The 57671-nt window shown below is 67.7% G+C and carries 44 protein-coding genes (1 of these 44 running past the window's edge); 25 read left to right on the top strand and 19 right to left on the bottom strand.

Features of this window, described 5'->3' with window-relative positions:
- The 4 genes in view from rsfS to AWB92_RS02795 are tightly spaced (at most 5 nt apart) and all read left to right on the top strand, a layout consistent with a single transcriptional unit that may run on beyond the window.
- A protein-coding gene (gene rsfS, locus AWB92_RS02780) for a ribosome silencing factor (RefSeq protein WP_068107916.1) crosses the window boundary here: on the top strand, positions 1 to 125 show its 3' portion. 271 nt of this gene lie to the left of the window's left edge; the window shows 125 of its 396 coding nt (coding positions 272-396); the start codon falls outside the window, past its left edge; its stop codon occupies positions 123 to 125.
- Positions 122 to 796: a glucosyl-3-phosphoglycerate phosphatase gene (gpgP, locus tag AWB92_RS02785; RefSeq protein WP_085183950.1), complete on the top strand. Its 675-nt coding sequence runs from the start codon at positions 122 to 124 to the stop codon at positions 794 to 796. Before rsfS ends, gpgP begins: the two co-directional genes overlap by 4 nt.
- Positions 786 to 1529, top strand: coding sequence for a diglucosylglycerate octanoyltransferase (octT, locus tag AWB92_RS02790; protein WP_085183951.1), 744 nt, complete (start codon positions 786 to 788; stop codon positions 1527 to 1529). Before gpgP ends, octT begins: the two co-directional genes overlap by 11 nt.
- Positions 1530 to 1534: 5 nt before the next feature.
- Positions 1535 to 2371: a DegV family protein gene (locus tag AWB92_RS02795; protein ID WP_068177200.1), complete on the top strand. Its 837-nt coding sequence runs from the start codon at positions 1535 to 1537 to the stop codon at positions 2369 to 2371.
- Here the strand turns inward: AWB92_RS02795 and AWB92_RS02800 are convergent.
- The 7 genes from AWB92_RS02800 to AWB92_RS02830 form a co-directional block, all read right to left on the bottom strand.
- Positions 2354 to 5275: an MMPL family transporter gene (locus tag AWB92_RS02800; protein WP_085183952.1), complete on the bottom strand. Its 2922-nt coding sequence runs from the start codon at positions 5273 to 5275 to the stop codon at positions 2354 to 2356. The genes AWB92_RS02795 and AWB92_RS02800 overlap by 18 nt on opposite strands.
- A complete protein-coding gene (locus AWB92_RS02805; protein WP_241523350.1) occupies positions 5272 to 5631 on the bottom strand; it encodes an MmpS family transport accessory protein in 360 nt (119 codons plus the stop codon). Before AWB92_RS02805 ends, AWB92_RS02800 begins: the two co-directional genes overlap by 4 nt.
- A 222-nt stretch (positions 5632 to 5853) precedes the next feature.
- A complete protein-coding gene (locus AWB92_RS02810) occupies positions 5854 to 6912 on the bottom strand; it encodes a dihydrodipicolinate reductase (RefSeq protein WP_085183954.1) in 1059 nt (352 codons plus the stop codon).
- Between the two features lie 114 nt (positions 6913 to 7026).
- Positions 7027 to 8775: an AMP-binding protein gene (locus AWB92_RS02815; protein WP_085183955.1), complete on the bottom strand. Its 1749-nt coding sequence runs from the start codon at positions 8773 to 8775 to the stop codon at positions 7027 to 7029.
- Between the two features lie 44 nt (positions 8776 to 8819).
- Positions 8820 to 9950 carry an acyltransferase PE gene (gene pe, locus AWB92_RS02820; protein WP_085183956.1) on the bottom strand — a complete coding sequence of 377 codons (1131 nt, stop codon included), beginning with the start codon at positions 9948 to 9950 and terminating at the stop codon, positions 8820 to 8822.
- Positions 9951 to 10003: 53 nt separating this feature from the next.
- Positions 10004 to 13027, bottom strand: a complete 3024-nt coding sequence (locus AWB92_RS02825; RefSeq protein WP_085183957.1) for an MMPL family transporter — start codon at positions 13025 to 13027, stop codon at positions 10004 to 10006.
- A 75-nt stretch (positions 13028 to 13102) separates the two neighbouring features.
- Positions 13103 to 14524: a condensation domain-containing protein gene (locus tag AWB92_RS02830; protein ID WP_085184076.1), complete on the bottom strand. Its 1422-nt coding sequence runs from the start codon at positions 14522 to 14524 to the stop codon at positions 13103 to 13105.
- Positions 14525 to 14976: 452 nt separating this feature from the next.
- Between AWB92_RS02830 and AWB92_RS02835 the strand changes: the two genes are divergently transcribed.
- Positions 14977 to 26157, top strand: coding sequence for a type I polyketide synthase (locus AWB92_RS02835; protein WP_085183958.1), 11181 nt, complete (start codon positions 14977 to 14979; stop codon positions 26155 to 26157).
- A gap of 12 nt (positions 26158 to 26169) precedes the next feature.
- Here the strand turns inward: AWB92_RS02835 and AWB92_RS02840 are convergent, their stop codons facing one another.
- From AWB92_RS02840 to AWB92_RS02860, 5 genes are all read right to left on the bottom strand, one after another.
- Entirely contained in the window at positions 26170 to 26601 is a 432-nt protein-coding gene (locus tag AWB92_RS02840; RefSeq protein ID WP_085183959.1) for a PPOX class F420-dependent oxidoreductase, read from the bottom strand.
- Between the two features lie 3 nt (positions 26602 to 26604).
- A complete protein-coding gene (locus tag AWB92_RS02845) occupies positions 26605 to 27711 on the bottom strand; it encodes an acyl-CoA dehydrogenase family protein (protein ID WP_085183960.1) in 1107 nt (368 codons plus the stop codon).
- Positions 27712 to 27718: 7 nt separating this feature from the next.
- Positions 27719 to 28879 carry an acyl-CoA dehydrogenase family protein gene (locus AWB92_RS02850; protein WP_085183961.1) on the bottom strand — a complete coding sequence of 387 codons (1161 nt, stop codon included), beginning with the start codon at positions 28877 to 28879 and terminating at the stop codon, positions 27719 to 27721.
- 138 nt (positions 28880 to 29017) lie between these two features.
- Positions 29018 to 29251, bottom strand: coding sequence for a DUF3618 domain-containing protein (locus AWB92_RS02855; protein WP_085183962.1), 234 nt, complete (start codon positions 29249 to 29251; stop codon positions 29018 to 29020).
- Positions 29238 to 29648, bottom strand: a complete 411-nt coding sequence (locus AWB92_RS02860) for a phage holin family protein (RefSeq protein WP_085183963.1) — start codon at positions 29646 to 29648, stop codon at positions 29238 to 29240. The genes AWB92_RS02855 and AWB92_RS02860 overlap by 14 nt, the downstream gene beginning before the upstream one ends.
- A 136-nt stretch (positions 29649 to 29784) precedes the next feature.
- On the opposite strand from AWB92_RS02860, the gene AWB92_RS02865 reads away from it, so the two are divergent.
- The 3 genes from AWB92_RS02865 to holA are packed head-to-tail and all read left to right on the top strand — an operon-like array spanning position 29785 to position 33205.
- Positions 29785 to 30648, top strand: a complete 864-nt coding sequence (locus tag AWB92_RS02865) for a ComEA family DNA-binding protein (protein WP_085183964.1) — start codon at positions 29785 to 29787, stop codon at positions 30646 to 30648.
- Between the two features lie 35 nt (positions 30649 to 30683).
- Positions 30684 to 32210 (top strand): ComEC/Rec2 family competence protein, encoded by a 1527-nt coding sequence (locus tag AWB92_RS02870; protein ID WP_085184078.1) that lies wholly within the window; start codon positions 30684 to 30686, stop codon positions 32208 to 32210.
- A 44-nt stretch (positions 32211 to 32254) separates the two neighbouring features.
- Positions 32255 to 33205 (top strand): DNA polymerase III subunit delta, encoded by a 951-nt coding sequence (holA, locus tag AWB92_RS02875; protein ID WP_085184077.1) that lies wholly within the window; start codon positions 32255 to 32257, stop codon positions 33203 to 33205.
- A 23-nt stretch (positions 33206 to 33228) separates the two neighbouring features.
- Here holA and rpsT read toward each other — a convergent pair whose 3' ends face one another.
- Positions 33229 to 33489 carry a 30S ribosomal protein S20 gene (rpsT, locus tag AWB92_RS02880; protein ID WP_068107880.1) on the bottom strand — a complete coding sequence of 87 codons (261 nt, stop codon included), beginning with the start codon at positions 33487 to 33489 and terminating at the stop codon, positions 33229 to 33231.
- Between the two features lie 146 nt (positions 33490 to 33635).
- On the opposite strand from rpsT, the gene AWB92_RS02885 reads away from it, so the two are divergent.
- Genes AWB92_RS02885 through AWB92_RS02895 form a run of 3 tightly spaced genes read left to right on the top strand, consistent with a single transcriptional unit; the run spans position 33636 to position 37158 of the window.
- Entirely contained in the window at positions 33636 to 35342 is a 1707-nt protein-coding gene (locus tag AWB92_RS02885; RefSeq protein WP_085183965.1) for a circularly permuted type 2 ATP-grasp protein, read from the top strand.
- Positions 35342 to 36319 carry an alpha-E domain-containing protein gene (locus AWB92_RS02890; RefSeq protein ID WP_068177226.1) on the top strand — a complete coding sequence of 326 codons (978 nt, stop codon included), beginning with the start codon at positions 35342 to 35344 and terminating at the stop codon, positions 36317 to 36319. Before AWB92_RS02885 ends, AWB92_RS02890 begins: the two co-directional genes overlap by 1 nt.
- Positions 36319 to 37158, top strand: coding sequence for a transglutaminase family protein (locus AWB92_RS02895; protein WP_085183966.1), 840 nt, complete (start codon positions 36319 to 36321; stop codon positions 37156 to 37158). Before AWB92_RS02890 ends, AWB92_RS02895 begins: the two co-directional genes overlap by 1 nt.
- Positions 37159 to 37287: 129 nt before the next feature.
- Here the strand turns inward: AWB92_RS02895 and AWB92_RS02900 are convergent, their stop codons facing one another.
- On the bottom strand, positions 37288 to 37779 hold the full coding sequence (locus AWB92_RS02900; protein ID WP_085183967.1) for a MarR family winged helix-turn-helix transcriptional regulator: 492 nt from the start codon (positions 37777 to 37779) through the stop codon (positions 37288 to 37290).
- 87 nt (positions 37780 to 37866) lie between these two features.
- On the opposite strand from AWB92_RS02900, the gene AWB92_RS02905 reads away from it, so the two are divergent.
- Positions 37867 to 38592 (top strand): hypothetical protein, encoded by a 726-nt coding sequence (locus tag AWB92_RS02905; protein ID WP_173817330.1) that lies wholly within the window; start codon positions 37867 to 37869, stop codon positions 38590 to 38592.
- Here AWB92_RS02905 and AWB92_RS02910 read toward each other — a convergent pair.
- On the bottom strand, positions 38576 to 39418 hold the full coding sequence (locus AWB92_RS02910) for a ribonuclease Z (protein ID WP_085183968.1): 843 nt from the start codon (positions 39416 to 39418) through the stop codon (positions 38576 to 38578). The two genes, AWB92_RS02905 and AWB92_RS02910, sit on opposite strands and share 17 nt — an antisense overlap.
- Positions 39419 to 39590: 172 nt before the next feature.
- Here AWB92_RS02910 and AWB92_RS02915 point away from each other — a divergent pair, with 172 nt between their 5' ends.
- Positions 39591 to 40019 carry a CBS domain-containing protein gene (locus tag AWB92_RS02915; protein ID WP_068128117.1) on the top strand — a complete coding sequence of 143 codons (429 nt, stop codon included), beginning with the start codon at positions 39591 to 39593 and terminating at the stop codon, positions 40017 to 40019.
- A gap of 26 nt (positions 40020 to 40045) precedes the next feature.
- Here AWB92_RS02915 and AWB92_RS02920 read toward each other — a convergent pair whose 3' ends face one another.
- Entirely contained in the window at positions 40046 to 40624 is a 579-nt protein-coding gene (locus AWB92_RS02920) for a type II toxin-antitoxin system PemK/MazF family toxin (RefSeq protein WP_068128120.1), read from the bottom strand.
- Between the two features lie 33 nt (positions 40625 to 40657).
- On the opposite strand from AWB92_RS02920, the gene lepA reads away from it, so the two are divergent.
- The 3 genes from lepA to AWB92_RS02935 all read left to right on the top strand — a co-directional run bounded on the left by lepA (position 40658) and on the right by AWB92_RS02935 (position 44283).
- Positions 40658 to 42589, top strand: a complete 1932-nt coding sequence (gene lepA / locus AWB92_RS02925) for a translation elongation factor 4 (protein ID WP_085183969.1) — start codon at positions 40658 to 40660, stop codon at positions 42587 to 42589.
- Between the two features lie 2 nt (positions 42590 to 42591).
- On the top strand, positions 42592 to 43359 hold the full coding sequence (locus AWB92_RS02930) for a sensor domain-containing protein (protein WP_085183970.1): 768 nt from the start codon (positions 42592 to 42594) through the stop codon (positions 43357 to 43359).
- Between the two features lie 168 nt (positions 43360 to 43527).
- Positions 43528 to 44283 (top strand): sensor domain-containing protein, encoded by a 756-nt coding sequence (locus AWB92_RS02935; protein WP_085183971.1) that lies wholly within the window; start codon positions 43528 to 43530, stop codon positions 44281 to 44283.
- A 7-nt stretch (positions 44284 to 44290) separates the two neighbouring features.
- On the opposite strand, the gene AWB92_RS02940 is transcribed toward AWB92_RS02935, so the two are convergent.
- Positions 44291 to 46342, bottom strand: coding sequence for a glycoside hydrolase family 15 protein (locus AWB92_RS02940; RefSeq protein ID WP_085183972.1), 2052 nt, complete (start codon positions 46340 to 46342; stop codon positions 44291 to 44293).
- Positions 46343 to 46435: 93 nt separating this feature from the next.
- On the opposite strand from AWB92_RS02940, the gene AWB92_RS02945 reads away from it, so the two are divergent.
- From AWB92_RS02945 to AWB92_RS02965, 5 genes are all read left to right on the top strand, one after another.
- Positions 46436 to 46630, top strand: a complete 195-nt coding sequence (locus AWB92_RS02945; RefSeq protein WP_068110359.1) for a hypothetical protein — start codon at positions 46436 to 46438, stop codon at positions 46628 to 46630.
- A gap of 312 nt (positions 46631 to 46942) precedes the next feature.
- Positions 46943 to 47989 carry a sulfate ABC transporter substrate-binding protein gene (locus AWB92_RS02950; protein WP_085183973.1) on the top strand — a complete coding sequence of 349 codons (1047 nt, stop codon included), beginning with the start codon at positions 46943 to 46945 and terminating at the stop codon, positions 47987 to 47989.
- A complete protein-coding gene (cysT, locus tag AWB92_RS02955) occupies positions 47986 to 48831 on the top strand; it encodes a sulfate ABC transporter permease subunit CysT (RefSeq protein WP_085183974.1) in 846 nt (281 codons plus the stop codon). Before AWB92_RS02950 ends, cysT begins: the two co-directional genes overlap by 4 nt.
- A complete protein-coding gene (gene cysW / locus AWB92_RS02960; RefSeq protein WP_068176553.1) occupies positions 48831 to 49646 on the top strand; it encodes a sulfate ABC transporter permease subunit CysW in 816 nt (271 codons plus the stop codon). The genes cysT and cysW overlap by 1 nt, the downstream gene beginning before the upstream one ends.
- 21 nt (positions 49647 to 49667) lie before the next feature.
- Positions 49668 to 50753 (top strand): TOBE-like domain-containing protein, encoded by a 1086-nt coding sequence (locus AWB92_RS02965; RefSeq protein WP_085183975.1) that lies wholly within the window; start codon positions 49668 to 49670, stop codon positions 50751 to 50753.
- An 8-nt stretch (positions 50754 to 50761) separates the two neighbouring features.
- Here the strand turns inward: AWB92_RS02965 and AWB92_RS02970 are convergent, their stop codons facing one another.
- Positions 50762 to 51991, bottom strand: coding sequence for a PucR family transcriptional regulator (locus AWB92_RS02970; protein WP_085183976.1), 1230 nt, complete (start codon positions 51989 to 51991; stop codon positions 50762 to 50764).
- Between the two features lie 92 nt (positions 51992 to 52083).
- On the opposite strand from AWB92_RS02970, the gene AWB92_RS02975 reads away from it, so the two are divergent.
- The 3 genes from AWB92_RS02975 to AWB92_RS02985 are packed head-to-tail and all read left to right on the top strand — an operon-like array spanning position 52084 to position 54267.
- A complete protein-coding gene (locus tag AWB92_RS02975; RefSeq protein ID WP_085183977.1) occupies positions 52084 to 52653 on the top strand; it encodes a carboxymuconolactone decarboxylase in 570 nt (189 codons plus the stop codon).
- A 19-nt stretch (positions 52654 to 52672) separates the two neighbouring features.
- Positions 52673 to 53308, top strand: a complete 636-nt coding sequence (locus tag AWB92_RS02980) for a carboxymuconolactone decarboxylase family protein (RefSeq protein WP_241523341.1) — start codon at positions 52673 to 52675, stop codon at positions 53306 to 53308.
- A complete protein-coding gene (locus tag AWB92_RS02985; RefSeq protein WP_085183978.1) occupies positions 53305 to 54267 on the top strand; it encodes a hypothetical protein in 963 nt (320 codons plus the stop codon). The genes AWB92_RS02980 and AWB92_RS02985 overlap by 4 nt, the downstream gene beginning before the upstream one ends.
- Before the next feature lie 6 nt (positions 54268 to 54273).
- Here AWB92_RS02985 and AWB92_RS02990 read toward each other — a convergent pair whose 3' ends face one another.
- Complete coding sequence (locus AWB92_RS02990) at positions 54274 to 56205, bottom strand: gamma-glutamyltransferase family protein (protein WP_193791382.1); 1932 nt, start codon at positions 56203 to 56205, stop codon at positions 54274 to 54276.
- 192 nt (positions 56206 to 56397) lie between these two features.
- On the opposite strand from AWB92_RS02990, the gene AWB92_RS02995 reads away from it, so the two are divergent.
- Entirely contained in the window at positions 56398 to 57606 is a 1209-nt protein-coding gene (locus AWB92_RS02995) for a Fic family protein (RefSeq protein WP_085183979.1), read from the top strand.
- Positions 57607 to 57671 lie beyond the last annotated feature (65 nt).

A 57671-nucleotide genomic window follows, 5' to 3' on the forward strand; every position in this document is an offset into this window, starting at 1 on the left:
TGCACATCCAGCACCAGGACGACCGGAACTTCTACGCGCTGGACCGGCTGTGGGGCGACTGCCCAGTGATCTCGGTGGACCTGGACGACCCGGAAGGTCCTGCGGACTCGGCGAGCGCGCGATGAGGATCCGCCGCCTGGTGATGCTCCGGCACGGCCAAACCGACTTCAACGCCGGCAGCCGGATGCAGGGGCAGCTGGACTCCGCGCTCACCGAACTCGGTCGCGCCCAGGCGGTCGCCGCCGCCGAAGTGCTGGGCAAGCTGCCGCCGTTACTGATCGTTTCGTCGGACCTGCATCGCGCCTACGACACCGCAGTCACGCTCGGGGAGCGGACCGGGTTGACGGTCCGGGTGGACCCCCGGTTGCGCGAGACCCATTTGGGCGACTGGCAGGGGCTGACGCACACCGAGGTCGACGCGCAGGCGCCCGGCGCGCGGCTGGCCTGGCGAGACGACGCCAGGTGGGCGCCGCACGGCGGGGAAAGCAGGGTCGACGTGGCCGCGCGAAGCGTGCCGGTGGTCGCCGAGCTGGTGACCGGCGAGCCGGAATGGGGTGATCCCGACGGGCCGGACCGACCCGTGGTGCTGGTGGCGCACGGGGGTCTGATCGCGGCCCTGTCCGCCGCGTTGCTCAAGCTGCCGGTCGACAACTGGCCGATGCTGGGCGGCATGGGCAACGCCAGTTGGGCTCAACTGAGTGGGCATGCCGGTGACTCGGATGTCGATTTCGGCAGCATCCGTTGGCGCCTGGATGTGTGGAACGCTTCTGCTCAGGTCGCCAACGATGTCCTCTGACGCGCGCGCGAGGCCCACCCTGTTGGTGTTCGCCGATTCCCTGTCCTATTACGGGCCCACCGGCGGCTTGCCCGCCGACGACCCGCGCATCTGGCCCAATATCGTTGCCAGCCAACTGGGTTGGGACGTGGAACTGATCGGGCGCATCGGCTGGACTTGCCGCGATGTCTGGTGGGCGGCGACGCAGGACCCGCGGGCCTGGGCGGCGCTGCCCCGGGCGGGTGCGGTGATCTTCGCGACCGGCGGGATGGATTCGCTGCCCTCGGTGCTGCCGACCGCGGTGCGCGAGCTGATCCGCTACGTGCGGCCGCCGTGGCTGCGGCGCTGGGTCCGCGACGGCTACGCGTGGCTGCAGCCCCGGCTCTCGCCGGTGGCCCGGTCGGCGCTGCCGCCGCACCTGAGCGCCGAATACCTCGAACAGACTCGCGGCGCAATCGATTTCAACCGCCCGGGCATTCCGATCGTGGCGTCGCTGCCGTCGGTGCACATCGCCGAGACGTACGGCAAGGCTCACCACGGCCGCGCGGGGACGGTGGCCGCGATCACGGAATGGGCGCAGCAACACGATATTCCCCTGGTGGATCTCAAAGCCGCTGTGGCCGAACAGGTTATGAGTGGTCGCGGCAATCCCGACGGCATCCATTGGAATTTCGAAGCCCATCAGGCGGTCGCGGAGCTGATGCTCAAGGCACTGGCGGAAGCCGGCATTGCCAACGAGAAGCCGCGCGGGTAGCGCACATGGCCGTCGTGGTGGTGACCGATGCGTCGTCGCGCCTGCCCGCCGATCTGCTCGAAAAGTGGGCCATCCGCGTGGTTCCGTTGCACATCCTGCTCGATGGCCGCGACCTACGCGACGGCGTGGACGACATCCCCGACGACATCTACAAGCAGCACGCGACCACCGCGGCGGCCACCCCGGCCGAACTGGCCAACGCCTATCAGCAGGCGCTGGCCGACAGCGACGGTGACGGCGTGGTGGCGGTGCACCTTTCCTCGGCGCTGTCCGGAACCTACGGCGCCGCCCAACGCACCGCGGCCGACCTCGACGCGAACGTGCGCGTCGTCGACTCGCGCTCGGCCGCAATGGGAACCGGGTTCGTGGCGCTGGCCGCCGCCCGAGCCGCGGCCGACGGCGGCGACCTGGGCGCCGTCGCGGGCGCAGCCACTTCGGCGGTGTCGCGCGGCCACGCGTTCGTGGTGGTGCACCGGCTGGACAACCTGCGTCGCAGCGGACGCATCGGCGGGGCCACGGCGTGGCTGGGCACCGCGCTGGCGCTCAAGCCGCTGTTACGCATCGATGACGGCAAACTCGTTCTCGCCCAACGGGTGCGGACCGTGACGGCCGCGACCGCGGCGATGATCGACCGGGTGTGCGAGGTCGTCGGCGAGAACTCCGCGGCCCTGGCGGTGCAACATGTGGCCAACCCGGAGGGCGCGAGCGAGGTGGCGGCGGAGCTGGCGCGGCGGCTGCCCGCCTGCGAGCCGGCGATCGTCGGCCCGTTGGGCCCGGTGCTCGGGCTGCACGTCGGCCCCGGGGCCGTCGCGGTGTGCCTGGACTTAGCTCCTGGCGCCTGACGCCACCGGTGCCGCCACGGCGGCGGGACGGCCGTAGTCACCGCGCGGGTGCACGACGAGCGGCCACCAGAACCAGCGACCGAGCAGGGTGGCGATCGACGGCATCAGCAGCGTGCGCACGATCAGGGTGTCGAGGAGCAGGCCGATGCATACCGTGGACCCGAACTGCCCGAGCACGCGCAGTTCGCTGCCGAGCATCGCCGCCATGGTGAAGGCGAACACCAGGCCCGCTGCCGTCACCACCCCACCGGTGCCGGCCATCGAGCGGATGATCCCCGTCTTGAGCCCGTGGTGGATCTCCTCTTTGAACCGCGACACCAGTAGCAGGTTGTAGTCAGATCCGACCGCCAGCAGGATGATGACCGACAGCGCCATCACGATCCAGTGGATCCTGATGCCGAACAGGTCCTGCCAGATCAGCACCGACAGCCCGAATGATGCGGCGATCGAACTGGCCGCGGTGCCGACGATCACCAGCGCGGCAACCACGCTCCGGGTGAGCAGCAGCATGATCATGAAGATCAGCGTCAGGGCCGACACCACCGCGATCATCAGGTCGTATTTTTCGCCGTCGGCCATGTCTCGGAACGTCGCGGCGGTCCCGCCGAGATACACGCGGGCATCCGACAGCGAGGACTGTTTCAACGCCTCCTGCGCGGCGGTGCGTTCGGCGTCGACCCGTGCAATGCCCTCTGGACTCATGGGATCGCCCTGATGGGTGATGAAGAACCGGGCCGACTTACCGTCCGGCGACAGGAACATGCGAAGGCCCGTCTGGAAATCGGGGTTGTCGAAGGCCTCCGGCGGCAGGTAGAAGAAGTCGTCGTTCTTGGACTGATCGAAGCTTTGCCCCATCACAATGGCGGTGTTGCTCATCGCCTCCATCTGATCGATCATCGCCTTGAACGTCTGGTAGAGCGTCAGCGTGATACCCCTGGTGTTCTTCAGCGTCGAGATCAGCACGGGGAACAGCGCATTCAGGTCGTGGGTGGCCTTGGCCGTGTGCGCGATATCGGCGGTGAGGTAGTGGAACTGCTCGGCGAGCTGGTCGAAGCCGTCGAACGTGTCGAAGAGGGAGCGTATGCCGATGCACAACGGGATGTCGTAGCAGTGCCTCTCCCAGTAGAAGTAGCTACGTACCGGCCGGAAGGTGTCGTCGAAATCCGCGATGTGGTCGCGCAACTTGTCGGTGATCTGCGACGTCACCTCAGTGGTCTTCGCGCTGTCGTCGGCGGCGTTGGCCAAATCCAGCGACACCTCGTACTGGCGTTGCGTGGTGTCGATCTGGGTCTGCAGATCGTCGGCCATCCGCAGGATGTCGGCGATGCGGTCCTTGAGGAAGCTCATGTTCTGCATCGTCGTCTGGCTCTGGATGCTGTTCTGGAACGGAATCGAGCTGTGCTGGATCGGGATTCCCAGCGGCCGGGTGATGTCCTGGACCATGGCGATGCCCTGCGTGCGCATCTCGTTCTTCGCCACCCGGTCCAACACCAGCATGTCGGCCGGGTTTCGCATGTCGTGGTCGGACTCGACCATCAACAGGTCGGGGTTCATTCGCGCCTCGGAGAAATGCCGGTTCGCGGCCTCCTGCCCTTGATTGGACGGGGCTGACAACGGCAGGTAATGGCGGTCGTTGTAGCTCGTGTGGTAGCTCGGCAGGGCGATCATGCCGACCAGCACGACCGCGCCACTGACGGCCAAAATCGGTGCGGGCCAACGCACTACCGCGGTGCCCACCCGCCGCCACAGCCGACCGCGCTTGGCCTGCCTTTCGAAGAAGTGGAAGCGGCTGCCGACGAAGACCACGGCGGGCCCCAGGCTCAGGCCGGCCGCGACCACGACCAGCATGCCGATCGCCACGGGTGCGCCCATGGTGTTGAACCAGGGCAACCGCGAAAAGCTCAGGCAATAGGTCGCCCCGGCGATCGTCAGGCCCGAACCCAGGACGACGGGAGCGACGCCCTTGAACGTGGTGTAGTACGCGCTTTCTCGATCCTCACCGGCGGCGAGCGCTTCTTGGTAGCGGCCGACGAGGAAGATGCCGTAGTCGGTCCCGGCGGCGATCGCCAGCATGGTGAGGATGTTCGCGGCGAAGGTGGTGAGGCCGAATGCGTTGTGATACGCGAGAACCGCGACGACCCCCCGCGCACACGCCAGGGCGACAAAGGTCATGAACAGCTGGAGCAGCGTGGTGACGATGGACCGGTAGACCAGCAGCAACATGATCGCGATGGCGCCCAGCGTGAACAGGGTGATCTTGGCCAGGCTGGCGTTGCCAATGATGTGCATGTCGTCGGACAGCGCGGCGGGACCGGTGACGTAGGCCTTCACGCCGGGTGGCGCCTTGTTCTCCTCGATCACCTTGCGGACCGCGTCCACGGACTCGTTGGCCTGCGTGGTGCCCTGGTTACCGGCGAGGTTTATCTGCACATAGGCGGCCTTGGCGTCGGCGCTCTGTGCCCCGGCCGCGGTCAGCCGGTCTCCCCAGAAGTCCTGGATGTGCTGGATATGCTTGGAATCCTGCCGCAGTTGGCGAATGACGTTGTCGTAGTAGTGGTGCGCGTCGGGGCCGAGGGGTTGCTGGCCCTCCAGCACGATCATGACGGTGCTGTTGGAGTCGAATTCGCGGAAGTTGTGGCCCATCCGCATCATGGCCTTCATCGACGGCGCGTCGAGCGGGGCCATCGGCGCCGAATGCGCCTCGCCGACTTTTTCCAGTGTGGGGACGATGACATTCACCAACACGGTGACCGCCACCCAGCCCAAAATGATCGGTATCGCGAAGATTCGGATCGCGTGGGGCAGATACGGACGGTGGCCGCGATCCGCCATGCTGGGCTTGGTTCTGATCGGACCCGTGTCCGCCGTGCTCGCGTCGCGCTCCGCCTTGTCGATGTCGGTCATGCTGACTTCACCAGGCAGAAGGTCTGGGCGTTGTGGCCGTCGGAATTCTGGCTGTCGCGGACGACGCCGTCCACGCTGATCTTGCAGCTGATTCGGCTGCCGTCGCTTTGCGCCATGATGTTGGCGCTCACCGAGGGAAGCGTGGTGGAGATGGTGGTCGACCAGGGCAGCGGCGCGTTGTTGATCTGGTGGGTGTTTGCGTTCTCGTCCCAGTAGTTGATGTTCGCGGTGGATCCGGGCGGCCCGGAGATGTCGTAGACGACGACCTTCGGATTGAACTGCACGATCTCGATCCCCTTGCCCGCATTCGCGTTGAGGTCCTGGGACCCGAAAATTCTGTGTAGCCGCGAGACCATCAAGGCCGAGACGGCGAGCACGACCACCAACACAAGAGGAATCCACGCTCGTCTGAGCGCCCGGGTTAGGGCCTTCACCTTGACCGCCTTCCGCTCGCCCCGTGCGGATCACCGCCGTCGCCGACAACACCCGTTGCCGATACATTGCTCAGCTAAGCATCGTAGACCTAGTGCACGGAACCGTTCCTCTGGGTCCGCGCTTACGGGGCGGCCGGCGCTGGGTTAGCGCGTCACCCGGCCGGTGACCGGCGGCAGATCGGCAAGCGTGACAATCCCGGGCCTGGCTGCGACGACAGCCGGAACCGCGTTGGTAACCGGCATCGCGGTGTAGATCATTCCCAGTCCCATGAAGCCGGGTTCCGTCCAATCCTTCGGCGGCAGGCAGTGCAGGACGGTGCGCATGTTGGGCAGGCCGAACACCTGGATGACGTGGCCGTGCTCCAGCGGTTTGGGCGGGACCACATGGCTGCCCATGGTCCAGTTGAATCCGACGCTGACCACGTTGCGGTCGCCCTCCCAGCCGCGGTGGTAGCCGTAGACGCTGCCGACCGTTCCTTCGGGGATCTTCATGAACCCCAGATCGGAGTCGGCGGTGGCCGCGGTGAACGTGACGTCGAACGTCATCTTGTCCAGTTTGGCGCCGATCGCGTCGGCCATCATCGCGGCCGATTCCGCGAAGACCTCGCTTTCCCGGCGGACGCTCTCCGCCAGTCCCGGCGTGTCGGGGTCTTGCGAGAACCCCATCGCCGTTTGCGTTTCCGCCGACTCATACGTCGAGCAGTCCACCGACTCGGTGATGCGGATCTCGTCGACGCGCTCGCACGATGCGGACAGCACCATCCCGACCACGTTCGTCATCCCCGGGTGCGCTCCGCTGCCGAAGATCGTCGCACCGCCCCGTTCGCAGGCGTCCTGGATGCGCTTGCGGTCCTGGGGTGTCTGCTTGCCGCCGGTGATCCAGGCGGCGCTGGTGCACACGTTGACGCCCGACTCCAGCAGCCGCACCAATTCGTCCACGTTCGGCCACAAGGGGTTGTAGCAGCACGCGTCGGGTCGCAGCGCGAGCAGCGCATCGATGTCGTTGGTGGCCTTGATCCCGGTCGGCTCCGGCCACCCGGACAGCTCGGCGGCGTCCACGCCGACCTTTTCGGCGCCGTGGGCATACACCCCGACCAGTTCCATGTCCGGTCGGCCGATGATGGCGTGCAGCGAGCGCCGCCCGATGTTGCCGGTCGTCCACTGGATGACGCGATAGCGACGGTCTGCGCTGCTCGGGCTCATTGGGGGCTCCTTTGCCGGTGCGATTGGACCCATTATGTTCAACCCGGCCCGCGAGAATGCGGGCCGGTCGTCCCAATCGACGGAAGGCCGGCCGAGTTCCTCCGCGGGTTCGGCTTAGCCGTCCAACCGGGTGAATTGGTCGCGGCGGTACTGCTCGACGCACGCGGCGCGGCGGATCTTGCCGCTCGTCGTGGTGGGAATCGACCCCGGCGGCACCAGAACGAGGTCCCCGACATTCACGCCGTGCGCGTTGGATATCGCGGAGGTGACGTCGCGCTTGATGCAGGTGAGCCAGTGCCCGATGTCCTGGGCGTCCTCGTGGGAATGGCCTCGCTTCTTGAGCTCGACGACGGCGACCAGCTCCTCGGTGCTTCTGACCGGAACCGAGATCGCCGCGACCCGGCCGCCCGTGATCTGTTGAACGGTCGCCTCGATGTCCTCGGGATAGTGATTGCGCCCACGGATGATCAGCAGGTCCTTGATGCGGCCGACGATGAACAGGTCACCCTCGAAGATGAAACCCAGGTCCCCGGTCTTCAGCCAGGGGCCTTCGGGTGTGCCCGGTGACGGGTCGGCGAGGGTCGCGCCGAAGCAGCGCTGCTCCTGAAGCGGTTTGCCCCAGTAGCCGTCGGCGACATTGGGCCCGTGCACCCAGATCTCGCCCACCAAGCCCTGCGCGCACTCACGGTTGGTGTTCGAGTCGACGATCCGCAGCGTGGGTGATTGCGGCACTTGGTATTTGACCAGCGCGGTGCCGGTCCCTTCCGCGCATCGCACCGCGCGGCCCGCGGACAGCTCGTCGATGTCGAAGGCGACCGCGCTCGACGACTCATGCCAGGTGCCCGCCGTGACGAAGACGGTCGCCTCCGCCAATCCGTACGAGGGACGCATCATGTGGTCGCGAAAGTTGAAGTGGGCGAACCGGTCAACGAAACGGTGCAGCGTGGCCGGCTCGACGCGCTCGGCACCGCTGATGATGCCCAGCACCTCGCCGAGGTCGAGCCCGGCCAGGTCGGCGTCGGTTGTCTTGCGGGCGGCCAGATCGAAGGCGAAGTTGGGCGCCGCCGACCAGGCATGAGGATTCTCGGCCAGTGACCGCATCCATCTGGCCGGCCTCTCCAGGAAGGAAACCGGACTGGTCAGCTCGCCGCGATAGCCACCCAGGATCGGCGCGCAGATTCCCAGCACCAAGCCCATGTCGTGGTAGAAGGGCAACCACGACACGATCGTGGTATCCGCGGGGGCTTTGACGTGGGAGTCCGCGAAGAAGCTGCGCATCAGCTGCTCGAAATTCACCTGGAGATTGCGGTGCGAGACGATTACTCCCGTCGGCGCCCGCGTCGAACCCGAGCTGTACTGCAGATAGGCGATGCTGGGCATGTCGGCCGCCCGAACGCTCGTTCCGCCCTCCGCGTCGAGATTGAGCGAATCCATTTCGATGATCTTGGGAACGGTGGCCAGGCGGGCCTCGTCGACGTATTTGACGATGTCTTCGGCGACCGCCGACGTCGTGAGCACCACCGAGGGCGCCGTATCGGAAAGGACCGCACTCACCCGCTCATGGCTCGCGCCCTTGTGCGGCAACAGCAGCGGAACAGCGATCAGCCCGGCCTGCATGGCTCCGAGAAACGCCTCGACGTAGTCGAGGGATTGGGGGGCCAGGATCACCGCCCGGTCTCCGACCGACCCGTGCTGGCCGAGCTCGCATGCCGCGTTCAGCGTTCGGCGGGACACCTGTGACCACGTGAGGCTGTGGGGAACTCCGGCCCAATCGTCGGTGTAATCGGTGAACGTGTACGCCACGTCATCGGGCCGCAGGCTGGCACGTCCGTGCAGCATGGACAGGATTGTTGACTGAGCCATCGGGGTTACATCACGTCCGTCGTAGTTCGTCGACTCCGATGGAGTCAGTGGTCGGTTTGCAGTGCGCTGTGCGACAACACGGACATGGCACCGGCGAGGATCTGGGAAAACGGGTCCGCGCCGCCGCCGAAGGTCGCCTGGTTGGCCGGCGCGGTGACCTCCGCTGGATCGAAGCCATGCACCGGGTCCACCTGAACCGGGGCGGTCGACGGGTCGTCGTTTCGCGAGTAGCCCGCATTCACCCTGGGGATCAAGATGGCGTCGAGTTTGTTCAGCGTGTCCTCCGGGATCCCGATGTATTTCAGCGGCATCACCAGGGGAAGGTGCTTCTCCGGCACCATGATCGTCGTGTCTTTCGCGCCCCGAGAGTTGACCGTGGTTCGGATGTTCTGCGGCGGCACCATGCTCCGGTTCGTGAAGGCCACCGCGGTGTGACCGGTGGCCAGACCCATCAGCGTGTTGGCGAAGGCGAACAAATTGTCGGGCCGGTCGGGGAAGTCCGCGATGGAGTCGTACGCGGCCACGAACCTGTCGGTGTCGTACTGGCTCTCGTAGGTCGGCGGCATGGTGTAGTCGAGCGCGGGAACGGTGCTGCCGACCGGGAACACGGCGGTCAGGAAACTCTGACCGAAGGCGTGATGCCCGATCGGGTCGCCGAATGTGGCGAAGTTCAGCGTGTTTGGCGGCGGGGCGGTCGGGTCAGTTGCCAGCCGCGCCTGCGCGCCGTCGACCACGAACCCGCCCTCGGACAGGCCGATCGCCGTACCCGGGCGACCGTTTTTGATCGCGGCAACAAGGTTGTCCACTCCCGTGTCGACCGACTCGCCGACGCTGGGGCCGTCCAGACCCAGACCCGGGATGATCTCGTCGCCGGCCTTGCCGATTCCGGGGAAGAGCCGCCCCAGCACGTGGCCCTGAACCTGCCCCGCCGGGTAGTCGATGATTTTGCGCTGCTGGCCGGGAAACCACTGGGCGCCCTCCTGGCGGATGTACTCGTCGTACGGGATGCCAAGAACGTGCGCGCCGCCGAGGGCGTACGCCGTCTGGTCGCTCGGGGCCCCCGGTGTTGGCGGTCCGCCGATGGGCGTGTCGTCGGCCGACGCCGCCCCCACGCCGAAATACACTGTGGCGCCGACAGTTACCAGCGCGGTAGCCCTTGCGAGTGTTTTGTTCATCCCTGCCCCCGACCGCTGTGCTTGTCTAGTTTCACATACATGAGGTGTGCCTGCTAACCGGTTTGCGGCTCGGCGCGTCCGAGTTGCGGCCGTCGCGGGAAGCGCCGCGCATTCGGCCGCGACGGCCACCAGTTCGCCCGCCCGAACAGCGCCGCGATGGCCGGCACCGTGATGGTGCGTACCAGGAAGGTGTCCAGCAAAATTCCGACACCGATCACGAAACCGCCCTGAACCACGGTGCCGATGCTGGAGAACAGCAGGCCGGCCATCGAGGCCGCGAAGATCAGGCCCGCGGCGGTGATGACACCGCCCGTCGAGCTCAGCGTGCGAATGATGCCGTAACGCACGCTGTTCGGGGACTCGTCACGCATTCGCGAGACGAGCAGCATGTTGTAGTCGGCGCCGACCGCGACCAGGACCACGAATGCCAGCGGGGGCACGCTCCAGTGCAAGTGCTGGCCCAGCATGAACTGGAAGAACACCACGCCGATCCCCACCGCCGACAAGTACGAAACGACCACGGACGCAACCAGATAGAGCGGCGCGACAATCGCACGCAGCAACGCGATCAGGGTCAGGAGCACCACGATGAGGGTCACCGCGATGATGAACCGGATGTCGTGCTGGTAGTAGTCGCGCGTGTCCTTCAGGCCGACGGTGTATCCCGCCATCGAAATCTTGGCGTCCGCCAAGGTGGTGTTCGGCTGGGCACCCCGAGCGGTCGCGGTGATCGCGTTGACCTGGTCCATGGCTTCGGTGCTGAACGGATTCAGCTTGGTCTGAACCAAATACCGCACCGAGTGGCCGTCCGGCGAGATGAAGACCTTGGCGGCCTCCTGGAACTCTTTGAGATGTAAAAGCTGTGCCGGGATATTGAACCCGGCCATCGCCGGTTGCGCCGCATCGTGTTTGAGCGACAGCAAAAACGTCGCCGACTCACTCAGCCCGGCACCCAGCTTCTTGACCTGCTCGACGAGTTGGGCCACCGCGTCGGCCACCTGCCGGCTCCCACCCGCGAACCGGTCCGCGCCGTTTTGCAGGCTGTTCAGGTTGGACTGCAGGCCACCGGGCTGATCCATCCCCATGGTGCGCAGCACGTTGGTGAGCCTGCCGACCGCGGTGCGCAGGCGGTCCGTCGACGCCTTCAGGGTCTGTCTGTCCGGATAGGCCTGCAGCTGGTGGGACAGATCGTTGATGGCGTCGAGGTCCGCTTGGTCGCGGGAGCCGACCAACTGCTCGAACGTCCCGCGGGTTGCGCTGCACGACGCATCGGCGTCGCAGACGGGGTTGCCCTGCAGCGCCGCCAGCACCGGGCCGATCCAGGCGAACATGTTCTTGGCGGCCGAGAAGTTCCACCCCATGGTGTTGGTCAGCGAGTTGACGTGGTCGACGAGCTGGGCCGCGATGTCGACCTCTTTGACCAGCGTGTCGCCGCTGTACTGATTCTTCGTCGAGGAAAGGGCGTTTTCCAGTTCCTGCACGCTGGCGGCGAGCTGGCTGACCTGGCCGCGCACGTCGCCGAGGCTGTCGGCCAGCGTGCCGGCGCCTTCGACCAGCCGGTTGAGGTCGTTTGTGTGCTCGTTGATCAGGGTGGACCCGCCGGCCAGAAAGGAGCCGATGGCGCCCGCCTGATAGGTGGCTCGGAATTGTTCCGGCACATTTCCGGTGGGACGAGTGATGCCGCTGATCGCGGCGATGTTCGGCAGCTGGCTGACGCGGTCGGCCATCTGTTCCAAGTCCGCGAGGGCCTGCGGCGTGCGAAGGTCATGCGGCGATTGGATGAGGATGTACTCCGGAATCGACTGATTCACGGGGAAGTGGCGATCCAGTGCGGCGTACCCGATGGAGCTCGGGGCCGAAGGCCGCAGGGCTTTGCGGTCGTCGTAGTTGTAGCGCACCAGGCCGGCGCAACTGGCCAAAATGATCAACACCAATACGCTGGCAACCAGGTGCGCCTTCGGCCGGCGCACGATGCGGATGCCCGAACGCCGCCAGAACCGGGCGGTCAACTCGCGCCGCGGCTTGACCCAGCCACGGGGGCCGGCGAGCACCAGGATCGCGGGCAGCAAGGTCATCGCGGCGAGGAATGCCACGGCGATCCCGATGGCCGAGGACACCCCGACCGTTTCGAACACTCCCATCCGGGCGAAGCTGATGAGGAGAAAGGTGAGGCCCACGGTGGTGGCGGACGCGGTGATCACTTTCCCGATCGAGATCATCGCCTTCTTGACCGCCTGGTCGTAATCCGCGCCGGACCGCAGGTAGTCGTGATATCGGCTGGTCAGAAACACGGCGTAATCCGTTCCGGCGCCGGCCATGATCGCGCTCAGGAACACGATGGACTGGTTCGAGACGCCCGAGCCGGTCAGCTGGGAGTAGCCCGCCACCAGCGCCTGGGCGATCACCAGCGACAGCCCGATCGTAATCAGCGGCAGCAGCATGGTGACCGCGCTCCGGTACACCACCAGCAGGACGATCAGCACCAGGACGGAGATAGCCAGCTCGATCGGCAGCCGGTCCCGATTACCCGCGACCGTGAGGTCGGCGACGGTCGCCGCGGGGCCGGTGACGTTCACGGTGAGATGCGTCCCGGGTGGGGCCTGTTCCATCGTGCGTTTGACGATGTCTGCGATGCGGTCGAAGGCGGCGTAGGACTGGGGAGTGCCCAACTCGCCCGCCACGCCGACCGGCAGCACCCAAGCCTTGTGGTCCTGGCTGGTCACGACCGAGCGCAGCGGCGGGGTGCTGATGAAATCCTGCAGCATCACGACGTCCCGGGTGTCCGCGCGCAGGGCGTCCACCAGTTTTCGGTACCCGGCCTCGTCGGCGGGGCCGAGACCCTTGTCGTCAGTCAGCACCACCAACAGCAGATCTTCCGACGCCGATTCGTGAAACGCCTCGGTCATCTTTCGCGCGGTGACGTTCGACGGTGCATCGCTGGGCAGGATCGCGAGCGGATGCTTCTGGGCCATCTCGTTCAGGGAGGGGAGGGTCAGCGGCATGGCGACCGCAATAGCGACCCAGAGCCCGATCACCGCCCAGGGCCACCGCACCACAAAATCGGCTAGCCGTCGCATATTGGCCTCACCTCAAACCACACGATTTCGCATTCCGAGACTATTTCCCATTCCGAGCCATTGAACTACTTCACGCTAGGCAACGCGTCCCCAATGGCCGCTGTCGGCGACCCGCGCGCACACGGACTTCATTGCTTCCATGTAGCGGGTGGCCGATTTCAGGGCGACGGGATTGTCGGGATACATGATCGCCATTGCCGTGCCCTCGCCGTACCGAAACACGTAAATGGTCAATTGATACGAATAGCGACCGTCGGAATAAATTCCCAAATTATTCGCATACCCCAGGTCGGCCGCGGCTAGGACGGCGTTGAGCGGCGCGGCTCCGCCATGCAGGAAGTTCGACACCGGAAAATTCGGCTCCGGCCACTTCAACCACGGCGCCAATTCCAACACCCGGTAATAGGGCACCTTCGCCAAGTCCAGACCCGAATCGAAGGAAGCCTGCGCCGCCCACGCGGCCTCGGCGAACGAGGCCGCGGCTATTGGCACCGTGATCGGAACCAAGCCGGTAAACCAACCCTGCGTCATGAAATTGTCCGTGGTCCTGCGGGTGTCCCTGGGAGTGAGGCCGTAATACGTGAGGGCCCCGGTGAATTCGTGCTCTACCAGGGCAAAGCAGGCGAACAGGCCGCCGATGAAGCGCGCACCGACGGCCGTGCAGGCCGACTCGAACCGCTCCGTCTGTTCCGGGTCCATCAGGAATTCGGATAGCAACTCACTGCCGCTCGGCTCCGACGGATCACCCAGCGGGAGCGGAAATTCGGGAAAGCCGCCGTTGTTGTTCTCGGCGAAGTCGACCCAGGCGCGCACCTGCGGCGACTCCAGGGTCAACGCCGACACGTACTGCCGCTCGCGCTCGCAGAAATCGTTAAAGCTGCCGGCCTCGGGAAGCGCAAGGGGTTCACCGCCGCCGCTCAGCGCCGCATACATCCCGCTGGCCTCCAGCATCGTCGTGCCGACCAACGTCGCGTCCCCGTGAACATGATCCATGGCGACAAAGAAAGTGAAATGACCCTCGTTTCGGACGATTCCGAAGGTGAAACAGCCCCACTCCAACGGATTCGGAATGGCCACCAGATGCGCCCGAATCTCCTCAACCGTCATCGTGCCGTGATCGATCGGCGTGAATTCAATATCGGCGGGATCGCTGAGAGTGTGCCTGATGAACTCCCCATTTTCAGTAGGTTCGAACCAGCTGCGGAAGGTGTCATGCCGGCGCAGATACGCATTGACGGCGTGATCCATGGCGGCGATGTCGCACTGGCCTGGTACATCGCAAGTGGCGATGATCTGCCGGGAGAAGTCAAGGCCGGCGGCCGTCCGCTCGTGGTAGTTGCGAAGGTGCTGGCCTTGCATGTAGCTGACCGGCACCGAACTCACCGGCGCTTGGCGGGCCTTCTCCAGGGACGCGGCGGTCGGATGCCACGAGATGACCGATCCCACGGTCGGCGTCCAGTCACCGAGTGAGCCGATCCTGATTTTCCCGATGCGCAATATGTTCTCCCCGAGTTTCACGGCGGCACTTCGGCCCCGCCGGTAGCGAGACCCAAGATAGCCCCTCCGGCAGCCACCGTCCCCGACATGCACATATCCGCGCCCAACTGCTCATGGGACGGCGGGCGCCGGTCATCGAACGCACCGTGCAACGGGCCCCGCCGGGCCTTGCCGACTGCCGCAGATCATGACATCTGCGCGTCGCGGCGCCGGGAACCGGCCGGCGCTTGTAATACTGGTCGGCGTAGGCGATTCGGCTGCGGCAACCCGGGCTGGATGTGTAGATTCGCGATGACAGTCGCTGTAAGGCAGTACCCGGGGGGGTTCTGCCAGCTCTGGTCCTGGGTGTGTGCAGTGAGCGGCCTAGGACGTGGTTCGAAGTAGCCACGGCTCCGGCGCCGCAAGGGCCCGCGGGCATCAAATTTTCCGGTCGAAACGGGGAGGACAACCGCATGACATCCGTCGAGGACCCGATGGAGCGGGCGTCGGCTTCTGGGGGCTTCGCGATCGTCGGGTACGCGGCGCGTTTTCCGGGTGCGGCGGATGCGGACGAATTCTGGCGGGTGCTGGCCGAAGGCAGGGATGCGATATCGGAGGTGCCCCAGGACCGGTGGGATGTCGACGAGTTCTTCGATCCGGATCCCGATGTGCCCGGCAAGGTTGTCACCCGTCGGGCAGGCTTCGTCGATGACGTAACCGGGTTCGACGCGCCGTTTTTCGGCATGTCGGCGCGCGAAGTCAGGTTGATGGACCCGCAGCATCGGCTGCTGCTGGAGACGGCGTGGCGGGCGGTGGAGCATTCGGGCACCGCGCCAACGGCTTTGGCGAATTCCAACACCGGCGTGTTCGTCGGTTTGGCCACCCATGACTACCTGGGGATGGCTTCCGGCGAGCTGGCGTATCCCGAGATCGAGGCCTATATGGCGATCGGGACGTCGAACGCCGCGGCAGCGGGCCGGATCAGCTATCGGATGGGGCTGCAGGGCCCTTCGGTCGCCGTCGACACCGCGTGCAGTTCGTCGTTGGTGGCGATCCATCAGGCATGCCAGGCGCTGCGGTTGGGGGAATGCGACCTCGCGCTGGCCGGCGGCGCGAACGTCATGCTCACCCCGGCCACCATGATCACCTTTTCCCACGCACACATGCTCGCGCCCGACGGCAAGTGCAAGACCTTCGATGCGGCCGCCGACGGCTACGTGCGCGGCGAGGGTTGCGGTGTCATTGTCCTGAAGCGGCTCGAGGACGCGATCCGCGACGGTGATCGCATCAGGGCCGTGATCCGGGGCAGCGCGATCAACCAGGACGGCGCATCGGGTGGCTTGACCGTGCCGAATGGCATTGCGCAGCAAAAGGTTATCGCCGAGGCGTGCAAGCGCGCCGGCATCGCACCCGGCGATGTCGGCTACCTGGAGGCACACGGAACCGGGACATCGCTGGGCGATCCGATCGAGGCGCAGGCGGCAGGCGCGGTGTTCGGCGAGGGGCGCGACCCCAGCCGTCCGCTGTTAATCGGTTCGGTTAAAACGAATATCGGCCACCTGGAGGCCGCCGCGGGGATCGCGGGCGTGATCAAGGTCGTCCTGTCGCTCGAGCACGAGTTGCTGCCGCGGCACCTGCACTTCCGCACTCCATCGCCACACATTCCGTGGGAACGGCTGGCGGTGCAGGTCGTGCAGGAGGCCACCGCCTGGAACCGCGACGACCGGCCACGCATTGCGGGAGTCAGCTCGTTCGGCTTCGCCGGGACCAACGCGCACGTGATCATCGAGGAAGCGCCCGCAGAGGCGGAGCAGGTCGCGGTTGCGCCCGGTCCGGGCGACCAACGGTTCAGGGTGCTTCCGCTCTCGGCGCGCACGCCGGCCGCGCTGGTGCAGATCGCCGATCAATACCGCAGCTGGTTGAGCGCGCACCCGGAAGCCTCGTTGACCGACGTCTGCTTCACCGCCGGGGTGGGGCGAGCGCACTTCGAGCACCGCGCCGCGTTGGTGGTCAACTCGAAGGAATCCGCCGCCGAGCTGCTCAGTGCGCTCGCGGACGACCGGCCGGCGCCCGGCCTGCTGCGCGGGCTGTCCGACGACACGCCGAAGACCGCGTGGCTGTTCACCGGTCAAGGCAGCCAGTACCCGGGCATGGCCCGAGAGCTCTTCGACGCCGAGCCGGTGTTCGCCGAGACGGTGACCCGCTGCGCGGCGGTGGTCGCGGACGTTCTCGAAAAACCGCTGCTGGATGCGATTTTCGACATGGACGGCCCCGACAGCGAAGAGTCGTTGCGGCAGACCTCCTACGCCCAGCCGGCCCTGTTCGCGGTGGAGATGGGGCTGGCCCGGCTGTGGCAGTCGTGGGGGTTCGAACCGGACGTCGTGCTGGGCCACAGCGTGGGTCAATACGCGGCGGCCTGCGTGGCGGGCGTGTTCAGCCTGGAGGACGGCGCGCTGCTGATGGCCGAGCGCGGCCGCCTGTTCGGCAGTCTGCCCGAGGGCGGTCGCATGGTCGCGGTGTTCGCGGCCGCCGAGCGGGTCGAGGCCTTCAGCGACGAATTCCCGAGCCTGTCGGTGGCCGCCTACAACGGTGCCAATACCGTGCTTTCGGGGCCCGCGCAGGATCTGGACCAGGCGGTGGCCCGGCTGGCGGCCGATGGTGTGCGATGCGACTGGTTGGACACCAGCCACGCCTTCCACTCGTCGTTGCTCGATCCGATCCTCGACGACTTCGAGTCGTACGCGAATCGGTTCGATTTCAGTCCGCCGCAACGGATTTTGGTGTGCAACCGCACCGGCGCCGCGCTCGGCAGGAGCGTGAGACTCGACGGCGCCTACTGGCGCCGCCACGCGCGCCAGCCAGTGGAATTCGCCAAGAGCGTGCGCACCCTCGCCGAGCTGAATTGCAAGATGTTGCTCGAGATCGGCCCGCAACCGGTGCTTACCGCCGCGGCCCTGCGGGCCTGGCCCGACCCGGGCACCGCGCCGCGGGCGATCGCCTCATTGCGTCGCGGCGCCGCCGACCACCGCCAGATCGGCGAAGCCCTCGCGGGTGCGTATGTCATGGGCCACCTGCCCGACTTCGCCGCCGTCACAGGACTGGCGCGCAAGCTCGACCTGCCGACCTACCCGTTCCAGCATCGCGAGTACTGGTATCGCGATAATCGGGAGCGGCCCAACCAGCAGCAGAACACTGCCACCAGCACCGAAACCGTCCGGCTTCTGGAGGACGGCCGGATCGAGGAACTCGCGGCGCTGCTCGACGGCACGAGCGGCGACCAGCAGACCGTGCATGTGCTGAGAAAGCTTGCCGCACAACACAACCAACAGCGTGACACCCGTTCCATCGCGGATGACCGCTACGAGGTTCGCTGGGAGGCGTCCACCGCCGAGCCCGCAAAGGTCCCGGACCCCGACGCCGGGCGATCGGCATGGCTGCTCATCGGCAACGATCCCGAAGCGGTTCGGCCATTGGTCGACGTGCTGACCTCCCGTGGGCACCAGCACCGGATTCTCGGGTTGCCGGTGTCCGACGCCGACGAGGAGCACCTCGCGGCCGCCTTGCGCGCCGCGGAGGCGGACGAATCGACGTTGCGAGTCCTGCATGTGGCGGCCCTCGATTCCGACACCGCACCGTCGGCGCGGTCGCTGTTGCGGATGCAACACCGAATTCTGGGCGGAACACGGCGGCTGTTCCGCGCCGCGGTGTCCGCCGAACTGCGCGCGCCCATCTGGCTGGTAACCCGTGGCGCGCAACGGGTCACCGACGCGGACAGCGTGTCGCCGGATCAAAGCTGCCTCTGGGGATTCGGTCGCGCCGCCGCGCTGGAGCATCCGCAGGTGTGGGGTGGACTGGCCGACTTGCCGCGAGGCGGCGAAAACGACGCCGACGAATGGTCGCGGCTGATCGACCGGCTGACGGCCGCACCGCGCGAGTCGGGCATCAGGGAAGACCAAGTCGCGCTGCGTGATCAGGCCGTCTACGTTCCCCGGCTGGTTCGACGGGCCGGCTCGCCGGCCGCCGCACCGCTGGCGCTGCGCGGCGACGCAACTTATCTGGTGACCGGAGGGTTGGGTTCGATCGGACTGGAAATCGCCGGGTATTTGGCGGCGCACGGCGCCCGGCATCTGGTGTTGACCGGCCGGCGCGCCCCCAGTGACGCCGCGCAACAGCGCATCGATGGCATCCACGAACAGCACGGTTGCGAAGTCCGGGTCATCGCGGCCGATGTCTCCGATGCGCACGACGTCGCGCGCCTGTTGGCCACCGTGCAGGCCGAACTGCCGCCGGTGAAGGGCATCGTCCACGCCGCCGGCGAGATCGGCACCACCCCGCTGCGCGCCCTGGACGACGACGAGGTCGACCGGGTGTTCGCCGGGAAGGTTTGGGGTGCTTGGAATTTGAGCGAAGCCGCCCTTGACACGTTCGGCCTGCAGCTGGACTTCTTCGTGAACACCTCGTCGATCGCCTCGGTATGGGGCGGGTTCGGTCAGACGGCCTATGGCGCGGCCAACGCCTTCCTGGACGGGCAGGCCTGGCGACTGCGCGAGCACGGCGTTCCCGCGATCAGCGTCAATTTCGGCCCCTGGTCGGCGGGCATGGCCGACGCGGATGCCCGTGCCCGACTGGATCGGCGCGGGGTCCGGACATTGGCTCCCTCCGACGCGCTGGCGGGGATGGCCGAGCTCATGGCGGCTGCTGCCGCGCAGGGGCTGGCCAACGGCGTTGTGGCCCGGATCGACTGGGCCCGCTTCCTGCCGCTCTACCAGCAAGCGGGACGCCGGTCATTGCTCGCTGAGCTGGAGCGCGAGGTGCCGGATTCCGTTGCCGCGCTGCCCTTGTCGCGGCCGTCCGGGCCGACTCGACTGGTCGAGCAGCTCACCAACGCACCGGTGCAGCAGCGCAAGAAACTTCTCGTCGATTACCTGCGCGAGGCGGTGGCGGAGGTGACGCGCGTCGACGCGTCGGAGATCCGCGAGGACGCCGGGTTCTTCGATCTCGGCATGGATTCGCTGATGGCGATCGAATTGCGGCAGCGCCTCGAGCAAGGAGTGGGCAAGGAGATACCGGCGACGCTGGCGATGGACCACCCACGCCTGGTGGACGTGGCGGACTACCTGCTCGCCGACGTGCTCGGGATCGGCGAGCAGACCGAGAGCAAGCCCCGGCCGGCGGCGGCGGTGCCGACGCGCACGGACGAGCCCATCGCGATCGTCGCGGTGGCGTGCCGTTTTCCCGGCGCGCCGAATCCCGAAGCGTTCTGGGAGTTGTTGGCGGGCGGTGTCGATGCGATCCGGGAAATTCCGGAGGACCGTTTCGACATCGACGAGTTCTACGACCCGGACCCGGAGACCCCGGGCAAGATCTACAGCCGCTTCGGCGGATTCATCGACGAAATCGACGGGTTCGACCCGGAATTCTTCGGTATTTCCCCGCGCGAGGCTGTGTGGATCGATCCGCAGCAGCGGCTGATGCTGGAAACCGCGTGGGAGGGCCTGGAGCGGGCAGGCTACTCCCCGGGGGCCTTGCGCGGCAGCCGAAGCGGCATCTTCGTCGGGGTGGGCGCCAACGAGTACTCGCATCTGCTGTCGGCCGGCTCGGTCGAGAAGCTCGAGCCCCACTTCATCACCGGCAATGCGCTCAACGCCATTTCGGGCCGGGTCGCGTTCGCACTCGGACTCGAGGGACCGGCCGTCGCGGTCGACACCGCGTGCAGCTCGTCGCTGGTGGCCGTCCATCAGGCCTGCCAGGCATTGCACTCCGGTGACTGCGATTTGGCGTTGGCCGGTGGGGTCAACGTGTTGCTGAGTCCGGTAACCATCATCGCCGCGTCACGCGCCAGGATGTTGTCGCCCGTCGGGCGGTGCAAGACCTTCGACGCCTCCGCCGACGGCTATGTGCGCAGTGAAGGCTGCGGGATCCTGGTCCTCAAGAGGCTCAGCGACGCAGTGCGCGACGGTGACCGGGTTTGCGCGGTCATTCCCAGCAGCGCGGTCAATCAGGATGGCGCATCGAGTGGTTTGACGGTGCCCAATGGTGGTGCGCAGCAACGGCTTATCAGCTCGGCGCTGGCTCGCGCCGGTCTCACCGGCGGGGACGTCGACTACCTGGAGGCGCACGGGACCGGTACTGCGCTCGGTGACCCGATCGAGGTGCAGGCGGCGGGGGCCGTCTTCGGTGCCGCCCGGGACGCCGACCGGCCCCTGCTGATCGGGTCGGTGAAGACCAACATCGGCCACCTCGAGTCGGCATCAGGGGTCGCCGGTCTGATCAAGGTCGTGCTGTCGCTACAGCACGAAATGCTGCCGCAGAGCCTGCACTTCGAGACGCCGTCGCCGCACATCCCGTGGGATTCGCTGCCGGTGCGCGTCGTCGACAAGGCGATTCCGTGGCAGGCCAACGGAAACCCGCGACGGGCGGGTGTCAGCTCTTTCGGCTTCACCGGCACCAACGCGCACGTGCTGATCGAGGAGGCGCCACCGCTCTCGACCGCCGACGAATACTCGACCAGCGACGTCTTTCGCGACGACACCGCGGCAGCGGAATCGGATGCCCAGGACGAACCGGTCGAGGTGCTGCCGCTGTCCGCGCGCTCACCGGAGGCGTTGGTGGCGTTGGTGCAGCGATACGGGGAATGGCTCAATGCCCACCCGAAGGTCGACATCGCCGACGTGTGCTTTACGGCCGGGGCCGGGCGTTCGCATTTCGAGCACCGGGCCGCGCTGGTCGTGGATTCGGTTCAGGGCGCCCGGGAGGCGCTGGCCGAGTTGGCCGAGAACCGGATGCGGCCGGGAGTGGTGCGCGGCGAGTGCACGGACCCGCCGACGACGGCGTGGTTGTTCACCGGGCAGGGCAGCCAGTACCCGGGGATGGCGCGCGAGTTGTTCGACGCGGAGCCGGTTTTCGCGGACACGGTGACCCGCTGCGCCGAAGCGGTCGACGGTATGCTGCCGCGCCCGTTGCTGGAGGTGCTGTTCGCGACGGACCGGGAAACGGCCGGTGAGGCCGGGAAGATGCTGCGGCACACCTCTTTTGCGCAGCCCGCGCTGTTCGCTGTCGAGATGGGTCTGGCCCGGCTGTGGCAGTCCTGGGGCATCGAGCCCGACGTGGTGCTGGGGCACAGCGTGGGCCAGTACGCGGCGGCGTGTGTGGCCGGGGTGTTCAGCCTCGAGGACGGGGCCCGGCTGATCGCCGAGCGCGGCCGGCTGTTCGGCAGCCTGCCCGACGGCGGGCGAATGGTGGCGGTTTTCGCCGACGCCAAGTACGTCGAGGAGATCGCCAACGACTTCCCCCTGGTGTCGGTTGCCGCCTACAACGGCCCGAACACGGTGCTCTCGGGACCCGGCGACGACCTGGAACAGGTCTTCGCCAGGTGCGGTGGCGACGGGATCCGGTGCAGCTGGCTGGAGACCAGCCACGCGTTCCACTCGGAGCTGCTGGAACCGGTCCTCGGTGAATTCGAGTCGTACGCGGCGCAGTTGGAGTTCGCCGTGCCGACGTTGCCGCTGGTGTGCAACCGCACCGGCGCCGTGCTGACGGCGGAAACCCCGCTGGACGCACAGTATTGGCGGCGGCATTCGCGCCAGCCCGTGCAGTTCGCCGAAAGCGTGCGCACCGTGGCCGCGCTGGGCTGCTCGGTGTTGATGGAGATCGGTCCGCAACCGGTTCTGACCGGCGCCGCGGTGCAGGTCTGGCCGGAACACCTCGCCGCGCCGCGGGCGATCGTCTCGCTGCGCAAGGGCATCGGCGACCGGCGCCAGATCGCCGAGGCGGTGGCCGCGGCCTACGTCAGCGGCCACCGGCCCATGTTCGCCGCGTTGAATCGCCAACCCCGCCGCAGGCTCGAACTGCCCACCTATCCGTTCCAGCGCCGTCACTTCTGGCCCAAGACCGCCGGGATCGCCGGCATCGACGGACCGGGCGCCGGAGTTTCCGGAATCCTCGGCAGCGCAAAGGAGCTCGCCTCCGGCGACTCCGTCTACACGAGCCGGCTCTCCGTCAAGTCGCAGCCGTGGCTTTCCGATCACGTCATCTACGGCACTGTCGTCGTTCCAGGCGCGACGTACGCGGCCATGGCGCTCGCCGCCGTCGGGCCGCCGGCACGGGTACAGGACGTGTTTTTCTACGAGCCGATCATCCTGCCCGAGAGGGCTTCTCGCGAGGTGCAGCTGACCCTGCACCCGCTGGAGGACGGAGGGGGCTGGAGCTTCCGCGTGCACAGCCGCCCCTACGGCGTCAGCGATGCCGAATGGTCGCTGAACGCCGACGGGACCCTGAACACGGGACTCAGCCCTGTCGCTGATGTCGCTGATGCCGGCGCGGGACCCGCGGAGTCCGAGGATTCGATGGACACGGCGATCGAGCGGATGAACCGCATGCGTCCGCAGCAGCTGTTCGAAACCTTCGCCGACATGGAACTGGCCTGGGGGCCCAACTGGTCCGGTTCGCTGAAGTCGCTGTGGCTCGGTGAGGGCGAGGCGATCGGCGACATTACCGTCGGCGAGGAACTGGCCGAACATCTCGGAACGGAGCCGATGCATCCGGTGCTGATGGACCTGTGCACCGGCGTCGCGTTCCCGGCGTTCCCGGCGCTGCTGGCGGCCGAACAGGGAGTCTCCGACCTGTTCTTGCCGTTGCGATACGGGCAGGTCGAGCTGCGGGAGAAGATGCCGCGGCGGTTTTACTGCCGCGCGAAGTGGCACACCAGCGGCCTCGACAGCGAAACCCAGGTCTTCGATCTCGACTTCGTCGATCGCGATGGCCGCCGCCTCGGCGGGATTCGCGAGTTCACCGTCAAGCGTGCGCCTCGGGAGGCGTTGCTGCGCGGGCTGGGCGGCGACGCCACCCGGCTGCTGTACACCCTCGGCTGGCACGAGGTGCCGGTCCCGCCGTCGAGCGGGGACGCCGAGGGCCACGGAAACCTGAACGGCACCTGGCTGGTTGCCGGCTTCGATCAACTCGCGGCCGAGCTGCCGGGCTCCATCGCGTTTGATCCGGCCACCGACCCGGAGCCCGTGGGGCAGCTGTTGGCGCAGGCCAAGGAGCGCGGCATGCCGTTCGCCGGGATCGTCTGGCGCAGCGCCGGACCGAGCGCGGAGGAGTCGGACGCGCAAGCGGCCGCGCGCCTCGAGGCGGGGATCGCCCAGTTACTCAGTGTCGTGCACGCGGTACAGGCCGACGGGAAGCTCAAACTTCCGAACGGGCTGTGGATCATCACCGAGCGCGCCGTCGCGACCGAGTCCGGCGAGCCGGTCGACCCGGTGCAGGCGGCGCTGTGGGGACTCGGGCGCACCATCGTCAACGAGGAACCGGCCCTGCGCTGCAGGCTGGTCGATTGCGACGGGTCGGAGCAGGCCGTGCACTCGCTGGCGGGTCTGCTCGGCGCACCGATCGAGGAGCCCGAACTCGCTGTGCGGCAAGGCAAGTTCCTGGCGTCCCGGTTGCTGCAGTGGTCGCGTAGCGGTCATCTCGCGTTGCCGCGGTCAACCGATTACGTTCTGGCACCCACCGAGCGCGGTGCGATCGACAACCTGCGCCTGACCGAGGCGGAAGTGCCGCCGCCGGGCGACGGCTACGTCCAGGTCCGCGTGGAGGCGGCGGGGTTGAATTTCCGGGACGTGCTCAATGTGCTGGGTCTCTACCCCGGCGATCCGGGCCCGATCGGCGGCGACTTCGCCGGCGTGGTCACCCAATTGGGCGGCGGCGTCACCGGACTCGAGATCGGTCAGCGCGTTTTCGGCTTCATGCAGGGTGCGTTCGCCAGCCGGTTCAACGTGCCGGCCCAGCTGCTGGCGCCGATTCCCTCTCGCCTGAGCGCGGTGGACGCGGCGACGATCCCCGCTGCGGCGCTGACGGCCCGGCTCGCGTTCGACTGGGCGCAGCTTCAGCCCGGTGACCGCGTTCTCATCCACGCCGCCAGCGGCGGTGTCGGACTGGCCGCCATCCAGATGGCGCAACAGCACGGCGCGATCGTGTTCGCCACCGCGAGCACTTACAAACGGGCGACGCTGCGCAAGATGGGCGTGGAACACGTCTACGACTCGCGCAGTACGGATTTCGCCGACCAGATCCTGGCTGACACCGACGGCGCCGGCGTCGACGTGGTGCTCAACAGCTTGACCAACGAGGGGTTTGTCGAAGCGACCGTGCGGGCCACCGCACAGAATGGCCGCTTCGCCGAGATCGCCAAGCGCGACATCTGGACCCCCGAGCAGATGGCGGCGGCCCGTCCCGACATCGCCTACGAGATCGTCGCGCTGGACACGGTCACGTTCCAGGAGCCCGAACGCATCCGCGGCCTGCTGGCGGAGGTGTCGGAGGGGCTGGCCGGCGGCGAGTGGGCGCCACTGCCCGCGGAGATCTACCCGCTGACCGAGGCGAGGACGGCGTTCCGCCGCATGCAGCAGGCCCGGCACATCGGCAAGATCGTGCTGCAAATGCCGAAACCGCTTCAGCCGCGCGGCGATCGGAGCTACCTGATCACCGGTGGACTCGGCGCGATCGGGCTGCACCTGGCGGCGTATCTGGCCCAACTCGGCGCCGATGACATCGTGTTGACCAGCCGGCGCGCACCCGACGCGGACGCGCAACGGGCGATCGAGGACATCATCGAGCGCTACCACTGCCGCGTCCACACCTTCGCGGCCGATGTCGGCGACGAGGCGCAAGTGGAAAAGCTGCTGGAGCGGATCCGTGCGGAGTTGCCGCCGCTCGCGGGGGTGGCCCATCTGGCGGGCGTGCTCGACGACGCGCTGCTGTCCCAGCAGAGCCTCGAGCGTTTCCGGACGACCTTGGCGCCCAAGGCTTTCGGCGCTGGCTACTTGGACAGGTTGACGAGAGAAGACGATCTCGACTTCTTCATCGTGTCCTCCTCGGTGGCCAGCCTGCTCGGCTCACCGGGTCAGGCCAACTACTCGACCGCCAACGCGCTGCTCGACGGGCTGGTGGCGGAGCGAAGGGCGCACGGCCTGCCGGCGACCGGCGTCAACCTTGGTCCGTGGGGCAAGGGCGGCATGGCGTCTTCGGAGGCCGCGCGCGCCAATCTCGGTGCGCAGGGCTCGATTCCGCTGGAACCTGCGGCCGCCCTCAACGCGCTGGCCGAGGCCGTCGCCAGTGGGACCGCGCAGGCGACCGTGATCAAGGCCAACTGGCAGCGAGCGGCGAAGCTGCTGGGCAGTTCCCGCCCGCCGATTCTCGACCTGGTGTTGCCGAGTGCCGTAACCGAGCCGACCGGCGACAGCGAGTTGCTCCGGCAACTGCAGGAGATACCGGTGGCCCAACGCGCGGGCTTCATCACCGAATTCCTGCAGCGCGAAGTGCAGGGCTTCCTGAGGCTCGCGCAACCGCCCGCCGCAACCAGCCGGTTCCTGGACCTGGGTACGGATTCGCTGATGGCGGTGGAATTGCGCAACCGGCTGTACAGCCAGTTCGGCGGGGCATTCACGATCAATGCCACCGCGGTATTCGACTATCCGACGATCGGGGGACTCGCCGAGTACCTGGCAAGCCAGCTACCGGACGCAAAATCGGAGCCGGTCCCGGCCCCGCAGGAGGCGGAAGCGCCCGCGGAGGAGGCCGGATCTGCTGCGGCGGAGCCGAGCCCGGAATCCGTTGCGACGAGCCAGGAATCCGCCGCGGGGCCGGAGCCGAGTTGATACCCCGGCGCGTCAGTCGGCGATATCGAATCCGGCGATGACCTTGGTTGGGCGCACCCGCACCACCAGTTCGCCGGGGACGGCGTTGCGGCGGCCGAACTCGTCGGCGCGGTCGGCGCCCATGTAGCGCGCGCCGGTGCGCGTCGCGACGTCCAACACGTCCGGCTGATCCTCGCTCACCGACGCCAGGCCCTGCACCTGGACGAACGAATACGGCGGATGCGGATCGTCGACACAGACCACGACCCGCGAATCCCTGGCCAGGGCACGGCCTTTCGAGGTGTCCCGGCCGGTGGTGAACACCAGTAGGCCGTCATCTACAACAAACCAAACCGGCGCGACCAGCGGCCGCCCGTCGGCGGCAACGTACCCGAACATTCCGGTGCGAGTGCCGGCCGACAGGAACTCAACGACCCGGTCGGAGAGTTCTGCGGATTCGGCCATGCGCTACAGCCGGGCCAGGTCGTAGTCGCCGAGATGGTCGATTAGGTTGTGCAGGTGGTCGCTCGAGGTGCCCAGCGTGTGTTCGATCGCGGTGAGCCGGGCCGCGTAGTGGCTGACGGGATATTCGGCGGTGACGCCGATTCCGCCGTGCATCTGGATCGATTCCTGCGCGATGTGCCGCCCCGACCGGCCGATCTGCACCTTGGCGCGCGACGCGATCAACGGGTCGAGGTTGCCGTCGGCGATCGACATCGCGGCGTAGAAGCTCATGCTGCGCGCCACTTCCAGCGACACATACATGTCGGCGGCCCGCTGGGTGAGCGCCTGGAACTTGTTGAGCGTGACGCCGAACTGCTTGCGCGTCTTGAGGTAGTCGGTGGTCAGGCGAAGCGCTTCCTCCATGGCCCCGACAGCTTCGGAGCACAACGCCGACTGGATCCGGATGACGGCGTTGCGGATGGCGAGCGAGGCGTCCCCGCCTTCGCCAAGCGGTTCGGCGGCGGCGCCGTCGAGATCGACCTGGGCGCCGCGCTGTCCGTCGAAGGTCCGGTAGGGCTGCCGGGTGACCGAATTCGCGTCGACCAGGAACAGGCCGGTGCCGCCGTCGGGCAACGCGGCGCTGACGACCAACGCGTCTGCGCAGTCGCCGGCCAGCACGGGGTTCTTGCGTCCACTCAACGTCCACGAATCGCCTTGCCGCGCAGCGGCAGTGGTGACCGTGGCCGACGGGGTGCGGTGCCCCGGTTCCAGGTGGGCGAAGGCCAGCAGGTGTTGACCGGCCGCGACCTCGTCGAGCTGTTGCTTCTGGGCGTCGCTGCCCAGCTCGGCGATCAGCGCACCGGGTGCGAGCGCGGCGTGCAGGATGGGTTCCGGGGCCAATCGGCGCCCGACCTCGGTGAGCACCACCATGATCTCGATCTGGCCGGCCTCGTCCGGCTCGAACCCGAGGCCGAGGATCCCGGTGTCCGCGAGCTGACTCCACACCTCGCGGCTCCAGCCGAGATCTGACCCGATGACCTTGTTGCGGCTTTCCGGGTCATATGTGCGCGAGAGCAGGTCGCGGGTGGTGTCGCGCAGCAGGGACTGCTCGTCGGTCAATTGGAAGTCCATGGCTGCCTCACAATCCGAGAATGGTGGACGCGATGATGTTGCGCTGTACCTCGCTGCTGCCGCCGTAGATCGTCGTCTTGCGGTAGTTGAGGTAGTGCGGCGCGCTGTGTTGCGCCCACGAGGGCGATGAAATGTCTTCCCCGTCGGCCGGCAGCGCGTCCGGGCCGGCGACCTCGACCAGCAGCTCGGTCGCGATCTGCTGCAGTTGACTGCCGCGCAGCTTGAGCACCGACGACGCCGGGTTGGGCTGGCCGTCCGCGGAGTCCGACACCACCCGCGATTGCGTGAGTTCCAGTGCCAGGACCTCGTTTTCGGCCTCGGCGAGTCGCGCCGCGAACAGGGGATCGTTGAGCACCCCGGTTTCGGCGGCGTGTTTTTTCACCTCGGCGAGGCGCACCTTGGTGCGTCCCACGCCGGCGATGCCGGTGCGTTCGTTGCCGAGCAGGAACTTCGCGTACGTCCAGCCCTGATTCTCTTGTCCGACAAGCTGATCGGCGGGCACCCGGACGTCGGAGAAGAACAACTCGTTGATCTCCTGGCCGCCGTCGATCGTCTTGATCGGCCGCAGGGTGATGCCCGGCGTCTTCATGTCGAAGAGCAGAAACGAGATTCCGGCCTGCCGCTTGGGTGCCTGCGGGTCGGTGCGCACCAGGCAGAAGATCCAGTCCGCGTACTGGCCGAGCGTTGTCCAGGTCTTCTGGCCGTTGACGATGTAGTGGTCGCCGTCGCGGACCGCGGTGGTGCGCAGCGACGCCAGGTCGGAGCCGGCCTCGGGCTCGGAGAAGCCCTGGCACCACCAGATGTCGAGGCTGGCCGTCGGCGGCAGGAAGCGTTGTTTGATCTCCTCGGAACCGAATTCGGCGATCACCGGGCCGACCATTTTGGTGTTGAAGTTCAGCGGCTCGGGCACGCACGCCAGTTGCATTTCGTCGGCCCAAATCTGGTGCTGGGTGGGCGTCCAGTCCTTGCCGCCCCATTCGACGGGCCAACTCGGGACCGCCAGACCGTGTTCGTGCAGGATCTTGTGGCTGGTCACGATGTCTTCGCGGCGCACCGACGCCGAGCCCTGGCGTACCCGGTCCCGCAGCTCTTGGGGTATCTGGGTGGTGTAGAAGGTGCGAAGCTCGTCGCGGAACGCGGCTTCCTCCGGTGTGAGCGCCAGTTGCATGGCAGCCTCCTTTGTCGGGCGACCACCGGATGGTGAATCCTCAGCGTCAGGCCGGCAGTCTCGTCCTGCACGTTAGGCGCACAACGCCGTTCAACGTTAATCGGGGGGCACGGGCGCCGCTCAGTCACCGCCGGGCGTTCATCGCCGGCGTCGCCACCAGGCCAAGCCGATGATGGTGGCCGCGGCGAGGACGGCCGCTATCGCCAGGCGCGGCGCAGCGGACCGGATCCTATCGGCCTTGCCGGCGATCGCTTCGACGGTGGCGCCGAGTTGCTCGCGCGTCTGCTCGATGTCGGCCTGCAGTTCGTGGATGCTGGCGTCGGGCCCAACCGGTGGAGTTCCGGGACCCCGCGGCCGTTCAGCTCCGGTCATGGCGGGCGTCTTTCACTGTCTGGACGTCTTTCTTGATGTTGGCGACGGTGAAGGGCGCCGCCGGTGCGACGTCTTCGGCTTGGTGCTTACTGAGCAGCGCCGCCGCCCCGGCCGCGGCCAACAGCGCCGCGCCGACGATCAGGGCGGCTGCCCACACCGGCACTGCCAGCGACACCGCGGCAATGCCCGCCGCGATCAGGCTGGCGAAGCCCGCCAAACCAAGTATTCCGGCCACGCCGAACAGTCCGGCGCCAATGCCCGCGCGTTTCGCCGATCGCTCGATTTCCTTCTGCGCCAACTGCATTTCGTCGCGAACTAGCCGTGACAGCTGCGACGAAAGCTGACTCATCAGCTCGCCGATCGACGCGTCCGGCGTCGGCTTTGCCTCCGGGTTCATACGCGGCTGGCTACCCCCGCATGCGCACGCCAAACCCGGCAGCCTCTTTTACACAGCCTCGGATTCGTCCACATCCTGGTTCCGCGGTGAAGTCACGCGCGGCCGTGGTGGCGGTCGGCGCGCCTACGGTCGGCGCATGCGAACAGAACTGCCCGCCGAGCGGCTACAGCGACGCCTCGGCGCCGACCCCGACACCGATCCGGCCGACGAATCGGACCCGGAGGAACAGTCCCCGGACTCGGGCGAATCAGAGGACCCGAACTCGCTGTTGCCGCGCTGGCTTCCCGACGCCGCCGATCACCGGGGTTGGGTGGCGAAGATGCGCGCCGACCCGGGCCGCGCCGGTGCCATCGCCTTGGCGGTGGTGGCCGCCCTCGCGGTGCTGGTGACGGTGTTCACCCTGGTACGCGACCGGCCTGCGCCGGTGATGTCGGCCAAGCTGCCGCCCGTGGAGAAGGCCGCGACCGCGAGCCCCAGGTCGTCGGCGACCCCGGGTGCCGGGCCGCCTGCTTCCGACCGGCCGGTGGTGGTGAGCGTGGTCGGGCTGGTGCACACCCCCGGGCTGGTCACCCTGGCGCCCGGCGCCCGCATCGCCGACGCCCTGCAGGCCGCCGGGGGACCGGTGAACGGCGCCGACACCATCGGGTTGAACATGGCCCGGCCGGTCGGCGACGGCGAGCAGATCGTGGTCGGACTCGCTCCCGTCGCGGGGCAGCGGACGGCGCTTGGCAGCTCGGTGTCCGCCGGGACGTCGCCGGCCGCCGGGACGCCGGGACCGGCCTCGGGCACGGTGAAGCCGAAGGCCGGTGAGGCGCTCGACCTCAATACCGCGACGCAGGAGCAGCTGGACGCGCTGCCCGGGGTCGGGCCGGTCACGGCCGCGGCCATCGTCGCGTGGCGGCGGGCGAACGGGAAATTCACCAGCGTCGACCAGCTCGCCGACGTCGACGGCATCGGCCCGGCGCGGCTGGAGAAACTGCGCCTACTGGTGCGTGTCTGACCGCGGTGCGCGACCCGGCGTCCGCACACGTCGATGTGCGGCTGGTCCCGGCCGCGCTGACCGGCTGGCTGGTCACCGCCGCCGGTATCTGCTGGCCGGTCGGACGGGTGGTCGCGGCGTGTTGTGTCGTGCTGCTCGGCGTGGGTGCGGCGCTGGCCTGCCACGCGGCGCTCGGGCCGGCCCGGGCCTCCCGGTTGCGGACGGTCGGCGCCGGCCTGGTGGCGGTCGGCGTGGTGGGTGCGGGGTTTGGGCTGGCGATCGCGCTGCGCAGCGACGCGGTCGCTCACCACCCGATCACCGCGGCGTTCGGCACGGCCGCCCCGGTGACGGTCAGCCCCACCGAGAGCCCGCTGCCCCTCGGGCCGGGCCGGTTGATGTTTCGCGCCACCCTGCAGCGCCTTTGCGACGACAGGATGTCCGGTCGAGTGGTGGTCTTCGCCCGGGCGTCGGACTTCGGTGACATCACCGTGGGGCGGCCGGTGCGGTTCACCGCGCGGATCAGCCGTCCGGGCCGCCACGACCTGACCGTCGCGGTGCTCAACGCATCGGGCCGTCCGACCATGGGCACCGCCGGGGTGGTGCAGCGCGCCGCCCACGCCGTGCGCGGCCGGTTTGCCGCCGCCGCCCGCGAGACCCTGACAGTGGACCAGGCTGCGATGCTGCCCGCCCTGGTTCTCGGCGATACTTCTGCCGTCACCGGCCAGACGAGCCGCGAGTTTCGGGCGGCCGGCATGACGCACCTGACCGCGGTGTCGGGGGCCAACGTCACGATCGTGTGCGGGGCGGTGCTGTTCTCGGCCCGGTTGATCGGGCCGCGCGCCGCCGTCGCCCTCGCCGCGGTCGCGCTGGTGGCGTTCGTCATCGTGGTCCAGCCGACGGCAAGCGTGCTGCGGGCCGCCGTGATGGCCGCCATCGCGCTGACGGGGGTGTTGTCGTCGCGTCGGCGACAGGCGATTCCGGCCCTGTCCGCCTCGGTGCTGATCCTGCTGGCGGTCGCTCCGCACCTCGCCGTCGACGTGGGCTTTGCGCTGTCGGTGCTGGCGACGGCCGCGCTGATCCTGATCGCGCCGGTGTGGTCGCGGCGCCTGGTTGGCAGGGGCTGGCCCAAGCCGCTGGCGGATGCGCTCGCCGTCGCCTGCGCCGCACACGTGGTGACCGCCCCGCTGGTCGCCGGCGTCTCGGGCCGCGTCAGCCTGGTCGCCGTGGCCGCCAACCTCGCGGTCGCGCCGGTGATCGCGCCGATCACCGTGCTGGGCAGCGCGGCGGCCCTGCTGTGTGTCGCGTGGCCTGCCGGCGCGCAGCTGTTGATCCGTTTCACCGGCCCGGAACTGTGGTGGGTCGTGAACGTGGCGAGGTGGTCGGCCGGCGTGCCCGCGGCGACGCTGCCGGTTCCGGCCGGTGCGCCCGGTGTGGTGCTGGTCGCCTCGGCCACCGCAGCGGTGGTTCTGGTGGGCAGGCTGGTGTGGCGCTTTCGCTGGTGTCGTCGGGCGCTCGGATGGGCCGGGGGAGCGGCGGCCGTGTGCGCGCTGGCCTGGTCGCTGTCGGGAGCGCTCGCCGGTTAGTCGGTGTCCCGTGACACCATCGGGGGGTGAGCGAGGTTGGGCACCTGCACCTGGTGCTGGGGGACGAGGAGCTGCTGGTCGAGCGGGCCGTGGCCGACGTGCTGCGGTCGGCGCGCGAGCGCGCCGGCACCGACGACGTCCCGGTGAGCCGGATGCGGGCCGGCGACGTCGGCACCTACGAGCTCGCCGAGCTGCTCAGCCCGTCGCTGTTCGCCGACGAGCGCATCGTGGTGCTGGAGGCGGCTGCCGAAGCCGGCAAGGACGCGGCCTCGGTCATCGCCGCGGCGGCCGCCGACGTGCCGGCCGGCACGGTTCTGGTGGTGGTGCACTCGGGCGGCGGGCGCGCCAAGGCGCTCGCCACCGAGCTGCAGTCGCTGGGCGCCGAGGTGCATCCCTGCGCGCGGATCGCCAAGCTCAGCGAACGCGTCGACTTCATCCGCAAGGAGTTCCGCGCACTGCGGGTCAAGGTCGACGAGGAGACGGTTACGGCGCTGCTCGACGCCGTCGGGTCCGACGTGCGCGAGCTGGCCGCCGCGTGCTCGCAGCTGGTCGCCGACACCGCCGGCCAACTCGATGCCGCCGCGGTGCGCCGCTATCACAGCGGGAAGGCGGAGGTGAAGGGCTTCGACATCGCCGACAAGGCGGTGGCGGGCGACGTCGCGGGGGCCACCGAGGCGCTGCGGTGGGCGATGATGCGCGGCGAGCCGCTGGTGGTGCTGGCCGACGCGCTGGCCGAGGCCGTGCACACCATCGGCCGGGTGGGACCGCTATCCGGCGACCCGTACCGCCTGGCGTCGCAGCTGGGCATGCCGCCCTGGCGTGTGCAGAAGGCCCAGAAGCAGGCCCGGCGCTGGACGCGCGAAACGGTTGCGGTCGCGATGAAAGTCGTGGCGGAGCTGAACGCCAACGTTAAGGGGGCCGTCGCCGACGCGGACTACGCGCTGGAATCGGCGGTCCGGCAGGTTGCCGAATTGGTGGCCGACCGGGGCCGCTGACAGGCCCGGAGAAGCTCGGCTGCTCAGATCTTGTTGAGCGCCCGCGCCAGCGCCGACTTCTTGTTCGCGGCCTGGTTCTTGTGGATCACGCCCTTGCTGGCCGCCTTGTCCAGCTTGCGGTTGGTCGAGACCAGCAGCTCGGCGGCCTTCTCTTTGTCGCCGCCCTCGGCGGCCTCCCGGAACGCGCGGACGGCGGTACGCAGCGAGGACTTCACCGACTTGTTGCGCAGCCGGGCGCGCTCGTTGGTCTTGATGCGCTTCTGCTGCGACTTGATGTTGGCCACGCGTGAGTTCCTTCTTCGAATCGGTGATTGCGGTGCTTCTCGGGGGGCGGCCCCACACCCAACAGCGACTGCCCAGGTTAGCAGTCGGTTACGTTTTTTCCCAAAAGGGGAACCCGTGGCCTGCTACAACGCCGATGTGAGGCACCATCTCTAAAGTGAGTCTTCCGAGCCAGCTTGAGGACACCAGGCGGGGATCGCGCGGCGCCGCGGCGCGGCCGGATGCGCGCTCCGAACGCATCTTCCGCGGCTACACCGCGTCGGACTCGTACGCCGACGTTTACTCCAAGGCCTTCGACGAGATGTTCGACGCCCAGGGCACGGTCCGCGGCCCGTACAAGGGCATCTACGCCGAGCTGGCGCCGTCCGACGCGTCCGAGCTGAAGGCCCGCGCCGAGGCGCTGGGCCGCGCGTTCATCGACCAGGGCATCACGTTCTCGCTGTCGGGCCAGGAGCGGCCGTTCCCGCTCGACCTGGTGCCGCGCGTCATCTCGGCGGCCGAGTGGAGCCGGTTGGAGCGCGGCATCACCCAGCGGGTCAAGGCGCTCGAGATGTACCTCGATGACATCTACGGCGATCAGGAAATCCTCAACGACGACATCATTCCGCGCCGCCTGATCACCTCCTGCGAACACTTTCACCGGGAGGCCTTCGGCATCGTCCCGCCCAACGGGGTGCGGATCCACGTCGCCGGCATCGACCTGATCCGCGACGAGAAGGGCAATTTCCGCGTCCTGGAGGACAACCTGCGCTCGCCCTCGGGGGTGTCGTACGTGATGGAGAACCGGCGCACCATGGCGCGGGTCTTCCCCAACCTGTTCGCCACCCACCGGGTGCGCGCGGTCGACGACTACGCCTCCCACCTGCTGCGCGCGCTGCGCAATTCCGCGGCCACCAACGAGGCCGATCCCACCGTCGTCGTCCTGACCCCCGGCGTGGCGAACTCGGCCTACTTCGAGCATTCGCTGCTGGCCCGCCAGATGGGCGTCGAGCTCGTCGAAGGCCGCGACCTGTTCTGCCGCGACAACCAGGTGTACATGCGCACCACCGAGGGCGAGCGCCAGGTCGACGTCATCTACCGGCGCATCGACGACACGTTCCTGGACCCGCTGCAGTTCCGCGCCGACTCGGTGCTCGGGGTGGCCGGCCTGGTCAACGCCGCCCGCGCCGGCAACGTCGTCATCTCCAGCGCGATCGGCAACGGCGTGGGCGACGACAAGCTCGTCTACACCTACGTGCCGACAATGATCGAGTACTACCTGGGCGAGAAGCCCCTGCTGGCCAACGTCGAGACGTATCGATGCTGGCTCGACGACGAGCGCGAAGAGGTCCTCGACCGCATCGACGAATTAGTGCTCAAGCCGGTCGAAGGGTCCGGCGGCTACGGCATCGTCTTCGGCCCGGAGGCGTCCGACAAAGAGTTGGCCGCCGTCGCCAAGAAGATCCGCGACGATCCGCGGAGCTGGATCGCGCAGCCGATGATGGAGCTGTCGACCGTGCCGACGCAGATCGGCAGCTCGCTGGCGCCCCGCTACGTCGACCTGCGGCCGTTCGCGGTCAACGACGGCGACGACGTGTGGGTGCTTCCGGGCGGATTGACCCGGGTGGCCCTGGTCGAGGGCTCGCGGGTGGTCAACTCCAGCCAGGGCGGCGGGTCGAAGGACACCTGGGTGTTGGCGCCGCGCGCCGCGGCGGGCGCCCGGGAGCTGGGCGCCGCGGAGGTGGTGCGGTCGTTGCCGAAGTCCATCCCGGATCCGGTGCTCGACGGTTCGCCACGGCTGTCGCAGCAGCAGGCGCAGCCCAACGGGGCGCCGGACGAGCAGCCCCAGCAGCAGCAACAGCAGAGGATGCGCTGATGCTGGCCCGCAACGCCGAGGCGCTCTACTGGATCGGTCGCTACGTCGAGCGCGCCGACGACACCGCACGGATCCTGGACGTCGCGCTGCACCAGCTGCTCGAGGATTCCAGCGTCGACCCGGACCAGGCATCCCGGTTGCTGTTGCGCGTCCTCGGCATCGACCCACCGGATCACGACCTCGACGTGTGGTCGTTGACCGACCTGGTGGCCTTCAGCACCAACGCGTCGGGCGGGTGTTCGATCGTCGATGCCATCACCGCGGCGCGGGAGAACGCGAAGTCGGCGCGGGAGGTGACGTCCAGCGAAATCTGGGAGTGCCTCAACACCACCTACCACGCCCTGGCAGAACGCGAGCGCGCCGCGAAACGCCTTGGGCCGCATGAATTCCTGGCGTTCATCGAGGGCCGCGCGGCGATGTTCGCCGGGCTGGCCGACTCGACGCTGTCGCGCGACGACGGATACCGGTTCATGTTGCTGGGCCGCGCGATCGAGCGGGTCGACATGACGGTGCGGCTGCTGCTGTCGCGGGTCGGCGACAGCGCGTCGTCGCCGGCGTGGGTGACCCTGCTGCGTTCGGCGGGCGCACACGACACCTACCTGCGGACCTACCGGGGGGTGTTGGACGCGGGCCGGGTGGTCCAATTCATGTTGCTGGACCGGCTGTTTCCGCGCTCGGTGTTCTACTCGTTGAGGCTGGCCGAGGACAACCTTGACGAGCTGGTGCACAGCCCGCAGAGCCGGATCGGGGCGACCGCCGAAGCGCAGCGGTTGCTCGGGAAGGCCCGCAGCGAACTGGAATTCGTCCAACCGGGTGTGTTGCTCGAGTCGCTGGACAGCCGCTTGGCGGGCCTGCAGCGAACCTGTCGTGACGTCGGAGAAGCGTTGTCGCTGCAGTACTTCCACGTGACCCCCTGGGTTGCGTGGTCGGACGCGGGCCAGGGCGCCCGACTGGTCGGCAGGCAGGGCGAAAACTGATGTGGCGGCTGCGCGTAGTCCACACCACCGGTTACGCCTACCAGTCGCCGGTGACGGCCTCCTATAACGAGGCCCGCCTGACCCCGCGATCGGACACCAGGCAAAACGTCATCCTCAATCGCGTCGAAACTATCCCGGCGACAAGGTCGCACCGCTACATCGACTATTGGGGCACCGCCGTCACCGCGTTCGACTTGCACGCGCCGCACACCGATCTCACGGTGACCTCGTCGTCGGTCGTCGAGACCGAACGGGGGGAGCCGGCGGTGTCCGAGGTCAGCTGGAGCGACCTGCGGTCCGAGGCCGTGATCGATCGTTTCGACGAATTGCTGCGCCCCACCGCGCACACCCCGACTGGCAAGCGCGTCGCGTCGGTGGCCAAGAAGATCGCCAAGTCCTATGACCCCGCCGAGGCCGTCGTCGTGGCGGGCAAGTGGGTGCGCGGCGAGCTGGACTATCTGCCGGGGACCACCGGGGTGCACTCCTCCGGGCTGGACGCGCTGAACGAGGGCAAGGGCGTCTGCCAGGACTTCGTGCACCTGTCGCTGATGTTGTTGCGCGCCATGGGAATTCCGGGACGCTACGTGTCCGGGTATCTGCACCCGAAGCGGAACGCCGTAGTGGGCGACACAGTCGACGGGCGAAGCCATGCATGGATTCAGGCCTGGACCGGTGGCTGGTGGAGCTTCGACCCCACCAACGACAGCGAGATCACCGAGCAGTACGTAAGCGTCGGCGCCGGGCGCGACTACACCGATGTCGCCCCGCTCAAGGGCATCTATTCCGGGGAAGGCGCGACCGATCTCGACGTGATCGTGGAGGTCACCCGGCTCGCCTAGCCGGAACCGACGCCGGCCATATCGACCGCGCCCGCCAGCATTGCTTGTGGCCCTGCGACTACAAACGACATCCGGCACCTCGCGCCTTCGTGGATGTATTGCCGAAGCGGATCGTATCGCTATCCGAACTCACCCGGCCGGGTTTGCCGGTCGACCGATCGATTTGTAGCCGGGGTGGACATGCGGCGCCAGCCCCTGCTGCCGTGCCACCGCCGCGAGCAGCTCCCGCAGGGTGCCGTATTGCTCCGCGTCAAGCGTGGCGGCGAACCGGAGCTCGTGCTGGCGTGCGAGCTCGGAGAGCTTGCGCATCAACCTTTTTCCGGCGGCGGTGAGGTACAGGGCATGCAACCGGCGATCGTCGGGGTTGCGGCGCCGCTCGACGTAGCCGCGTTCCTCCAGTTCGTCGACGTAGACGACGACCCGGCTGGGCAGCATGCCCAGTTGGGCGCTGAGGGCCTGCTGACTGCGGCCGGGTTCCGCGGCGATGGCGCGCAGGATTCCCGCGTGCGGGGGCGTCAACTCGAGGGTGGCCACCTGTTCGGCGAACAGCGTCGCGGCGTGATGGCCGAGCTGAGCCAACAGGAAGGCCACGCCGTCGGGACGGTCGGGAACTGATGTCACCGGGCCATCATAGCGTTCGCGAATGATTCGTCCTGTGAATCATTCACGGGCTTGTGCAGTAGCTGAAGCCGGCATATCGTTCATCGCATGAACGATTCACGAGGAGATGGAAATCGGCCGCTGGCCGGCCCCCGGCGGCAGGGCGGACCGCCGCTGGTGTTGCTTGCCGTCGTGAGTGTCGGATTGCTGTTCGGCGGCCTCGCGATCGGGGTCGCGTTGGGCGGCGTGATGCCGTTGCCCTACGGCCCGGCGGCCCCGGTTATCGCGTACGTCCGCGGCCAGCCGCTCGCGGTGCAAGTGATCGCCACCGCGGTGTTCGCGTCGTCGGTGCCGTTGACGATCTACGCGGCGACGGCCAGCGCCCGGTTGCGGCAACTCGGCGTCACCGCCCCCGGCGCGACGATCGCCCTCGCCGGCGGGACGCTGGCCGCGGGTGCCCTGGGCCTGGCGGGGTTGCTCGGCTGGACGCTGTCACGCCCGGACGTCAGCGCCGACGCCGCGCTGGTCCGGGCCGTCTACTTCCTGGTGTTCCTTGTCGGCGGCCCGGGCCACATCGTGGCGCTGGGTCTGCTGGTGGCGGGCATGGCGGTCCCCAGCCTCGTCTTGGGGTTGACGCCGCGCCCGGTGGCGTGGACCGGCCTGGCGATCGCCGCGTTGGCCGAAGCGGCGACGTTGGTCCTGGTGTGGCCCGAACTCGGGGTGATCCTGCCGATCGCGCGTGTCTCGGCGCTGGCTTGGCTGATAGTGGAGGGCGCCCTACTTCCGCTGCGCCGCAACGACATTCGCCGGACGGCGGCTACGAGCGCGGGTTGACCTCGACACGATGCAGGTCGTCGCCGAGTTCGATGCGCCCGCCGAATTTGGTGGCGGCCAGCGCGCGCCACTGTTCCTCTTGCCCGGGCACCAGCGCAGGCACGTAGTGCGTCATCACCAGGGTGCCCACGCTCGCGCGGTCGGCGGTCGTCGCCGCCTCCTCCACCGACGAGTGGTAATCGCAGATGTCCTGAAGCCGCTGCTGCGGGATGTTGGCGACGATGTCCTTGCGGATCACGGTGTGCACCAATGCGTTTGCGCCGCTTGCCAGTTCGTCCAGGCCCGCGCATGGGACCGTGTCTCCCGCCAGCACCACCGAGGTTGCGCCGGATTCGATGCGGAACCCGATGGTCGGTGTCACCGGTCGGTGGTCGGTCGGCGCGACCCGGATCGACACCCCGTCGCGGTCCCACACCGGGCCTTCGGTGCACTCGTGAACCTCGACCGCCGGTGGCGCGTTCAGGTCGGCGTGATGGGCGATCCGGTAGCCGATGTCGTGGCCGAACGCCTTGAGCGTCGCCTCCACGGTCTCCGCGGTGCCGGGCGGCCCGATGATCGGCAGCGGCGTGGGCTCGGGCGCAAAGGTGGAGATCCACCGGGTGATCAGCAGGTCGCCGAGATCGCCGATGTGGTCGCTGTGCAGGTGAGTGAGCAGCAGCGCCGACAAACCGGCGGCGCCCACGCCGACCGCCGCCGCGCGCTGCAGCACCCCACGCCCGCAGTCGACCAAAAACACCTGTCCGCCGGCCCGCACCAGGGTCGACGGACCGGCGCGGTTGGGATCGGGGATGGGGCTTCCGGTGCCCAACAGGGTGATCTCGATCATCGGCCTATCCTCGCAAGCGGCACAGGGCCGCAGGGGCATTTGACCGATGCGAGTTTGGGCTGGGAATCCGAGGGTATGGGAGCCGCGGTTGCCGCTTTTCGTGTTGGCTTCCCCGCCGAGCGAGTTAGCCGTAGCCTGATGTGAAGCGGATCACAACCGGCTGGAGGCCTTGATGCGGATTGCGGACGTCTTGCGGAACAAGGGCGCGGCGGTGGTGACGATCAACCCCGATGCGACCGTCAAGGAGCTGCTCGCCGGCCTCGCCGAGCAAAACATCGGCGCCATGGTGGTGGTCGGCGACGAGGGCGTCGTCGGCATCGTCTCGGAGCGCGACGTCGTGCGCCAACTGCACACCCACGGCGCGAGCGTGCTGTCGCGGCCGGTCTCCAAGATCATGACCTCCACGGTCGCCACGTGCACGAAGTCGGACACGGTGGACTCGCTGAGCGTGCTGATGACCAAGAACCGAGTGCGCCACGTGCCGGTGCTGGACGGCAAGAAGCTGATCGGCATCGTCAGCATCGGTGACGTGGTGAAGACGCGGATGGAGGAGCTCGAGGCCGAGCACGAGCAGCTGCAGTCCTACATCACCCAGGGCTGATTGCCCGGCTCGGCGATCTGCGGGCACTAGCTCCAGGCGTAGTCCGCCCGTAGCCGGGCGGCGATGACGTCGAAGATTTCGCGGTCCAGGATCGCGCCCTCGCGGCGAATGCCCTCCTCGGGCACGTCCAGCACCCGGTCCAGGCGAACCCAGCTCTCCCGGCCCTCGTAATCCCAGGCGCCGGCCCCGATCCCCACCCAGTCGCGATCGCCCGCGTGGCGCTGCTGGCTGGAGACCATCAGCCCCAACAGGACGCGGCGGTCACGGCCCACGACCAGGACCGGTCGATCCTTCCCCCGGGTGGGGTCGTCCTCGTAGGCCACCCACGTCCACACGATCTCGCCGGGATCGGCCCGGCCGTCGAGGTTCGGGGCGTAGACCAGCTTTCGCGCCCGTTGGGCGGTGGGAAAGCTGGTGCTGGTCACCGGCCGCCCCGTCGCGATCTCGGCCGGTGACTGTGGCGCGGCCGCGGCGATGACGTTCGCGGTGATCTTCACGGCGCGCTCGAGTTCGCGCGCGACGACCTGGGCGGTCTGCGCGTAGATCACCACATTTCGGGCGAAGCGCTGCAACGTCTTCCATTGGGATTTGCGGGGAGACGCCATATTCGCAGCATAACCACGGGCGGCCGGGTTCGAATGTGTCCAAGTAGGTCCCGGCGACCGCGCACAGATACCCTGGACATACCGCTCAGGCGGCCTCGAGCAGGCCCAGACCAGGAGATTCCCATCAGCAGTTTCGCCGACAAGACCTTCACCCCGCCGGCGCAGATCAGGAATTTCTGCATCATCGCTCACATCGACCACGGCAAGTCGACGCTGGCGGACCGGATGCTTCAGCTCACCGGCGTCGTCGACGAGCGGTCGATGCGCGCCCAGTACCTCGACCGGATGGACATCGAGCGGGAGCGCGGGATCACCATCAAGGCGCAGAATGTGCGGCTGCCTTGGAAAATCGATGACACCGACTATGTTCTGCACCTGATCGACACCCCGGGCCACGTCGACTTCACCTACGAGGTGTCGCGCGCGTTGGAGGCCTGCGAAGGCGCGGTATTGCTGGTGGACGCCGCCCAGGGCATCGAGGCGCAGACGCTGGCCAACCTGTACCTGGCGCTGGACCGTGACCTGCACATCATCCCGGTGCTCAACAAGATCGACCTGCCGGCCGCCGACCCCGACCGCTACGCCGGCGAGATCGCCCACATCATCGGCTGCGAGCCTGAGGACGTGTTGCGGGTGTCCGGCAAGACCGGGGAGGGCGTCGCCGACCTGCTCGACCACGTCGTGCGTGAGGTCCCGCCGCCCGAGGGTGACGCCGACGCGCCCACCCGCGCGATGATCTTCGACTCCGTCTACGACATCTACCGCGGCGTGGTCACCTACGTGCGCGTGGTAGACGGCAAGATCACCCCGCGCGAACGGATCGCGATGATGTCCACCGGCGCCACCCACGAACTGCTCGAGGTCGGCATCGTCTCGCCCGAACCCAAGCCCAGCGACGGCCTCGGGGTTGGGGAGGTGGGTTACCTGATCACGGGGGTGAAGGACGTCCGGCAGTCCAAGGTCGGCGACACCGTGACGACCGCCCGCCACGGCGCCACCGAGGCGCTGACGGGCTATCGCGAACCCAAGCCGATGGTCTATTCGGGGCTGTATCCCGTCGACGGCTCGGACTACCCGGATCTGCGCGACGCCCTGGACCGCCTGCAGCTCAACGACGCCGCCCTGACCTACGAGCCGGAGACGTCGGTCGCGCTGGGCTTCGGTTTCCGCTGTGGCTTCCTCGGTCTGCTGCACATGGAGATCACCCGCGAACGCCTGGAGCGCGAATTCGACCTGGACCTGATCTCGACGTCGCCGAACGTCGTCTATCGGGTCGTCAAAGAGGATGACAGCGAGATCGTGGTGACCAACCCGTCGGACTGGCCGGAAGGCAAGATCCGCATCGTCTACGAACCCGTCGTGAAGACCACCATCATCGCCCCCAGCGAGTTCATCGGCACCATCATGGAGCTGTGCCAGTCCCGGCGGGGCGAACTGGGCGGCATGGATTACCTGTCGCCCGAGCGGGTGGAATTGCGCTACACCATGCCGCTCGGCGAGATCATCTTCGACTTCTTCGATTCCCTGAAGTCGCGCACCCGCGGCTATGCCAGCCTCGACTACGAGGAGGCCGGCGAGCAGGAGGCCGAGCTGGTCAAGGTCGACATCCTGCTGCAGGGCGAGGCCGTCGACGCGTTCAGCGCGATCGTGCACAAGGATTCGGCGTACGCCTACGGCAACAAGATGACCACCAAGCTCAAGGAGCTGATCCCGCGCCAGCAGTTCGAGGTGCCGGTACAGGCGGCCATCGGATCGAAAATCATTGCCCGCGAGAACATTCGAGCGATCCGCAAGGACGTGCTGTCCAAATGCTATGGCGGCGACATCACCCGCAAACGGAAACTTCTGGAAAAGCAGAAGGAAGGCAAGAAGCGGATGAAGACGATCGGCCGGGTGGAGGTGCCGCAGGAGGCGTTCGTCGCCGCGCTGTCCACCGACGCCGCCGGGGACAAGGGTAAGAAGTAGCCGTGCGAATCCTCGGGCCGGCGACGGCGTTGATGTTGGTCGCCGCGGTGGCGGCCGGATGCGGCGGCGTTGTGGATGGCACGGCGAAACCGGCGCCCAACCTAAAGCCACGCCCGCTCACCGGCGACACCGTCCGCCGGGTACTGCTCGACGGCGACGTTTTGTCGCGGATGCTCAACCAGCCCTTCGCCACCCGCAAGCCGGCCGAGTTCGGCGGACCCGGCGTGCTGAGCCAAAAGGACGAAACCGTCTCGCCGGCCAATTGCCTGGGCGTGACGGCGATGCTGCAGAAAAGCGTCTACCAGTCCGCGGACGTCAAAGACGTTGCGGCGCAGGCGTGGTGGAACAACGGCGATCCGGCGCAGGTGATCAGCGTCATCGAGGGCGTCGTCGCCCTGCCGTCGGCCGCGCAGGCCCAGGCGCTGTTCGCGCAGTTCTCGCAGCAGTGGCAGCAGTGCAACGGCACCACGACGACGGAGCAGAACGGCCCGATCAGCACGACAATCGTCATCGGCGACGTCCGCATACCGGACGCCTCCAAAACCATTGTCGCGGCGACGAATACCGCGACGTCGGTGCTTCCCAACATGCCGCCCCTGCGGCCCACGCCACAGGCGCGGGCCATCGGGGTCCAGTTGAACTGCCTCGTCGAGGTGGAGGTCGTCTTCTTCGGCGACCGGCGCCCGTCCGACCCGGGATCGGGCAACCTGGACACCAGCGGCATCGACGTCGCGCGCGCCATGATGGACAAGGTCAGTGCCCTGAGCTGACACGGCGCCTCGTCACAAGCTGAGACGTTCCTGGGCTCTCCCTGCCTCCTCGGTGTGTCTTGCGGAGGCCCTCTTCGCCCCAAAGTAAACTCTCGGTGAACGAAAGAGGGCTGAACGATGAATGAAATGCGTATGAGAGGTAAATCACACGGCCGATGTCCGGCGCGCATGGGACGACGCTGGTGCGTGGTGGCCGCGCTACTGCTCGCGATGTCGACCGCCGGCTGCGCCACGGTTGTCGACGGCACGGCGCGACCGGCGCCGGGCATGGCGCCGCGGTCGCTGCACGGGCAAACCATCAAGCAGGTGCTGCTGGGTCATCGGGCCTTGGCGGGAATTCTCAACCAGTCCTTCAAGATCGACCCTCGTTTTCGGCCGCGGTTCGGTGGTCCCGACGCGTTATTGGACGACGGGTGGCTCTCGCCCGGCGACTGCCTGGGCGTGGCGTCGATGCTGCAGCGAGTCGTCTATCAATCCAGCCAGGTGCGTCACGTCGCGGTTCAGACCTGGCGGCACGCCCCGAAGTCCGTGGAGGTGACCAGCGTCAAGGAGGGCGTGGTCAGCCTGCCCAGCCCCGCCGAGGCCCAGGCGCTGTTCGAAAAATTCTCCCAGCAGTGGCAAAAATGCGATGGCACGACGATGCCCTTGTCGGGCACGGTGTTCAAGCTCAAGGCTGCGGTCACCAACGTCGAGGCCACGAATCCGGTTGTCTCGGCGACCATTTCGATGGGGTTCGCGTCGCGCAGCTTGGATTCGGCGTCCCTGCAGTCCGGGCGGGCTCTGGGCGTCCGCGGCAACTGCCTGGTCGAGGTCGAGGTCGCCTTCTTCGGTGATACGCAGCCGCCGGACCCCGGCGCCGATCCTCAGGCCAGTGCCGTCGACATCGCGCAGGCCATTCTGGACAAGGTCGGCGCGCTGAGCTGACGGGGATCTACACCGGCGCGTTGGCCGGCTGGAACGTGCCCGATCCGTCGGCCTCCTCTTCGGCCCGGATGACGTGCACGACGGCGTTGATCAGGGCCAGGTGTGTGAACGCCTGCGGGAAGTTGCCCAGGTGCCGTCCGGTGCGCGGCTCGATCTCCTCGGCGTAGAGGTGCAGCGGGCTGGCGTAGGCGAGCAGGCGCTCGCAGAGCCGCTTGGCGCGGCTCACCTCGCCGATCTCGACCAGCGCCGAGACCAACCAGAACGAGCAGATCGTGAACGTGCCCTCCTCGCCGGACAGCCCGTCGTCGGTCTCCTCGACCCGGTAGCGCAGCACCAGGCCCTCCTCGGTCAGCTCGTTGGCGATCGCCAGCACGGTGTTGCGCACCCGCGGGTCGTCCGGCGGCAGGAACCGGGTCAGCACGACCAGCAGCAGCGAGGCGTCCAGCGCGTCGCTGCCGTAGCGCTGGGTGAACACGCCGCGCGAGTCGACCCCGTGCTCGAGGATGTCGTTCTTGATCTCCTCGGCGATCGCCCGCCACTGCTGGGCATAGCTCTTCTCGCCCTGCCGCTCGGCAAGCTTGGAGCCGCGGTCGAGCGCCACCCAGCACATCACCTTCGACGACGTGAAATGCTGCGGCTCCCCGCGCACCTCCCAGATGCCGCGGTCGGGCTCGCGCCAATGCTTGATCGCCTCTTCGACCTGCTTCTTGAGCACCGGCCATAGGGTCTCCGGGATTTGCTCTCGCGACTTGGCGTGCAGGTAGAACGAGTCCAGGATCGAGCCCCAGATGTCGTGCTGAACCTGGTCGTAGGCGCCGTTGCCGATCCGCACCGGACGGGCGTGGTCGTAACCGGAGAGGTGGTGCAGCTCCTCTTCGACCAGGCTGCGCTCGCCGCCGACGCCGTACATCACCTGCAGCGGGTGGCGCTCGTTGCTGTTGGCGCCGGAGACGTCGGCGATGAACGCGAAGAAGTCGTCGGCCTCGCGGTCGAGTCCCAGGGTGTAGAGGCCCCACAGCGCGAACGTCGAGTCGCGGACCCAGGCATAGCGGTAATCCCAGTTGCGCTCGCCGTGCGGCGTCTCGGGGAGCGACGTGGTGCTGGCCGCCAGCAGCGCGCCCGTGGGCGAATACGTCAGACCCTTCAGCGTCAGCGCGCTGCGCTGCAGGTAGGCGCGCCAGGGGTGGTCGGGGAAGTTCCCGATGTTGATCCACTGCCGCCAGCACTCGGTGGTCTGCCACATCTTGTCGGCGGCCTCTTCGTAGGTCTGCGGCGCCGGGTGCTTGGTCCAGCTCAGGGCGACGAACACGTCATCGCCCTCTTTCATCCGGGTACGCGCCCGCGCTTCCCGGCCCTCCAGCCCGATGCGCAGGTTGGTGGTCAGCCGCAGCGTCGGGTGCGCGTCGGGCTGCTTGCTGGCGCGCGCGATGGCCTCGCCGTAGGCGTTGGCCGAATATTCCCAGGTGACGCCGACGCGGTGGTAGTCGAACGCCGGCTCGCAGCTCATCATCAGCTCGACGGTGCCGCTGACGCAGCGCACCGTGCGCAGCAGGATGTGCTCGGCGTCCCAATCCATCGGGGTGCGGCGATGCGTCCGCGAGCGGCGCTCGATGTCATGCCACGGGCCCATCACCAGCGCGTCACGCACGATCAGCCACCCGGTATGGGTCTGCCAGGTGGTCTCCATGATCAGGCTGCCCGGAAGGTAGCGGCGCGCCGAGGGCACCGAGACGCCGTACGGGCCGAGTCGAAAGTGGCCGGCGCTACGGTCCAGGATGGCGCCGAACACGCTCGGGGAGTCGGGTCGGGGCACGCACAGCCATTCGACCGACCCGGCGGGCGAGATCAGGCACGTCGTCTCCCAGTCGGACAGGAACGCGTAGTCGGCGATCGGCGGAAATGGGTTCCGCAGCGACGCGGTGGGCGCGAGCGGGGCGGGCGCGCTGAAATCGATCGGCGCAGCCAGCGCCGGCTCGGGAGTCGCGTCGAACGCCTCCAGGGGTGCCTCCGCGGGGGCGCCGTCGGCCGGCTGGTCGGCGGGTTGGGCGTGCAGAACCATGCCGACATCATCGACTGTCAACCTGCCCGGCGTCCAATGTTTCCATTAGGTGTCGGTTGGGTGCGGGCGCCGGGGGCGAATAGGGTGAGCCGGGTGGGCGGGTTCCTGAATTGGTGGGACGGCAACGAGCTGTGGCTCTCGGGGCTCGCGTTCGTGCTCCAAGCCATGATCGTGATGCCCGTCGTTTTGGCGGTGGCCTACGTCACGGCTGGCCTGCTGGACCGCCTGCTCGGAAAGGGCATCAAGCTGATGCGCCGTGTTCGGCACGCCGATGGGGCGCCCGGGTAACGCCCATGCCTCGCTCGCACGTGACGTTGATTCTGGTCGCCCTCGTGGCGCTGGTGATCGTCACATGGCTAGCGACGCACTGACGCTCGGTCGGGTGCGCGGTGGCGGCCCACCGAATTCCTGTTAGGCTTCGCGACATGCACATGGCAACCGGCGTGGTGGAATGCGCTGTCTTTGTGCACTGTTGTCGCTGACTCCAACCCGTGCGCGGTTTGGTTAGGGGTCGTCGACTCTCCTGAAGTCTCATCGCCTTTCCGCTGCAACGGGATCCAGACCAGTTGTCCCGCCCGAAACAGCAATGAAAGGCCGCCAATGCTCACCGACATCGGCAGTGCCCGGCGCTGGCGGACTGCTGGAGGCATGGCCATACTCGCCCTGATCGTCGGTGTCGTCGCCGCTTGTCAAGGCGGCCCCAGCGACGTGGTGGGCGGGAGCGGCCCCAGCAATGCGCGCACGAGTCTCACCCTTGTCGCCTATTCGGCCCCGGAACCCGGCTGGAGCAAGGTGATCCCCGCCTTCAACGCCTCCGACGAGGGCAAGGGCATCCAGGTGATCACCTCCTACGGCGCCTCCGGCGACCAGTCCCGCGGCGTAGCCGAGGGTAAGCCGGCCGATCTCGTCAACTTCTCGGTCGAACCCGACGTCACCCGGTTGGTCAAGGCGGGCAAGGTATCCAAGGACTGGAACACCGACGCCACCAAGGGAATCCCGTTCGGGTCGGTCGTCACGCTGGTGGTGCGCAAGGGAAATCCGAAGAACATCAAGGACTGGGATGACCTGCTGCGGAACGGCATTGAGGTCATCACGCCCAGCCCGCTGAGTTCGGGATCGGCCAAGTGGAATCTGCTTGCCCCCTATGCCGTCAAGAGTGAAGGCGGCGCCAACGGTCAGGCCGGCATCGACTTCATCCACAAATTGGTGAGCGAACACGTCAAGCTGCGCCCCGGTTCGGGACGGGAAGCCACCGACGTCTTCGTCCAGGGCAGCGGTGACGTCTTGATCAGCTACGAGAACGAGGCGATCGCGACCGAACGGGCGGGCAAGCCGGTCGAGCACGTCAATCCGCCGCAGACGTTCAAGATCGAGAACCCATTGGCGGTGGTGACCACCAGCCCCCACCTGGACGCCGCCGTGGCTTTCAAGAACTTTCAGTACACCGCGGCTGCGCAGAAGGTCTGGGCGCAGGCCGGCTTCCGGCCGGTCGATCCCGCCGTGGCCGCGGATTTCCGCAGCCAGTTCCCCGTGCCGGCGAAGCTGTGGACGATCGCCCAGCTCGGCGGCTGGGCCGCGGTGGACCCGCAACTGTTCGACAAGAACACGGGCAGCATCACCAAGATCTACACGAAGGCGACGGGATGACGGCCACCATCACGCCCGTCCCCGACGCGACACGAGCCTTCCGGCGCCCGCGCGGGTCGGGCACCACATCGTTGCGGGTCGGCGTCGCGACGCTGTGGCTGTCGGTGATCGTGCTGCTCCCGCTGGGGGCCATCGCGTGGCAGGCCGCCGGCGGCGGCTGGCATGCCTTCTGGCTCGCCGTAACGTCGAACGCCGCGCTGGAGTCGTTCCGGGTGACGCTCACCATCTCCGCCGGGGTGACGGCGGTCAACCTGGTGTTCGGGCTGGTGATCGCCTGGATGCTGGTGCGCGACGACTTCTTCGGCAAACGACTGGTCGACGCCATCATCGACCTGCCGTTCGCGCTGCCGACTATCGTCGCCAGCCTGGTGATGCTGGCCTTGTATGGGAACAACAGCCCGGTGGGACTGCACCTGCAGCACACCGCTTGGGGCGTGGCGGTGGCGCTGGCCTTCGTCACCCTGCCGTTCGTGGTGCGGGCCGTCCAGCCGGTGCTGCTGGAGATCGACCGGGAGACCGAGGAAGCGGCGGCGTCGCTGGGCGCGAATGGTCCGAAGATCTTCACCTCGGTCGTGTTGCCGTCGCTGACGCCGGCCTTGTTATCCGGTGCGGGCCTGGCGTTCTCGCGAGCGATAGGCGAGTTCGGTTCGGTGGTGCTGATCGGCGGCGCGGTGCCGGGCAAGACCGAAGTGTCCTCCCAGTGGATACGGACGCTGATCGAGAACGACGACCGCACCGGAGCCGCCGCGATATCCATCGTGCTGCTTGCGATTTCGTTTACCGTGCTGTTCATCCTGCGCATCGTGGGCGGGCGCGCGGCCAAACGCGAGGAGTTGGCATAATGACGGCGTCGTCGACGAGGTCTCGCTACCTCATCCGATTCCTCGGGCTGACATACATCTTCGTGTTGCTCGTGGTTCCGGTGTCGCTGATCCTGTGGCGGACCTTCCGCCCCGGGATCGGCCAGTTCTTCGACTGGGTGAGCACGCCGGCCGCGGTATCGGCGCTGAATTTGACGCTGCTGGTGGTGGCCATTGTGGTGCCGCTCAACGTCGTTTTCGGGATTCCGACCGCGCTGGTGCTGGCGCGCAACCGGTTTCGGGGCAAGGGCGTGCTGCAGGCGGTCATCGACCTGCCGTTCGCGGTCTCGCCCGTCATCGTGGGCGTGGCATTGATCCTGCTGTGGGGGGCGGGCGGCGCCTTCGGGTTCGTCGAAAACAACCTCGGCCTGAAGATCATTTTCGGCCTCCCCGGGATCGTGCTGGCCAGCATCTTCGTCACGCTGCCGTTCGTGGTGCGCGAAGTGGAGCCGGTGCTGCACGAGTTGGGAACCGATCAGGAGGAGGCGGCGGCCACCCTGGGTTCGAGTTGGTGGCAGACGTTTTGGCGGATCACGTTGCCGTCCATCCGATGGGGATTGACCTACGGCATCGTGCTGACCGTCGCGCGCACGCTCGGCGAGTTCGGCGCGGTGATCATCGTGTCGTCCAACCTGCCGGGCAAGTCGCAAACGCTGACATTGCTTGTCGCGGACCGGTACAACCGCGGTGCCGAGTACGGCGCCTACGCGCTCTCGACGCTGCTGATGGGTGTGGCCGTGCTGGTCCTGATCTTCCAGCTGGTCCTCGACGTCCGCCGGGCACGAGCGACCAAGTAAGCCGGACAAGGAGACTCGCAGATGACCGACAATCCGACCGAGGCCCGCGAGCACGCGATCACGGTGCGCGACGCTTACAAGCGTTACGGCGATTTCGTGGCGTTGGATCATGTGGATTTCGTGGTGCCGAAGGGTTCGTTGACGGCGTTGTTGGGGCCCAGTGGGTCGGGCAAGTCGACGCTGTTGCGCGCCATCGCGGGGCTGGATCAGCCCGACAGTGGCACGGTGACGATCGACGGCCTGGATGTCACGCGGGTGCCGCCGCAGCGGCGCGGGATCGGGTTCGTGTTTCAGCATTACGCGGCGTTCAAGCACCTGACGGTGCGCGACAACGTGGCCTATGGGCTCAAGATCCGCAAGCGGCCCAAGGCCGAGATCAAAGAGAAGGTGGACAACCTGCTGGAGGTGGTGGGGCTCAGCGGTTTTCAGACCCGTTATCCCAACCAGCTCTCCGGCGGTCAGCGTCAGCGCATGGCGTTGGCCCGGGCGCTGGCGGTCGACCCCCAGGTGTTGTTGCTCGACGAGCCGTTCGGGGCGCTGGATGCCAAGGTGCGCGAGGATTTGCGGGCGTGGTTGCGCCGCCTGCACGACGAGGTCCATGTGACCACGGTGCTGGTGACCCACGATCAGCAGGAGGCGCTGGACGTGGCCGATCGGATCGCGGTGCTCAACAAGGGCCGCGTCGAGCAGGTCGGCTCGCCCACCGACGTCTACGACTCCCCGGCGACGGCCTTCGTGATGTCCTTCCTCGGTGCGGTGTCCGAGCTGAACGGCGCGCTGGTGCGCCCGCACGACATCCGGGTCGGTCGCAAGCCCGACATGGCGGTGGCCACGGCCGATGCCACCGCGGAGTCGATCGGGGTGGTGCGCGCCACCGTGGATCGGGTGGTTGCCCTGGGCTTCGAGGTGCGCGTCGAGCTGACGAGCGCGGCGACCGGGGGCCCGTTCACCGCGCAGATCACCCGCGGCGACGCCGAGGCACTGGCCCTGCGCGACGGCGACACCGTCTACGTGCGAGCCACCCGGGTGCCACCCCTGCCCAGCGACGTCGTGGTTCCCCGGAGCGGCGACGCCGACGAAGATCAGAGCACGCTGACGTCGGCGTGAGTTAGGGCTTATTCGCGGCCGTCGGCGCGCCAATGTACGACCTCGAGCGCCACGGCCACGTTGACGCTGTTCTCGGCAAGCGGCCGGGGGAGGAGTTCGTCGGCGCGGGTGAGTTGGCGAAGCAGCGTGTTGCGATGCGTATAGAGGCGCGTCGCCGCGCGGGACGCGTTGCACTGTTCGTTGATGAATGTACGCACGGCCGTGCGCAATTCCGGGCTGGCCGACTCGAAATCCCCGAGTGTGCGCTTGACGAATCGGTCCGCCCGCGTTGCGTCCTGGGTCACGAGCGACACCAATTCGACCGTGTCGAAACCGGCCACGCGCTGCGCGGAGTGCAGCCGGACCAGTAAGCGCTGCGTCGCCACGGCGTCGAAATGACTGCTACGGAAGCCGTCGATCCCCGGGGCCGTCGCCCCGACCGCGATCCGGACGCCCCGCATGTCGTCGATGGCACTTTCCAGACGCTCGAGATCGGGCGGGGCAGCGCCCGTTATCCATACCCAGCGGGTCGCGACCGTAGCGACGACGGTCAGCGTCCGATCGGAGCGTGCGACGCGTGCGAGCGCTTCCGTGGCCCGGTTGAGCAGGGCCGGGTCCGAATCCGGCAGGTCACTCCAAACGATTGCCGCCGTGTGGTCTCCCTCGAGGTTGTACCCGAGCCGGCTGGCCGCACGCTGCTTTCCAACCGAGGCGCCGGCCAAGATCAGCTCCACGGTCTCTCGACGCTCGGCTTGGGTGCCGCGGGTCAATTCCTCTCTGTCTCTTTGCATTTGCTCGGCGATTGCGGCGTTGGTGTCATCGATGAACGAAAACATCGAGCGCGCGGAAACCGTCAGCAGCTCCTGGAGTTCGTCGTTGCGCGACGTGAGCCGGAACGCCAACGTCATCCAGCGCTGCCAGAAGACGCTTTGCAGGATCCGGTAGGCGCGCAAGGCCGACGGGGTCAGCCCGCGGCGCAGCAGGTCTCGCGCCAGGCTAAGCGGCTCCGGGCCCACGTTCGCCGCCACCGGCGCCCCCGGATCGTCGACGTTGGCCGCGGCCCAGTGCAGCACGTTCGACCGGATGACCCGCCGCAGCCCCGCCGCGAGCACCGGGTCGCCGGCGACCTCCTGCATGTTGGCCGCCGAGAGGATCGCCTCGTCGAGTTCGTCCAACCACGGCTGGGGGTTGTTGATGATCGTCGTGGCGCCCTGGCGTAGCAAGTCGCCAATCCGCTCGGGCGGACGCTGCCATTCCATGCGCGAAGCGTAGGCCCGGTCTGGTGCAGAGTGCACCAACTCCGGTGCGCTTTGACGTTGGTCGCGCCGCGCCGCCGGCCAACACTGAAGCCATGAACGAATCCCCCGACTTCGGAACCTTCGGCCGATACCAGGAGACCCCCGTCGACCAGATGCCCCCGGACATGAAGGCGGCCTATGACGTCACCACACAGCTGCGCGGCTTCGTTCCGGGGCCGCACAAGATCTGGTTGGCCAACCCGCGGCTGTCGCAGACGGTCGTGCCGACCGGAGCCTATTTCCAGACCGAGTCCACATTGACCAAGGCCGAGATCGAGATCGCCACCAACATGATCAACGGCAAGTGGTGCTCGGCCTACGGCAACTACGAGCACGAGATGATCGGCCAGTGGGCCGGCGGCCTCGCGCCGGAGCAGGTCCAAGCGTTGATCACCGGCTTGCCCACCTCGTTCGGCGACCCGCGCGAACAGGTTGTCTACGAAGTCACCGCGGCGTTGATCGCCCCGCGCGTGGTGCCGCTGGGCCTATACCGGCGCGCCAAAGAGCTGTTGGGCGACGCGGGCATCGTCGATCTCGCGATGCTGCTGGGCTGGTTTACCGGCGTGTCCTTCACGCTCGCCGCCTTCGACGTCCCGGCCAACGCCGTGGGCCTGAATCAGTAGTCAGAAAGGAACAACCCTCATGTCCACGACAACCGACGCCTTGGGCGGCCGACTGCCACTGGCTGACCCCGCCACCCTGACCGACGAGCAGCGCGAGCTGTTCGACCTGATGATGAACACGATGGTCCCGTGGGCCGACCAGGTGCCGTTCCAAAGCACCACGCCCGACGGACGACTCATCGGCCCCTTCAACCCGGCGCTGCTCAACCCGGCGACGGCGACGAAATTCCTGCAGCTGCAGTTCGCCGAACAGCTCAACACCTCGCTGGACGAACGGGTTCGCCAGGTCATCGTCTTGACCGTCGGGGCCATCTGGGGGGCTGACTACGAGCTGTACGCGCACGCCGCCGTCGCCCGGCAGGCTGGACTGCCCGAGTCGGCCATCCGTACGCTGGTCAGCGGCGGTGTTCCGGACGAGCTGACGGAGCGCGAGCGGCTCGCCCAGCGCGTCACCCGGCAACTCTGCCGCGACCACCGAGTCGGCGACGACCTGTACCGCGAGGCCGAAAACACTTTCGGCACATTGGGTTTGATTGACATGACCTCGCTCATCGGGGTGTACCACGGGGTGTGCATCACCCTGACCATGTTCGCCGTGCCGGCGCCCGGTCCGATCGTCCACGACCTCAACGACTCTCCAGGGCAAACGCGATGACGACGAACCACGCGCTGGTCGCGAAACTTGTTACCGTTGCCGAGTTTCCCGAGCGGTTCTTCCTGGAGAACATCGCGGTACGGCGCGACGGGTCGATCCTGGTGACCGTCTTGAACCGTAAGGAACTGTGGTGCGTCCCGGCGCCGGATGCCGACCTCCCGGTCGAGCCGACGCTGGTGCACACCTTCGACCACACGCCGATGGGAATCGTCGAAACCGAGCCCGACATCTTCTACGTGTGCACCTTCGGGATCGCCACCCTGGTGCGCATCGACATGCGGCGCTGGACGCCCGGCGTGCCTGCGGACGCAACCACCGTGCTGACCTTCGATCAGTACGGTGCCGTGCTCAACGGCTGCTGCCTCATCGCGCCACGCACCATCCTGATCGCCGATTCGGTGGGCGGGCTGATCTGGCGCGTCGACATTAGCGACGACGGACTGTCCGCGGGCGCCCGGGTCTGGCTGCGGCACGACTCGATGGCGTGGGACCCGGATAATCCGCTCAATCCCCAGCCGGGAATCAACGGCGTCCGCTTTGCGACGCGAACGAACTTCGTCTACTACACCTCGACGACACGGAAGTTGTTCATGCGCGTCGCGGTCGATCCCGTGTCGCGCGAACCCGCGAGCGAACCGGAGTACGTTGCGGGCGGGATCATGGCCGACGATTTCTGCATCGACGAGGACGGCGGCGTCGCCTACGTCACCACCCATCGGGAGAACACCATAGACCTTGTGCCGCTTCGGCCTAACGCGTCGCGGATCATCGTGGTCGGCGAGCCGTTCACCGAGCAACTGATCGGACCGTCCAGCGCCGCCTGGGCGCGCGGCCCGGCCGACTACGGCCGCGTCGCGTATGTCACCACCGACGGCGGCACTACCGCGCCGCCGCCGGACGGGAGGGTTCGGCCGGCGAAGGTGCTGCGGATCGAATTCGGCCAGAACACTGCGGGTTAGGGCGTGTCACCCGTTGTCGCCCATGACCGCGCCCTCGCGGCGGGGGTCGGCGCCACCGGCCCACTTCGACTCGTCCCGGACGATCGCCGACAGCCCGCTGGACTGATCGGTCAGGTTCACCTGATGCCCCAGCGCGCGCAGGCCGGTCACCAGCGGGTCGTGGTCGCCATTGTCGGACCTGTTGATCTCCGGATCCTCGCCGCCGACGTTGGTGGGCGGTGAATTGTCGGCGCCGAAGTCGACCAAGGACACCGCCTGCTGCGGGTTCAGGCCCCAATCCAGCATCGCCACAAGCGTTTTCACCACGAATTGGATGATCGTCGAACCACCGGGAGAGCCGGTCACGGCGTACAGCGCACCCCGCCCCGCCGGTGAGGAATCGAACACCAGCGTCGGCGCCATCGAGCTGCGTGGCCGTTTGCCGGGTTGCACGCGGTTGGCCGCCGGCGATCCGTCGGCCGCGCGGGGGTTGGCGGCGAAGTCGGTGAGCTGGTTGTTCAGGACGAACCCGTCGACCATGTGGAACGAACCGAACAACGACTCGACTGTCGTCGTGAACGAGGCCGCGTTGCCGTAGGAGTCGATGACGCTGACGTGGCTGGTGCCATGCTCCGTCCCGGGCGGCGCGACGCCGTTGGGCATGCCGAAGTCCCCCGGCCTGGCGGTTCCCATGCTGCGCTGCAGGGAAATCAGCGTGGCGCGCCCGGCCAGATACCCCGGATCGATCAGCGTGCTGAGAGAGCCGCCGGGCAACCCGACGAAATCGGCGTCCGCGACGTACTTGTCGCGGTCGGCGTAGGCCAATCGCTCGGCTTCGGAGACGAGGTGAACGCCCATCACGCTCGGGTGGCCCCCGTTGAGGTCGACGTCGGCGGGCGGGTAGTCACCCATCGAGAAGTGCTCGAGGATTCCCAGCGTGGCGGCCACCGCGACGCCGCCCGACGACGGCGTGGGCATGCCGCAGACCTGCCGGCCGCGATACGTCGTGCACAGCGGGTCGCGCCTCTTGGCGACGTAGCCCGCCAGGTCCTTCTCGGTCATCAGGCTTGGCGTGCGGCCGCCCGAGGTGTCGCGCGCCGCCGCGACGACGTCGTGCCCGATCTCGCCGGTGTAAAAGGCGTTAGCACCCGCGGAGGCGATGGCGGACAACGCTTTTGAGTACGCGGGGTTGGTCAGCCGCGTTCCCTCGGCCTTGGGGCTGCCGTCCGGGTTGAGAAAATATCCGCGCGCCGCCGCGTCGACGCGCAGCGGTGCCGTCGACTCGGCGATGGCGGCGGCCAGCCGGGGGCTGATGTCGAATCCGTTGTCGGCCAACGCCGTCGCGGGGGCGAAGAGATCGCGCCACGGCAGGTGGCCGTGGTCGGTGTGCACCAGCTCGAGCAACCGTGGAATGCCCGGGACGCCGATCGATCGTCCCGAGGCGCGCGCGTCGGGTCTGGGCGGGGAGCGGTCGGCGTCGCCGATCCAGCGCAGGTAGTTCTCGGTCGCCGCGGCGGGGGAGGTCTCGCGGCCGTCGTAGGCCTGTACGGATCCGGCCCGGGCGTCGTAGTAGAGCGCGAATCCGCCGCCGCCAAGCCCCGATGACTGCGGTTCGACCAAACCCAGGACCGCCTGGGCCGCCACCATCGCGTCGGCGGCCGTGCCGCCGTCGCGCAACACCCGGCACGCCGCCTGGGTCGACAGCGGGTTGGCGGTGGCCACGGCGTAGTGCGCCGTTCGCACGACGGTCATGTCGCTGCGGTAGCCGGTCGCGTTCTCGGGTTTGGTCGCAATGTTTCTCGGAGAGGGTGCCGACGGCGTCTGGGGCACCGGCGTGCCGTTGGGCACGATCTCGCACGGACCCGCGGCGGCGGGCGTAGCCGCGTGGTTTCCGCCGCTACACCCGGTCAGCCCCAACGCCAGCGCGGCCAGCAGGGCTCCGATCGAGCGGGTGTTCAAGACCCGAAGTGTACTGGACCGATCCGGGCGGCTGAGGCGGTAATCTGCTGGCTGCCCTACAGAATCGGGGACCAGGTATCGAAACACGAACGATTAACATCAACGTCAACGATGCGCGTCAGGGCGACGAAAGTGATAATAAAGGCACATCTTATTATCATTTAGCACTCTAAGTGATGATAAGCTGTGTCCATGCCATCAGCCAGCTCGGGCACCGCGGTGGGGTACGAAACCCTCACCTGGGGTATGCCGACCAAGGCGGGCTACCAGCGATCCGACCTGCGCGCAGCCCAGCGCCAGTCCGGCGAATACCAGGCCGCCATCCCCGCCGAGACTGCTCACCTCAACGTCAGCCTGCCGTCCGATGTCCTCGCCGACGCCCAAGAGGCCAGCCAGGAGATCGTGCGGTTCGATACAGAACTCGGAGGCGAAATCGCCCCATTCGCTTCTGTGCTGCTACGGACAGAATCGGCAGCCAGCTCTAAAATAGAGAACCTGACCGCGTCCGCGCGCGCGATCGCCGAGGCGGAAACGCTGGGAACCTCCAAGCGCCGCAACGCATCAATGATCGTCGCGAACACGAAGGCGATGCAGGCGGCGATCGAGCTGTCCGACGAGATCAGCGACGAGGCAATTCTGGCCATGCATTACGCGCTCATGCATGAGAGTGAACCGAGCATGGCCGGCAAATGGCGCACCGAGCAGGTGTGGGTCGGCGGAGGTAACTTCGGCCCACGCGGCGCCGATTTCATTGCGCCGCACCAGGACCGGGTCCCCGGTGCCATCGAGGATCTAGTCCAGTTTGCCAAGCGCAGTGACATCGCGGTCCTTCCGCAGATCGCAATTGCGCATGCACAATTCGAAACCATCCACCCGTTTCCCGACGGAAACGGGCGGACCGGGCGAGCCCTGATCCAGTCGATGCTGCGCAACAAGCGGTTAACTCGTCAGATCACGGTTCCCGTCTCAGCGGGCCTGCTAACGGACACCGATTCGTACTTCCAGGCACTAACCGCCTATCGCGAGGGTGATCCTGCGCCGATAGTCGAGAAAATGGCGGAGGCATCGATCCTGGCCGTCGTCAATGGTCGACAGCTAGTGGATGATCTGCAAACGATTAGAGGGCAGTGGGACTCGAAGATAACCGCCCGCCGCAATTCAGCCGTGCACCGTCTTGCGGACTTGTTGGTCAAACGCCCAGTGGTTAACGCGAAACTGATAAGCGACCAACTGGGCATCGCGATTAACAACGTCTACCGGTACTTGGACCCGCTTGCTGAGGCCAAGATCATCGTCGAGTTCACCGACCAGGCCCGTAATCGAGCCTGGCGCGCACCCGAAGTTCTCGACGCGCTGGATGCATTCGCGGAGCGGGCCGGCCGTCGGGCACTGCTAGCGTGAAGTCCGCCGGGCATTGCGCTGTGGGCCACCGACGGGCGGCTCGGTCGGTGTCGCCGGCGGCGAGG

The organism is Mycobacterium sp. IEC1808 (genome assembly GCF_002101935.1).
Lineage (GTDB): Bacteria > Actinomycetota > Actinomycetes > Mycobacteriales > Mycobacteriaceae > Mycobacterium.

What these genes read in the sequence shown, in the direction of transcription:
- gpgP (WP_085183950.1), top strand. Translation starts at nt 122, where the DNA reads ATGAGGATCCGCCGCCTGGTGATGCTCCGGCACGGCCAAACCGACTTC.
- octT (WP_085183951.1), top strand. Translation starts at nt 786, where the DNA reads ATGTCCTCTGACGCGCGCGCGAGGCCCACCCTGTTGGTGTTCGCCGAT.
- AWB92_RS02795 (WP_068177200.1), top strand. Translation starts at nt 1,535, where the DNA reads ATGGCCGTCGTGGTGGTGACCGATGCGTCGTCGCGCCTGCCCGCCGAT.
- AWB92_RS02800 (WP_085183952.1), bottom strand. Translation starts at nt 5,275, where the DNA reads ATGACCGACATCGACAAGGCGGAGCGCGACGCGAGCACGGCGGACACG.
- AWB92_RS02805 (WP_241523350.1), bottom strand. Translation starts at nt 5,631, where the DNA reads ATGGTCTCGCGGCTACACAGAATTTTCGGGTCCCAGGACCTCAACGCG.
- AWB92_RS02810 (WP_085183954.1), bottom strand. Translation starts at nt 6,912, where the DNA reads ATGAGCCCGAGCAGCGCAGACCGTCGCTATCGCGTCATCCAGTGGACG.
- AWB92_RS02815 (WP_085183955.1), bottom strand. Translation starts at nt 8,775, where the DNA reads ATGGCTCAGTCAACAATCCTGTCCATGCTGCACGGACGTGCCAGCCTG.
- pe (WP_085183956.1), bottom strand. Translation starts at nt 9,950, where the DNA reads ATGAACAAAACACTCGCAAGGGCTACCGCGCTGGTAACTGTCGGCGCC.
- AWB92_RS02825 (WP_085183957.1), bottom strand. Translation starts at nt 13,027, where the DNA reads ATGCGACGGCTAGCCGATTTTGTGGTGCGGTGGCCCTGGGCGGTGATC.
- AWB92_RS02835 (WP_085183958.1), top strand. Translation starts at nt 14,977, where the DNA reads ATGACATCCGTCGAGGACCCGATGGAGCGGGCGTCGGCTTCTGGGGGC.
- AWB92_RS02840 (WP_085183959.1), bottom strand. Translation starts at nt 26,601, where the DNA reads ATGGCCGAATCCGCAGAACTCTCCGACCGGGTCGTTGAGTTCCTGTCG.
- AWB92_RS02845 (WP_085183960.1), bottom strand. Translation starts at nt 27,711, where the DNA reads ATGGACTTCCAATTGACCGACGAGCAGTCCCTGCTGCGCGACACCACC.
- AWB92_RS02850 (WP_085183961.1), bottom strand. Translation starts at nt 28,879, where the DNA reads ATGCAACTGGCGCTCACACCGGAGGAAGCCGCGTTCCGCGACGAGCTT.
- AWB92_RS02855 (WP_085183962.1), bottom strand. Translation starts at nt 29,251, where the DNA reads ATGACCGGAGCTGAACGGCCGCGGGGTCCCGGAACTCCACCGGTTGGG.
- AWB92_RS02860 (WP_085183963.1), bottom strand. Translation starts at nt 29,648, where the DNA reads ATGAACCCGGAGGCAAAGCCGACGCCGGACGCGTCGATCGGCGAGCTG.
- AWB92_RS02865 (WP_085183964.1), top strand. Translation starts at nt 29,785, where the DNA reads ATGCGAACAGAACTGCCCGCCGAGCGGCTACAGCGACGCCTCGGCGCC.
- AWB92_RS02890 (WP_068177226.1), top strand. Translation starts at nt 35,342, where the DNA reads ATGCTGGCCCGCAACGCCGAGGCGCTCTACTGGATCGGTCGCTACGTC.
- AWB92_RS02895 (WP_085183966.1), top strand. Translation starts at nt 36,319, where the DNA reads ATGTGGCGGCTGCGCGTAGTCCACACCACCGGTTACGCCTACCAGTCG.
- AWB92_RS02905 (WP_173817330.1), top strand. Translation starts at nt 37,867, where the DNA reads ATGAACGATTCACGAGGAGATGGAAATCGGCCGCTGGCCGGCCCCCGG.
- AWB92_RS02910 (WP_085183968.1), bottom strand. Translation starts at nt 39,418, where the DNA reads ATGATCGAGATCACCCTGTTGGGCACCGGAAGCCCCATCCCCGATCCC.
- AWB92_RS02915 (WP_068128117.1), top strand. Translation starts at nt 39,591, where the DNA reads ATGCGGATTGCGGACGTCTTGCGGAACAAGGGCGCGGCGGTGGTGACG.
- AWB92_RS02920 (WP_068128120.1), bottom strand. Translation starts at nt 40,624, where the DNA reads ATGGCGTCTCCCCGCAAATCCCAATGGAAGACGTTGCAGCGCTTCGCC.
- lepA (WP_085183969.1), top strand. Translation starts at nt 40,658, where the DNA reads ATGTGTCCAAGTAGGTCCCGGCGACCGCGCACAGATACCCTGGACATA.
- AWB92_RS02935 (WP_085183971.1), top strand. Translation starts at nt 43,528, where the DNA reads ATGGGACGACGCTGGTGCGTGGTGGCCGCGCTACTGCTCGCGATGTCG.
- AWB92_RS02940 (WP_085183972.1), bottom strand. Translation starts at nt 46,342, where the DNA reads ATGGTTCTGCACGCCCAACCCGCCGACCAGCCGGCCGACGGCGCCCCC.
- AWB92_RS02950 (WP_085183973.1), top strand. Translation starts at nt 46,943, where the DNA reads ATGCTCACCGACATCGGCAGTGCCCGGCGCTGGCGGACTGCTGGAGGC.
- cysT (WP_085183974.1), top strand. Translation starts at nt 47,986, where the DNA reads ATGACGGCCACCATCACGCCCGTCCCCGACGCGACACGAGCCTTCCGG.
- cysW (WP_068176553.1), top strand. Translation starts at nt 48,831, where the DNA reads ATGACGGCGTCGTCGACGAGGTCTCGCTACCTCATCCGATTCCTCGGG.
- AWB92_RS02965 (WP_085183975.1), top strand. Translation starts at nt 49,668, where the DNA reads ATGACCGACAATCCGACCGAGGCCCGCGAGCACGCGATCACGGTGCGC.
- AWB92_RS02970 (WP_085183976.1), bottom strand. Translation starts at nt 51,991, where the DNA reads ATGGAATGGCAGCGTCCGCCCGAGCGGATTGGCGACTTGCTACGCCAG.
- AWB92_RS02975 (WP_085183977.1), top strand. Translation starts at nt 52,084, where the DNA reads ATGAACGAATCCCCCGACTTCGGAACCTTCGGCCGATACCAGGAGACC.
- AWB92_RS02980 (WP_241523341.1), top strand. Translation starts at nt 52,673, where the DNA reads ATGTCCACGACAACCGACGCCTTGGGCGGCCGACTGCCACTGGCTGAC.
- AWB92_RS02985 (WP_085183978.1), top strand. Translation starts at nt 53,305, where the DNA reads ATGACGACGAACCACGCGCTGGTCGCGAAACTTGTTACCGTTGCCGAG.
- AWB92_RS02995 (WP_085183979.1), top strand. Translation starts at nt 56,398, where the DNA reads ATGCCATCAGCCAGCTCGGGCACCGCGGTGGGGTACGAAACCCTCACC.